The organism is Pseudomonas sp. p99-361 (assembly GCF_003935475.1).
GTDB classification, from domain to species: Bacteria; Pseudomonadota; Gammaproteobacteria; order Pseudomonadales; family Pseudomonadaceae; genus Aquipseudomonas; species Aquipseudomonas juntendi.
Genome location: NZ_RHQO01000004.1, coordinates 1 through 56,163, shown reverse-complemented (window position 1 = coordinate 56,163; position 56,163 = coordinate 1). Strand labels below are relative to the sequence as shown.

At 64.1% G+C, this 56,163-nt stretch carries 48 protein-coding genes and 2 pseudogenes (1 of these 50 only partly in view); 16 read left to right on the top strand and 34 right to left on the bottom strand.

Annotated features, from left to right (window positions below):
* The 7 genes from EGJ22_RS03220 to EGJ22_RS03190 form a co-directional block, all read right to left on the bottom strand.
* Positions 1-309, bottom strand: partial view of a C13 family peptidase gene (locus tag EGJ22_RS03220; RefSeq protein ID WP_029886943.1) — the beginning only. 1,425 nt of this gene lie to the left of the window's left edge; 309 of the gene's 1,734 nt are visible here — the first part of the coding sequence; its start codon is at positions 307-309; the stop codon falls past the left edge of the window.
* A 269-nt stretch (positions 310-578) separates the two neighbouring features.
* Positions 579-845 (bottom strand): hypothetical protein, encoded by a 267-nt coding sequence (locus EGJ22_RS03215; protein ID WP_029886942.1) that lies wholly within the window; start codon positions 843-845, stop codon positions 579-581.
* Positions 846-1,289: 444 nt separating this feature from the next.
* The gene (locus EGJ22_RS03210) at positions 1,290-2,354 is read right to left on the bottom strand and encodes a 2,3-butanediol dehydrogenase (protein WP_223809663.1); all 1,065 of its coding nucleotides are present in this window, start codon (positions 2,352-2,354) and stop codon (positions 1,290-1,292) included.
* Positions 2,355-2,406: 52 nt separating this feature from the next.
* Positions 2,407-3,513 carry an acetoin dehydrogenase dihydrolipoyllysine-residue acetyltransferase subunit gene (locus tag EGJ22_RS03205; RefSeq protein WP_029886940.1) on the bottom strand — a complete coding sequence of 369 codons (1,107 nt, stop codon included), beginning with the start codon at positions 3,511-3,513 and terminating at the stop codon, positions 2,407-2,409.
* Positions 3,510-4,532, bottom strand: coding sequence for an alpha-ketoacid dehydrogenase subunit beta (locus EGJ22_RS03200; RefSeq protein ID WP_029886939.1), 1,023 nt, complete (start codon positions 4,530-4,532; stop codon positions 3,510-3,512). The genes EGJ22_RS03205 and EGJ22_RS03200 overlap by 4 nt, the downstream gene beginning before the upstream one ends.
* Positions 4,533-4,565: 33 nt before the next feature.
* A complete protein-coding gene (locus EGJ22_RS03195; protein WP_029886938.1) occupies positions 4,566-5,543 on the bottom strand; it encodes a thiamine pyrophosphate-dependent dehydrogenase E1 component subunit alpha in 978 nt (325 codons plus the stop codon).
* Between the two features lie 22 nt (positions 5,544-5,565).
* Positions 5,566-6,621 carry an ATP-NAD kinase family protein gene (locus tag EGJ22_RS03190; RefSeq protein WP_029886937.1) on the bottom strand — a complete coding sequence of 352 codons (1,056 nt, stop codon included), beginning with the start codon at positions 6,619-6,621 and terminating at the stop codon, positions 5,566-5,568.
* 283 nt (positions 6,622-6,904) lie between these two features.
* Between EGJ22_RS03190 and EGJ22_RS03185 the strand changes: the two are divergent.
* A pseudogene (locus EGJ22_RS03185) lies at positions 6,905-8,757 on the top strand (sigma-54-dependent Fis family transcriptional regulator).
* Positions 8,758-8,959: 202 nt separating this feature from the next.
* Here EGJ22_RS03185 and accC read toward each other — a convergent pair.
* The 6 genes from accC to EGJ22_RS03155 all read right to left on the bottom strand — a co-directional run bounded on the left by accC (position 8,960) and on the right by EGJ22_RS03155 (position 16,879).
* Complete coding sequence (gene accC, locus EGJ22_RS03180) at positions 8,960-10,315, bottom strand: acetyl-CoA carboxylase biotin carboxylase subunit (RefSeq protein ID WP_009685761.1); 1,356 nt, start codon at positions 10,313-10,315, stop codon at positions 8,960-8,962.
* Positions 10,316-10,332: 17 nt separating this feature from the next.
* The gene (gene accB / locus EGJ22_RS03175; protein WP_029886935.1) at positions 10,333-10,797 is read right to left on the bottom strand and encodes an acetyl-CoA carboxylase biotin carboxyl carrier protein; all 465 of its coding nucleotides are present in this window, start codon (positions 10,795-10,797) and stop codon (positions 10,333-10,335) included.
* 98 nt (positions 10,798-10,895) lie between these two features.
* Positions 10,896-11,351: a type II 3-dehydroquinate dehydratase gene (gene aroQ, locus EGJ22_RS03170; protein WP_003255330.1), complete on the bottom strand. Its 456-nt coding sequence runs from the start codon at positions 11,349-11,351 to the stop codon at positions 10,896-10,898.
* A gap of 179 nt (positions 11,352-11,530) precedes the next feature.
* Positions 11,531-13,303, bottom strand: a complete 1,773-nt coding sequence (locus tag EGJ22_RS03165; RefSeq protein WP_029886934.1) for a protein-disulfide reductase DsbD — start codon at positions 13,301-13,303, stop codon at positions 11,531-11,533.
* Between the two features lie 103 nt (positions 13,304-13,406).
* Positions 13,407-14,186 (bottom strand): methyl-accepting chemotaxis protein, encoded by a 780-nt coding sequence (locus EGJ22_RS26855; RefSeq protein WP_371105751.1) that lies wholly within the window; start codon positions 14,184-14,186, stop codon positions 13,407-13,409.
* 1,337 nt (positions 14,187-15,523) lie between these two features.
* Positions 15,524-16,879: a diguanylate cyclase gene (locus EGJ22_RS03155; RefSeq protein WP_029885911.1), complete on the bottom strand. Its 1,356-nt coding sequence runs from the start codon at positions 16,877-16,879 to the stop codon at positions 15,524-15,526.
* Positions 16,880-17,127: 248 nt separating this feature from the next.
* Here EGJ22_RS03155 and EGJ22_RS03150 point away from each other — a divergent pair, with 248 nt between their 5' ends.
* From EGJ22_RS03150 to EGJ22_RS03130, 5 genes are all read left to right on the top strand, one after another.
* Complete coding sequence (locus EGJ22_RS03150; protein ID WP_009685766.1) at positions 17,128-18,195, top strand: DUF2333 family protein; 1,068 nt, start codon at positions 17,128-17,130, stop codon at positions 18,193-18,195.
* A 2-nt stretch (positions 18,196-18,197) separates the two neighbouring features.
* Positions 18,198-18,734 carry an NUDIX hydrolase gene (locus EGJ22_RS03145; protein ID WP_009685767.1) on the top strand — a complete coding sequence of 179 codons (537 nt, stop codon included), beginning with the start codon at positions 18,198-18,200 and terminating at the stop codon, positions 18,732-18,734.
* A 316-nt stretch (positions 18,735-19,050) separates the two neighbouring features.
* Positions 19,051-19,422 (top strand): translation initiation factor Sui1, encoded by a 372-nt coding sequence (locus tag EGJ22_RS03140; protein ID WP_029885909.1) that lies wholly within the window; start codon positions 19,051-19,053, stop codon positions 19,420-19,422.
* Between the two features lie 149 nt (positions 19,423-19,571).
* The gene (speA, locus tag EGJ22_RS03135; protein WP_029885908.1) at positions 19,572-21,485 is read left to right on the top strand and encodes an arginine decarboxylase; all 1,914 of its coding nucleotides are present in this window, start codon (positions 19,572-19,574) and stop codon (positions 21,483-21,485) included.
* 171 nt (positions 21,486-21,656) lie between these two features.
* A complete protein-coding gene (locus EGJ22_RS03130; protein ID WP_029885907.1) occupies positions 21,657-22,112 on the top strand; it encodes a transposase in 456 nt (151 codons plus the stop codon).
* Between the two features lie 85 nt (positions 22,113-22,197).
* On the opposite strand, the gene EGJ22_RS03125 is transcribed toward EGJ22_RS03130, so the two are convergent.
* Entirely contained in the window at positions 22,198-23,535 is a 1,338-nt protein-coding gene (locus EGJ22_RS03125) for an MATE family efflux transporter (RefSeq protein WP_029885906.1), read from the bottom strand.
* Between the two features lie 201 nt (positions 23,536-23,736).
* Here EGJ22_RS03125 and EGJ22_RS03120 point away from each other — a divergent pair, with 201 nt between their 5' ends.
* Positions 23,737-28,638 (top strand): alpha-2-macroglobulin, encoded by a 4,902-nt coding sequence (locus tag EGJ22_RS03120; protein ID WP_125920118.1) that lies wholly within the window; start codon positions 23,737-23,739, stop codon positions 28,636-28,638.
* A gap of 137 nt (positions 28,639-28,775) precedes the next feature.
* Here the strand turns inward: EGJ22_RS03120 and EGJ22_RS03115 are convergent, their stop codons facing one another.
* On the bottom strand, positions 28,776-29,069 hold the full coding sequence (locus tag EGJ22_RS03115; protein WP_009685776.1) for a hypothetical protein: 294 nt from the start codon (positions 29,067-29,069) through the stop codon (positions 28,776-28,778).
* Between the two features lie 77 nt (positions 29,070-29,146).
* On the opposite strand from EGJ22_RS03115, the gene pbpC reads away from it, so the two are divergent.
* Positions 29,147-31,501: a peptidoglycan glycosyltransferase PbpC gene (gene pbpC / locus EGJ22_RS03110; protein WP_029885904.1), complete on the top strand. Its 2,355-nt coding sequence runs from the start codon at positions 29,147-29,149 to the stop codon at positions 31,499-31,501.
* A 54-nt stretch (positions 31,502-31,555) separates the two neighbouring features.
* Here pbpC and EGJ22_RS03105 read toward each other — a convergent pair whose 3' ends face one another.
* The 8 genes from EGJ22_RS03105 to EGJ22_RS03070 all read right to left on the bottom strand — a co-directional run bounded on the left by EGJ22_RS03105 (position 31,556) and on the right by EGJ22_RS03070 (position 37,684).
* Positions 31,556-32,332 carry a response regulator transcription factor gene (locus EGJ22_RS03105; protein WP_029885903.1) on the bottom strand — a complete coding sequence of 259 codons (777 nt, stop codon included), beginning with the start codon at positions 32,330-32,332 and terminating at the stop codon, positions 31,556-31,558.
* 120 nt (positions 32,333-32,452) lie between these two features.
* Positions 32,453-32,923, bottom strand: a complete 471-nt coding sequence (locus EGJ22_RS03100) for a prepilin peptidase (RefSeq protein WP_009685779.1) — start codon at positions 32,921-32,923, stop codon at positions 32,453-32,455.
* A gap of 180 nt (positions 32,924-33,103) precedes the next feature.
* The gene (locus EGJ22_RS03095) at positions 33,104-33,673 is read right to left on the bottom strand and encodes a DUF4136 domain-containing protein (protein ID WP_029885902.1); all 570 of its coding nucleotides are present in this window, start codon (positions 33,671-33,673) and stop codon (positions 33,104-33,106) included.
* Between the two features lie 19 nt (positions 33,674-33,692).
* The gene (locus EGJ22_RS03090; RefSeq protein ID WP_125920117.1) at positions 33,693-34,316 is read right to left on the bottom strand and encodes a DUF4136 domain-containing protein; all 624 of its coding nucleotides are present in this window, start codon (positions 34,314-34,316) and stop codon (positions 33,693-33,695) included.
* Between the two features lie 21 nt (positions 34,317-34,337).
* On the bottom strand, positions 34,338-35,087 hold the full coding sequence (locus EGJ22_RS03085; RefSeq protein WP_009685783.1) for a methyltransferase domain-containing protein: 750 nt from the start codon (positions 35,085-35,087) through the stop codon (positions 34,338-34,340).
* Positions 35,084-35,389 (bottom strand): MazG-like family protein, encoded by a 306-nt coding sequence (locus EGJ22_RS03080; protein WP_009685784.1) that lies wholly within the window; start codon positions 35,387-35,389, stop codon positions 35,084-35,086. The genes EGJ22_RS03085 and EGJ22_RS03080 overlap by 4 nt, the downstream gene beginning before the upstream one ends.
* A gap of 88 nt (positions 35,390-35,477) precedes the next feature.
* On the bottom strand, positions 35,478-36,329 hold the full coding sequence (locus tag EGJ22_RS03075) for a MaoC/PaaZ C-terminal domain-containing protein (RefSeq protein WP_029885170.1): 852 nt from the start codon (positions 36,327-36,329) through the stop codon (positions 35,478-35,480).
* 2 nt (positions 36,330-36,331) lie between these two features.
* Positions 36,332-37,684, bottom strand: coding sequence for a 3-oxoacyl-ACP reductase (locus EGJ22_RS03070; RefSeq protein ID WP_029885171.1), 1,353 nt, complete (start codon positions 37,682-37,684; stop codon positions 36,332-36,334).
* A gap of 118 nt (positions 37,685-37,802) precedes the next feature.
* Between EGJ22_RS03070 and EGJ22_RS03065 the strand changes: the two genes are divergently transcribed.
* Together EGJ22_RS03065 and EGJ22_RS03060 are read left to right on the top strand one after the other, a co-directional pair.
* On the top strand, positions 37,803-39,080 hold the full coding sequence (locus EGJ22_RS03065; protein WP_029885172.1) for an acetyl-CoA C-acetyltransferase: 1,278 nt from the start codon (positions 37,803-37,805) through the stop codon (positions 39,078-39,080).
* Positions 39,081-39,188: 108 nt separating this feature from the next.
* On the top strand, positions 39,189-39,968 hold the full coding sequence (locus EGJ22_RS03060) for a helix-turn-helix transcriptional regulator (protein WP_009685789.1): 780 nt from the start codon (positions 39,189-39,191) through the stop codon (positions 39,966-39,968).
* Positions 39,969-40,041: 73 nt separating this feature from the next.
* Here the strand turns inward: EGJ22_RS03060 and EGJ22_RS26850 are convergent, their stop codons facing one another.
* The 5 genes and pseudogenes from EGJ22_RS26850 to EGJ22_RS03040 all read right to left on the bottom strand — a co-directional run bounded on the left by EGJ22_RS26850 (position 40,042) and on the right by EGJ22_RS03040 (position 45,387).
* A complete protein-coding gene (locus EGJ22_RS26850; protein WP_370738651.1) occupies positions 40,042-40,770 on the bottom strand; it encodes a methyl-accepting chemotaxis protein in 729 nt (242 codons plus the stop codon).
* A 129-nt stretch (positions 40,771-40,899) separates the two neighbouring features.
* A pseudogene (locus EGJ22_RS26845) lies at positions 40,900-41,829 on the bottom strand (cache domain-containing protein); the annotation flags it as partial.
* 312 nt (positions 41,830-42,141) lie between these two features.
* Positions 42,142-42,552: a Cu(I)-responsive transcriptional regulator gene (gene cueR, locus EGJ22_RS03050; RefSeq protein ID WP_009685791.1), complete on the bottom strand. Its 411-nt coding sequence runs from the start codon at positions 42,550-42,552 to the stop codon at positions 42,142-42,144.
* On the bottom strand, positions 42,549-44,948 hold the full coding sequence (locus tag EGJ22_RS03045; RefSeq protein WP_029885174.1) for a heavy metal translocating P-type ATPase: 2,400 nt from the start codon (positions 44,946-44,948) through the stop codon (positions 42,549-42,551). The genes cueR and EGJ22_RS03045 overlap by 4 nt, the downstream gene beginning before the upstream one ends.
* Positions 44,949-45,000: 52 nt before the next feature.
* Positions 45,001-45,387 (bottom strand): hypothetical protein, encoded by a 387-nt coding sequence (locus tag EGJ22_RS03040; RefSeq protein WP_029885175.1) that lies wholly within the window; start codon positions 45,385-45,387, stop codon positions 45,001-45,003.
* 144 nt (positions 45,388-45,531) lie between these two features.
* On the opposite strand from EGJ22_RS03040, the gene EGJ22_RS03035 reads away from it, so the two are divergent.
* A complete protein-coding gene (locus EGJ22_RS03035) occupies positions 45,532-45,729 on the top strand; it encodes a heavy-metal-associated domain-containing protein (protein ID WP_009685795.1) in 198 nt (65 codons plus the stop codon).
* A gap of 154 nt (positions 45,730-45,883) precedes the next feature.
* The gene (locus EGJ22_RS03030) at positions 45,884-47,065 is read left to right on the top strand and encodes a multidrug effflux MFS transporter (RefSeq protein WP_029885176.1); all 1,182 of its coding nucleotides are present in this window, start codon (positions 45,884-45,886) and stop codon (positions 47,063-47,065) included.
* Here the strand turns inward: EGJ22_RS03030 and EGJ22_RS26375 are convergent.
* On the bottom strand, positions 47,016-47,213 hold the full coding sequence (locus EGJ22_RS26375; RefSeq protein ID WP_080709162.1) for a hypothetical protein: 198 nt from the start codon (positions 47,211-47,213) through the stop codon (positions 47,016-47,018). The two genes, EGJ22_RS03030 and EGJ22_RS26375, sit on opposite strands and share 50 nt — an antisense overlap.
* Positions 47,214-47,686: 473 nt before the next feature.
* On the opposite strand from EGJ22_RS26375, the gene EGJ22_RS03020 reads away from it, so the two are divergent.
* The gene (locus EGJ22_RS03020) at positions 47,687-48,400 is read left to right on the top strand and encodes a helix-turn-helix transcriptional regulator (RefSeq protein WP_009685798.1); all 714 of its coding nucleotides are present in this window, start codon (positions 47,687-47,689) and stop codon (positions 48,398-48,400) included.
* Positions 48,401-48,408: 8 nt separating this feature from the next.
* Here EGJ22_RS03020 and EGJ22_RS03015 read toward each other — a convergent pair whose 3' ends face one another.
* From EGJ22_RS03015 to EGJ22_RS02995, 5 genes are all read right to left on the bottom strand, one after another.
* Positions 48,409-49,356: an adenosine deaminase gene (locus EGJ22_RS03015; RefSeq protein WP_029885177.1), complete on the bottom strand. Its 948-nt coding sequence runs from the start codon at positions 49,354-49,356 to the stop codon at positions 48,409-48,411.
* Positions 49,357-49,442: 86 nt separating this feature from the next.
* Positions 49,443-50,129 (bottom strand): SDR family oxidoreductase, encoded by a 687-nt coding sequence (locus tag EGJ22_RS03010; RefSeq protein ID WP_009685800.1) that lies wholly within the window; start codon positions 50,127-50,129, stop codon positions 49,443-49,445.
* Positions 50,130-50,449: 320 nt separating this feature from the next.
* The gene (locus EGJ22_RS03005; RefSeq protein WP_029885178.1) at positions 50,450-51,034 is read right to left on the bottom strand and encodes a YigZ family protein; all 585 of its coding nucleotides are present in this window, start codon (positions 51,032-51,034) and stop codon (positions 50,450-50,452) included.
* 9 nt (positions 51,035-51,043) lie between these two features.
* Positions 51,044-51,706 (bottom strand): TetR/AcrR family transcriptional regulator, encoded by a 663-nt coding sequence (locus EGJ22_RS03000; RefSeq protein WP_009685802.1) that lies wholly within the window; start codon positions 51,704-51,706, stop codon positions 51,044-51,046.
* 90 nt (positions 51,707-51,796) lie between these two features.
* Entirely contained in the window at positions 51,797-52,714 is a 918-nt protein-coding gene (locus EGJ22_RS02995) for a LysR family transcriptional regulator (protein WP_009685803.1), read from the bottom strand.
* A 118-nt stretch (positions 52,715-52,832) separates the two neighbouring features.
* Here EGJ22_RS02995 and EGJ22_RS02990 point away from each other — a divergent pair, with 118 nt between their 5' ends.
* The 3 genes from EGJ22_RS02990 to EGJ22_RS26245 all read left to right on the top strand — a co-directional run.
* The gene (locus EGJ22_RS02990) at positions 52,833-54,179 is read left to right on the top strand and encodes an aspartate aminotransferase family protein (RefSeq protein WP_029885179.1); all 1,347 of its coding nucleotides are present in this window, start codon (positions 52,833-52,835) and stop codon (positions 54,177-54,179) included.
* A gap of 72 nt (positions 54,180-54,251) precedes the next feature.
* Positions 54,252-55,745 carry a CoA-acylating methylmalonate-semialdehyde dehydrogenase gene (locus tag EGJ22_RS02985; protein WP_009685805.1) on the top strand — a complete coding sequence of 498 codons (1,494 nt, stop codon included), beginning with the start codon at positions 54,252-54,254 and terminating at the stop codon, positions 55,743-55,745.
* Between the two features lie 208 nt (positions 55,746-55,953).
* Positions 55,954-56,163, top strand: a 210-nt coding sequence (locus EGJ22_RS26245; RefSeq protein ID WP_218568203.1) for a hypothetical protein, incomplete at its 3' end; no start/stop codon positions are given.

The window sequence follows — 56,163 nt, the reverse complement described above, 5'->3', positions numbered from 1 at the left end:
ATAGTGGCTGCCCGGTGTGGTCAGGTCGCCCAGCCCCTCGAACAGCCCTGCGGCGAACTGGCCGCGGTACACCTCGCCGTTCTGGCCGTGCCATTCGCCCTGGCCATGCCACTGGCCGTCCTTGAAGGTGCCGGCATACCAGCTGCCGTTGGGATAGTCGATTCGCCCCTCACCCTGCAGCAGGCCATCGACCACCTGGCCCCGGTAGCGCCCACCGTCGGGCAGGCGGGCATCCGGCGGCAGCAACGATTCGCCATCGCCACAGGCGGCGAGCAGCAGGACCAGGGTAATGGGGAGCAGTGGACGCATGGCGAGAACCGGGCAAAAGGTCTGCCGATTATGACGCAGAATGGGATCCTGAAACAGCGAGCGCATGTGCTGACGCACATCCCTGTAGGAGCGGCCTTGCGTCGCGATGGGCCGCGCAGCGGCCCCACGATTTCAGCTTCGCTGCAGATATCGCCGGGGCCGCTTCGCGCCCCATCGCGACACAAGGCCGCTCCTACAGGATTTGTGCTGGCCCTTGGTCTTGTGCAGTACCTGTGGGCTTACCGGCGATGAAGCCAGTCAGCTCAACCTCAATGCCAGGTGATATCCCCGGTCTGGCGATGTAACAGCAACTCGGCCAGTACCTTGGTCATCTGTACGTGATGTACCGCATTGACCAGCATGTTGATACCCGGCTCACCGGCATTGGCGCAGATGTACTCGTCCAGGGTGTCTTCAATGCCGGCCATCAACTGCAGGGTGTGGATTACTGCGTCGACCGAGGGCATGTCCTGGTTGATGGTGTAGAAGGGGCGGGAAGTCAGTGTTTTGGGTGGATCGGGGACAATCTTTTTCATGATCACAACTCACACGTCGGTTCAGGAAATAGTCACCACTGCATCCTTTCTCACGGGATAGGGTGGCGACCGTGCACGGGGTGAGAAACCCGAGGACGTGTGAGCTCGGCCAGACCGAAGCCTGCCCGCGCACGGCTGCCATGACAAATGCCGCAATCACACATCTTCGGGTTTCTCACGCCCGGCCACCACACATGGCGACTCTGTGACGGTATCCCTGAGGTGTTTCCCCGACAATGGAGCGACTTCCGACAAGCTCGTAGGATAATTCGCTAGATGATCCAAGCTAAAGCATTTGGTTTCAGATTCAGAAATGTCTGACATCCCTTGAGCCTTGTTCGATAACTGTGGGAGCGGGCGTGCCCGCGAACACCGGCGAAGCCGGTGCCATCTACCGAGTCGTCGGCTTCGCGGGCACGCCCGCTCCCACAGGTTGAGGTGCAATCAATGCCCGCCTGGTGACACGATGATCTTCACGTTTTCCTCCTTGTTGTTCACCAGTTCCTCAAACCCCAGCTCGACAATCTGCTCCAGCCCGATCCGCCCGGTCACCAGCGGGCGAATGTCCAGCCGCCCGTCTGCAATGAAGGCAATGACATCGGCAAATTCGCCGTTGTACGCCAATGCCCCCAGCACCTGCTTCTCGGTGGATACCAGTTCGAAGAAGTTGAATTCGCTGGGCTCTTCAAAAATGCCTACCAGCACGCACTTGCCGGCCTTACGGATGGTGTCGATGGCCAGTTTGGCCGTGTGCTTGTTGCCGATGCACTCGAAGCTCACATCCGCCCCCAGGCCGCCGGTAAGCGCGCGAATCTCTGCCAAGGCATCGCACTGGCTCGGGTCGAGCACCACGCTGGCGCCGACTTCCCTGGCCTTGGCCTTGCGCGCAGATGACATTTCCAGCGCAATTACCTGCGCCGCACCGGCTGCCTTGGCGCACATGATGGTGCACAGGCCGATGGTGCCGGCGCCCACCACCACCACGGTCTGGCCCAGCAAGCTGCCGGCCTTCTTCACCGCATGCATGCCCACCGCCAGCGGCTCGATCAGCGCGCCAGCCTCTGCCGGAAAGCCCTGCGGCAAGCGGTACAGCAGGTTCGCCGGCACATTGACCCACTCGGCGAAGGCGCCGTTGTTCATCAGGCCGGTGAAGGCCAGGCGTTCACAGATGTTGTACAGGCCATGGGTACAGTAGTAGCAGGTGCCGCAATGCTGGCAGGCGTCTGCAGCCACCGGGTCACCGACGGCAAAGCCTTCGACGCCTTCACCCAGTTTGGCGATCTGACCACAGAATTCGTGGCCGAGGATGCACTGGCCCTGGATGCCGGTCAGCGGGTGCGGCGCCTCGACCGGGATGAATACCGGCCCGGCGACGTATTCATGCAGGTCGGAGCCGCAAATGCCGCACCAGTCCACCTTGATCTGTACCCAGCCCGGCGCCGGGTCGGCTGGCAAGGGGACCTGTTCTACGCGAATGTCGTTGCGGCCATGCCATACGGCAGCGCGCATGTGGGTGTGGCTCAAGTCATTCATGATTGTTCTCCAGGCTCACGGAATAGGTTCAGTGCTTGCGCAGGAATGCGAGCAATTGCTGGTTGACCTGGTCGGCCGCCTCCATCTGCACCATATGGCCGGCCTCGGGCAGCACCAGTACTTCGGCCTCCAACCCTTCGGCATGGCTGGCCGGGATGATCGCGTCCTTGCCGCCCCACACCACCAGCGCCGGGTGCTGCCCCAGCACGCCACGCAGGTCGTGGCGTTGGCGGTCGCCTTCGGCCAGTGCCGCAGCCAATTGCTGCAGGGCCTGGTCAACGCCTTCCAGGCGCTTGAACCTGAGCATGTCTTCCAGCATCTGCCGGGTGACCAGCGCCGGGTCGGCGAACAGCTGCACCATCTGTGGCTTCAGGGCATTGCGGTTGGCTGCGCTGACGAAGCCTTGCAGGTATTGCCCGTTGATCGCTTCACCCAGGCCGGCACTGGCCACCAGGCTCAGGCTGGCCACCCGCTGCGGTGCCAGGCGCGCCAGGTTCAGGCTGACTGCACCGCCCATCGAATGCCCCCCCAGGTGCGCCTTGGCAATGCCCAGGTGGTCAAGCAGGGCCAGCACGCTCTCGCTCAGTTCATCCAGATCGCCGCGCTGCAGGGCCTTGGCCGACTCGCCATGCCCCGGCAGATCCACGGCGATCACCCGCCGCTCGGCCGCCAGCGCCGGGTGGTTGAACAGCCAGTTGTTGAGGTCGCCGCCAAAGCCGTGCACCAGCACCAACGGCGTGCCGCCTTCACCCAGCTCAAACCAGCGCAGCAGGCGGCCGCCCACTTCAGCCTTTTGCGGGGCCGGGCCCTGGGCCTGGTCGGCGCCGCCTTCGGCGACGAACTCGGCCTGGAAGCGCTGCACCACGGCATCGATCTCGGCCTCTTCGGCTTCGCCTTCCACGACCACGGCCAGCAGCGCGCCCACCGGCAGGGTTTCATCCGGCTTGGCCACCTGGCGGCGCAGCACGCCGCTGAACGGGGCCTCGACACTGCTGCTGATCTTGTCGGTCTCGACGTCCAGCACCTCATCGCCTTTGGTGATCGGGTCGCCTTCCTGCTTGAGCCAGGTGTCTACCCGGCCCTCGGTCATCGACAGCCCCCACTTGGGCATGGTCAGGGTATGGATCTGGCTCATGCGGCACTCCTTGCAGCTTCGATCACTTTGCGCACGGCGGCCTCGATCTTCGCCGCGTCAGGGATGTACAGGTCTTCCAGAGCGTCGGAGAACGGCACCGGGGTGTGCGGTGCGGTGACCATCTCGATCGGGCCCTTGAGCGCAGCGAAAGCCTTCTGCGCCACCAGGGCACTGATATCGGTGGCCATCGAGCAGCGCGGGTTGGCTTCGTCGATGACTACCAGGCGGCCGGTTTTTTCCACGCTTTCCAGAATGCTGGCTTCGTCCAGCGGGCTGGTGGTGCGCAGGTCCAGTACTTCGCAGTCGATGCCCTGGCGGGCCAGGTTGTTGGCGGCCTCCAGGGCTACATGCACCATGCGCCCGTAGGTGACCAGGGTCACGTCATCGCCATCACGCAGGAAGTTGGCTTCGCCGAAGGGGACCGTGTACACCTCTTCCGGCACCTCGCCCTGCATGCTGTAGAGCAGCTTGTGCTCGCAGAAGATCACCGGGTCGTTGTCGCGGATCGCCTGAATCAGGAGCCCCTTGGCGTCGTATGGCGAGGAGGGGCACACCACCTTCAGGCCTGGAATGTGCGTCCACAGCGAGGTGAGCATTTGCGAATGCTGGGCCGCTGCGCGCAGGCCTGCGCCGTACATGGTGCGCATCACCAGCGGGGTGACTGCCTTGCCGCCGAACATGTAGCGAAACTTGGCGGCCTGGTTGAGTATCTGGTCCAGGCAGCAGCCGGCGAAGTCCACGAACATCAGCTCGCACACCGGGCGCAGGCCCTGGGTGGCGGCACCGACCGCCGCGCCGACGTAGCCGATTTCCGACAGGGGAGCGTCCAGTACCCGGCCCGGGAACTGGTGGTACAGGCCCTTGGTCACGCCCAGCACGCCACCCCAGGCGTCTTCCTCACCGGGCGCCCCGGCACCGCCGGCAACGTCCTCGCCAATGATGAACACACTGTCGTCGCGGCGCATTTCCTGGGCCAGTGCTTCGTTGATGGCCTGCTGGTAGCTGATCTTTCTTGCCATGGTGGTTCTCCTGTTGTTCTTGTAATGCGCGGCTCAGGGGTAGGCGACGTAGACATCGCTGAGCAGGTCGGCGGGCAGTGGCTTGGGGTCGGACTTGGCGCGGCGCACAGCGTCTTCGATCAGGTCCTCGACGCGTGCGTCGATAGCGTCCAGTTGCTGGGCCGTGAGCAGGCCGGCGCGGGTGGTCTTGTTGCGGAACTGCATCAGGCAGTCGCGCGATTCGCGCAGGTTCTTGACTTCATCCGCCGCGCGGTAGGTTTGCGCGTCGCCCTCGAAATGGCCGTAGTAGCGGCTGAGCTTGACCTCGACCAGCGATGGGCCTTGCCCGGAACGGGCGCGTTCGATGGCCGCACCGGCGGCCTCGTACACGGCAAAGAAATCGAAGCCGTCGATGGTCACCCCGGGCATGCCGAAGCCGGCCGCGCGGTCGGCGATGTGGTCGCAGGCCACCGACCAGTTGGAGGCGGTGGCTTCGGCGTAGCCATTGTTCTCGGCGACAAAGATGCACGGCAGGTTCATGATCGACGCCATGTTCATGGCTTCGAATACCGCGCCTTCGTTGGAGGCCCCGTCGCCGAAGAACGCTACCGCCACGTCGTCGCGCCCCTTGAGCTTGGCCGCCAGCGCCGCGCCGGCCACCAGGGGGGCGCCGGCACCGACGATACCGTTGGCCCCGAGCATGCCTTTCTCCAGGTCGGCAATGTGCATCGAGCCGCCCTTGCCACCGCATACGCCGGTCTTCTTGCCGTAGATTTCGGCCATCATGCCGTACACATCCACGCCCTTGGCGATGCAATGGCCATGGCCGCGATGGGTCGAGGCGATGCAGTCGCTGTCGCGCAGGTGGGCCATGACCCCGGCAGCCGAGGCCTCTTCGCCGGCGTAGAGGTGCACGAAACCGGGGATTTCGCCAGTGGCGAATTCCACGTGCAGGCGTTCTTCAAACGCGCGGATGGTGCGCATCACTTCATAGGCATGCAGCAGTTGTTCGGTACTGAGTTGATTGGACATGTTGTTGTTCTCCGGGGTTGTCTCAACACGGGTTTGCAGGGTGCAGCCGATGGCCGCGAGGCACGGCCAGCAGGTGGTGACGGGCGGCATGGGCCAGCACGGCCTCGACGTCCACACTGAGCGGGCCGCGGTGGTCGAGGGTGATGGTGGGGGTGTCGTGTTCGGCGAATTCGATTTCGCGCTCGCCGTCCAGGGCCAGGGTGCCGCTGGCCAGGCTCAGGCGGTGGGCAACATCGGGCAGCAGCGTGCCGCTGGCGGTGATGCCACAGGCTTGCAGCAGGCCAGGGGCCAGCGGCGCGAGCAGTGCCTGTTCAGCGCTGGATGCGAGGCGAATCCAGGCGCCGTGCGGGGCCTGGCGCGACACCGGGCACCACAGGCCACACAGCGCCGACAGGCCGATGGCATGCGGTTCGGCGAAGCAGGCGAAAACTTCGGCAAGGTCTTCGCTGCGGCTGAGTGCGCGGGCGCCGATGAAACGCTGCGGTGACACTGCCACTTCCACCAGGGCCCATTCGGCCAGTTGCTGCTGCGGCACTGTCACCACCAGGCGCTTGTTGCGGCGCAGGCCAATGCTGGCCGGTACCCGGCCGGTGGCCAGCAGGCCACCGGCAAGGCCGGCGCTGGTGGCCTCGCGCAGTTCGGGGAAGGCATTGTTGGTGCCGGTGGATAGGGTCAGCAGTGGCACATCTTGCGCCTCGGCGGCGACGGCCTTGTGGGTGCCATCGCCCCCCAGCACGGCGATCAGCGCCACACCGCGCTCGACCATGCGTCGGGTGGCCAGGCGGGTGTCGGCTACGGTCTGCGACAACGGCAGGTCGAGTATTTCGATGGCTGGCCAGTGCTGGTCGAGCGCAGCCGGGCCGTGGCTGGCCTTGAGCACGGCGGCGGCGATGCCGGTCATGTCGCTGGGCAGCAGCACCTGGCCGATGCCGGTGGCGCCGAAGGCGGCCAGCAGGCGCTGGATTGCCGAAGCCTTGTCGGTGCTCGAATAGAGCCCGGCGCTGGCCGTCAGGCGGCGCAGGTCACGGCCGGAGGCAGGGTTGGCAATGATCCCGACAAGCGGGGCGGGTAGCGGCATGGCGCACCTCGTATTCTTGTTTGCCAAGACAGGAGCAAGCGCGGTGCCAGCTTTGCCAAAAGGCGCCGAAGGGGCCGTTGCAGAGCGCTTTGGCCTGCCTTGGTGGTGGCTGCAGGGCGGGCACGGCGAGACGCCCGGTGCCAGTGCGCAGCCGCGTTCGGCGAGAAGCTGAGACGCTGCGTCTCAAGCCAGCCGGTAACCACACAGTGCTTGTCGGGGCGGGCGCGCAAGCGCTTAATGGCCGAACAACGATAAAAACAGCAACGAGAACCGGAGGGCCCGAATGCTTGCCGCGAACTCCCGAGCCCATGTCGATTGCGTCAGCAGGGTGCTGAAGAATGCCGACCGCCTGCCACAGGCGCCGGTACCGCCGCTGATCCTCGATTCATGGCGCCGTTCCATGGAGCTGTACCGCCTGGACCCCGCCTCCCAGCAGGGCCCGCGAATCCTTTCTCAAAGCCTGCTCAATGAGTGCCGTGAACGCGCGCAGCTGTTTCTGCGCATCGCCAGCGACGCCGTGGCCCGCCTGCACGAGCGCGTGCGGGGCGCCGACTATTGCGTGCTGCTGACCGACGCCCAAGGGCGCACCATCGACTACCGGGTCGAATCAGCCATTCGCAACGACTGTCGCAAAGCCGGCCTGTACCTGGGCACTTGCTGGTCGGAGGGCGAGGAGGGTACCTGTGGCGTGGCGGCGGTGCTCACCAGCAAGGCCCCGGTCACGGTGCACAAGCGCGACCATTTCCGGGCGGCGTTCATCGGCCTGACCTGCACGGCGGCACCGGTGTTCGACCCGTTGGCGAGCTGCTGGGGGTGGTGGATGTGTCTGCCTTGCAGTCACCGGACGACCGCCGCAGCCAGCACCTGATCCGTCAGCTGGTCGAGCAAACCGCTCGCGACATCGAAAACGCCTTTTTCATGCACACTGCCCAGGGCCACTGGGTGATGCGCGCCCATGGCACGCCGGGCTATGTGGAAAGCCAGCCTGATTACCTGCTGGCCTGGGATGCCGATGGTCGCCTGCAGGCCATCAACAGCCTGGCCCGGCAGCGCCTGGTCGAACGCCTGGGCCGTTTGCCGGCGCACATTGGCGAGCTGTTCGACATGGACCAGCTACGCCGGGTCAGCGCGTCGTCGGCCCAGCGCCTGCCTGGCCTGGGTGGTTTGTACGGCCGGGTCAGCGCCCCTCGGCAACGCCAGCGGGCGCAACCGCTGCAGCAGGCCCAGGACAGCCGCATCGAACAGCACCTGCGCTTGGCTACCCGCGTCAAGGACTGCAACCTGGCCGTGCTGGTGCTGGGTGAAACTGGGGCCGGCAAGGAGGTGTTCGCCCGTCAGTTGCACCAGCAGAGCCAGCGCCGTGACGGCCCCTTCGTGACCCTGAACTGTGCAGCCATCCCCGAGAGCCTGATCGAGAGCGAGTTGTTCGGTTATGTGGCGGGGGCTTTCACCGGTGCTTCCAGCAAAGGCATGCAAGGGCTGTTGCAGCAGGCCCACGGCGGTACGTTGTTCCTCGACGAGATCGGTGATATGCCACTGAACCTGCAAACCCGGTTGCTACGGGTGCTGGCCGAGGGCGAAGTGGCGCCGCTGGGCGCGGCGCGGCGGGAGCGGGTGGATATCCAGGTGATCTGTGCCACCCACCGTGATCTGGCGGCAATGGTAGAAGACGGGCGTTTCCGCGAAGACTTGTACTTCCGCCTGGCCAATGCCCGCTTCGAGTTGCCGCCGCTGCGTGAGCGGGAGGACCGGTTGGGGCTGATTCACCAATTGCTGGCCGAAGAGGCTGCGGCCTGTGGCGTCGAAGTTGTACTGGCGGACGATGCCTTGCAGGCGCTGCTGGTTTATCGCTGGCCGGGCAATTTGCGCCAGCTGCGGCAGGTGTTGCGCTATGCCTGTGCGGTCTGCGAGGGCGGGCAGGTGCGGGTGCAGGATTTGCCGCAGGAGGTGCGGGGTGGGGCGGTAGGCTCGGTTGCAGGCGGGGTGTCGTGCCCGGCGCGGCAACTGTTGCTGGATGCGCTGATTCGCCATCGCTGGAAGCCGGCCGATGCTGCGCGGGCGTTGGGCATTTCGCGGGCTACCCTGTATCGGCGGGTGCATGAGCACCGTATCGAGATGCCGCGGATGAAGGGTTAACCTGCGGTCCCTGTAGGAGCGGCCTTGTGTCGCGATGGGGCGCGCAGCGGCCCCACGATCTCAGCTTCGCCGCAGATATTGCCGGGGCCGCTTCGCGGCCCTTTCGCGACGCAAGGCCGCTCCTACAGGGGTGTGTGAGCCTTGGGTAAGCAATAAAAAACCCCGGCACAAGTCCGGGGTTCTGGTCCATCACACTACACGATCACTCCTGGTTGGCCAGTTTGTGCTCGAGGTAGTGAATGTTGACGCCGCCTTTGCAGAAACCTTCATCACGCACCAGGTCGCGGTGCAGCGGGATGTTGGTCTTGATGCCGTCGACGACGATCTCGTCCAGGGCATTGCGCATGCGCGCCATGGCTTCATCGCGGTCTTTGCCATAGGTGATCAGCTTGCCGATCAGCGAGTCGTAGTTCGGGGGTACCGAATAACCGCTGTACAGGTGCGAATCCACGCGCACGCCGTTGCCACCTGGGGCGTGGAAGTGCTTGACCTTGCCTGGGCTCGGGATGAACTTCTTCGGGTCCTCGGCGTTGATCCGGCACTCCAGCGAGTGGCCACGGATGACAACGTCTTCCTGGCGGAACGACAGCTTGTTGCCAGCGGCGATGCTCAGCATCTCCTTGACGATGTCGATACCGGTGACCATCTCCGACACAGGGTGTTCAACCTGCACCCGGGTGTTCATCTCGATGAAGTAGAAGCGGCCGTTTTCGTACAGGAATTCGAACGTACCGGCACCGCGGTAGCCGATCTCGATGCACGCATCGACGCAGCGCTTGAACACTTCCTGGCGGGCCTTTTCATCGATACCCGGGGCTGGTGCTTCTTCCAGGACCTTCTGGTGGCGACGCTGCAGCGAGCAGTCGCGGTCACCCAGGTGAATGGCGTTGCCCTGGCCGTCGGACAGCACCTGAACTTCCACGTGGCGTGGGTTGGTCAGGAACTTTTCCAGGTAGACCATCGGGTTGCCGAAGGCAGCACCGGCTTCGGTGCGGGTGAGCTTGGCCGAGGCGATCAGGTCCTCTTCCTTGTGCACCACGCGCATACCGCGACCACCACCGCCACCGGCGGCCTTGATGATCACCGGGTAGCCGACGTCACGGGCGATTGCCAAGGCGACTTCTTCGTCTTCCGGCAGCGGGCCATCGGAGCCCGGTACGGTTGGTACGCCCGACTTGATCATCGCGTCCTTGGCCGAAACCTTGTCGCCCATCAGGCGAATGGTGTCGGCTTTCGGGCCAATGAAGGCGAAACCGGATTTTTCCACCTGCTCGGCGAAATCGGCGTTTTCCGCCAGGAAGCCGTAACCCGGGTGAATCGCGGTGGCGCCAGTCACTTCGGCGGCAGCGATGATCGCCGGGATATGCAGGTAGGAATCCTTCGACGATGCAGGGCCGATGCAGACCGACTCGTCTGCCAGGCCCAGGTGCATCAGTTCACGGTCGGCAGTGGAGTGCACGGCGACGGTCTTGATGCCCAGCTCTTTGCAGGCACGCAGGATCCGCAGGGCAATTTCCCCGCGGTTGGCGATCAGGACTTTTTCGAGCTTCCCAGACATCGTTGGCTCTCCGCGATTCAAACGATGGTGAACAGCGGCTGGTCGAACTCAACCGGCTGGCCGTCTTCTACCAGGATGGCGTCGATGACACCGCCAACATCGGCTTCGATGTGGTTCATCATCTTCATGGCTTCGACGATGCACAGGGTGTCGCCCTTCTTCACACTCTGGCCAACTTCAGCGAAGTTCGGCGAGGTCGGCGAAGGTTTGCGGTAGAAGGTACCTACCATTGGCGAACGGACCACGGTGCCTTTCAGCGCCGGGGCAGCAGCAGCGGCTTCGGCGGCTGGCGCAGCAGCGGCTACAGGGGCAGCTGCGGCCGGGGCGGCGGCCATCGGGGCCGGTGCGTAGAACTGCTGGGCAGCTGGGGTCTTGCTGTGACGGCTGATACGAACCGACTCTTCGCCTTCCTTGATCTCCAGCTCGTCGATGCCAGACTCTTCCAGCAGCTCGATCAGTTTCTTGACTTTACGGATATCCATTAATCATCAACTCCCAAAGGTTCGGTCAGGGGGCGAAATACAAAAACGTATCTAGAACGTTTCTCTGGAACCCCGGCCCATCGGGGCCGGGGTTTTCATCATTTGGGCTGTGCGTTGGCAGCCAGTTGTTCCAGTGCAGACTCCAGGGCCAGGCGATAACCGCTTGCGCCCAGGCCGCAGATCACCCCTACGGCCACATCGGAAAAGTAGGAGTGGTGACGGAACGGTTCGCGTTTGTGCACGTTGGACAGGTGCACTTCGATGAATGGGATGCTCACCGCAAGCAATGCGTCACGTAATGCGACGCTCGTGTGGGTGAAAGCAGCCGGATTGATCAGGATGAAGTCCACACCCTCGTTGCGTGCCGCGTGAATGCGGTCGATCAATTCGTATTCGGCATTGCTCTGCAGGTACTGCAGATGGTGGCCTGCGGCGCGGGCACGTTGCTCCAGGTCCTGGTTGATCTGGGCCAGGGTCACGGCGCCGTAGTGGCCAGGCTCGCGAGTACCGAGCAGGTTGAGGTTGGGGCCGTGAAGCACCAGTAGCGTTGCCATCTGTGGATTCCTTGGATTTGTAGGGCAATTCGACACAGCGCGGCGAGTGTGCCGTAAAGCGACGGCAAGTGTCCAGTTCCCGGCAATAGCCAGCACGATGTCCGAGATTCGCGCGAAGTATGTGACCAAATATTTAAATCTGGTCACCTAATCGAGGATTTTTCCCGGCCCGCGGGAAGTTATAGACCGAGTTTGCCGCGCACGCGCGTGAGAATCTGCGCGAATTCCTCGGCATTTATCTCGCCAATCACCCGATCGGCGGTAATTTCGCTGCCGTTCGCGGCAAAGAACAACAGCGCAGGCGGGCCGAACAGTTGGTACCGGTCAAGGAGCGAGCGTTGCTCGGCGTTGCTTGCGGTGATGTCGAACCGCAGCAGCTTGAACGCCGCCAGTTGCGGCTGCACCTGGGCGGCGTTGAGCACCTCGCGTTCGATGACCTTGCAACTGATGCACCAGTCGGCGTACCAGTCCAGCAACACCGGTTGGCCGGCTGCCTTGGCCTGTGCCAGCGCGGCATCCAGGGCTTGCGGGGTGGTGATGGTTTGCCAGGCCTGCGCTGTGGCCGCGGTAGTGCCAGCGCTGGCCGCCTGGCTGGGCACGGGCAGGGGCCGCAGCGGGTCGCCCTGGCCACTGAGGGCGCCATACCAGCAAGCCAGCGCGTATACCAGCAAGGCCAGGCCGAGCAGTTGCGCCAGGCGCTGGCGCGCAGTCTTGACCACGAACTCCAAGGCGCCGAGGAACAGTGCCACGCCTGCGGCAAGCAGGCCGACCAGCAACAGGGTTACCGGGCCTGGCAGCACCCGGCTGAGCAGGCCGATGGCCAGCCCCAGCAGCAGTACGCCGATGGCGTTTTTCACGGTGTTCAGCCAAGGGCCGCTTTTCGGCAGCCAGGCTGCGCCACCGGTGGCCACCAGCAACAGTGGCGCGCCCATGCCCAGGCCCAGGGCGAACAGTTTGAGCGCCCCGCCCAAGGCATCGCCGCTGGCGCTGATGTACAGCAGCGCGCCTGCCAGGGGCGCCGACACACAGGGCGAAACCAGCAGGCTGGAGAGCACGCCGAGTACTGCAGCGCCCAGTAGCGAACCGCCCTTGGTGTGGTTGGCGACGTTGTTCAGGCGGTTATTCAGGGCTTGCGGCAGCTTCAGTTCGAACAGGCCGAACATGGCCAGGGCGAACACCACGAAAAACAGCGCGAAGGGCACCAGTACCCAAGCCGATTGCAGGCGTGCCTGCAGGTTCAGGCCGGCGCCGAACAAGCCCATCAGCGCGCCGAGTGCGGCGAAGCTGGCGGCCATTGGCAGTACGTACGCCAGCGACAGCGCCAGCCCGCGTGGCCCACCGACCTGCCCGCGCAATACCACGCCGGAGAGAATCGGCAGCATCGGCAGCACACAGGGGGTGAAGGTCAGGCCGACCCCGGCGAGGAAGAACAGCAGCAGCGATTTCCAGCTCCAGGCCTGTTCGATTGCGCCAGGGGTGTTTGTGCCGGCTTCGCCATCGATGCTCAGCCGTGCGGTTTCCGGCGGGTAGCACAGGCCCTTGTCAGCACAGCCCTGATAGCCCACCAGCAGGGTAAAGGCACGCGGATCGTTGCGCGGCAGTTCGATATCGAGCACGCCGTGGTACACCTCCACGTCGCCGAAGAACTCATCGTGCTTGGCCTCGCCCTTAGGGATGTTCGGCGTGCCCAAGGCGATGTCGGCGGGTTCGGTGTGGAACTGGAAGCGGTGGCGGTAGAGGTAGTAGCCGTCGGTGGCGATGAAGCGCAGCTTGATGGTATGCGCATCGGCCTGGATCAGGTCGAGCTTGAACGCCTCGTGCACTGGCAGGAAGTCGGCGTTGTTGGCCAGCGAAGCGGCGCCGAGGGTGGCGCTGGGGCGGTTGTCGAGCAGGCCGGTGGCGAAGACAGGGCTGGCCAGCAGCAGGAACAGCAGGAAAAACAGGCGGCGCATGGCGAACTCGCGAGGTGGAACGTGCCGGGCATGATAACGGAGTTGGCGCAGGTTGAAAGGGACGGCGACACCTGGCGCCACTTGTGTATTGCCTGTGCCGGCCTCAGACCCTGAAGGCCCGCACCGCCTTGCTCAGCTCCCCGCCGAGGCTCAGTAGTTGCTCACCCTGCTCACGCCCTTCACCAATGCGCTGCAGGTTGTCTTCACCCAACGCGTGAATCCGCTCGCTGTGATCACGAATTTCGCTCACCGCGCCAGTCTGTTGCGCGGTGACGTCGGCAATGCGTACCGCCGTATCGGCGATCGTGCGGATCGCGCTGACGATCTCATCCAGCGCGCCATCGGCGGCCTGGGCCTGGTTGGCGGTGGTTTCGGCGTGTTCGAGCTGGGTGCGCATGCCGGCCACCGACTCCCGCGCCGCCTGCTGCAAGCGGTCGATCAGTGCCTGGATTTCGCCAGTAGCCCCGGTGGTGCGCTGCGCCAGCGAACGCACCTCGTCAGCCACTACGGCAAAGCCGCGGCCCATCTCGCCAGCCCGGGCCGCTTCGATGGCGGCGTTCAGCGCCAGCAGGTTGGTCTGTTCCGCAATCGAGCGTATCACCGTCAGCACCCCGCCGATGGTGGCCGACTCTTCGGCCAGTTGCTCGATCATGCGCGCATTGCCCTGTACCTCATCGACCAGTTCCCTCAAGCCCGACAGGCTCTGGCCAATCACCGCCTGGCCCTGTTCCACCGCACGCCCGGCATCGCGGCTGGCATGGGCGGCAGCGCTGGCGTCACCGGCCACTTGCTGAATGGTGGCTTCCAGCTCGCCCAAGGCGTCGCGGATCTGCCCGGTATCGCCGGCCTGGCGGTGGGCGCCATCGTGCAGCGCGGCGCTCATGCCGGCCAGGGCATGGCTGCTGCCGGCGACCTGCTCGGCATTGTGGCGAATGGTGCCCACCAGTTCGACCAGGTACTGGCGCAGGCGGTTGAGCGATGCCTGAATGTCATGCAGTTCGCGGTTGGTCTTGCCCAGGGCGATCACTTGGGCGAAGTCGCCCTCGGCCCAGCACGATAGCGCCGGGGCCAGGCCGGTCAGGGTGCGCGCCAGGCGCCGTTGCAGGGTATCGATCAACAGGGCGATGAACAGGATCAGGGCGATCATCAAACCCTGGATGATGCGCACCTCGCCGGCAATTTGGCCATGTTGGGCGCGCACTTGCGGTTCCAGCGCGGCGATGGCCTGCTGTACGGCTTCCAGGCGCTGGCCGGTGCTGGCAGCCAGGGCGGCACGGCGCTCGATCTGTTCGCGCGTGCGCTGCAATTCGGCCGGGTAGCGGCCCAGCAGGTTTTGCAGCTCACGCTTCAGGCCCACGGCGATGTCTTCCTGCCGGGCGCTGGCCTGGGTTTGCAGGCCCATCATGGCGGCGAAGTCGTCGGCACCAGAGGCTGCAGTGCGGGTGACACCGAGCAAGGGCAGGGCATCGATGGCCTGTGCCTGGCTGCGGATCAGTTGCAACTCACGCTCCACTTCGTCAGCAAGCTCCGGGCGGCCGCTGCTGACCAGCTTGTCGCGGGCCAGTGCCAGCCGGCCCAGGTGCACGCTGGCGTCGAGCAGCGGGAGCAAATAGCGGTCGGCCTCGGCAGTGCCGCTGTCGCGGGCGTAGCCGGCCAGTTGCTCGAAATTGGCCCCGAATTCCCGTTCGGCCTGCAACAGCAGCGCTTGCGGGTCGCCAGCCAGCTTGCCGGCCGCCAGCAGTTCGTTGCCCGTGAAGGCCTGCAGGCTGGCCAGGCTGGGGCGCAGGTTGGCCGCCAGTTCGGCGGGCCAGTCGGCCAGGGCGCCCTGCAGTTGCTGGATGGCCTGCGTGGCGGCGGCATGGCGCAGGGCATCCCCGCTGCCCAGGTAGGCGTGGATATTGCCCGCCACCTGCTGCTGAAACTGCTGGGACAGGCCCAGGTAGCGCTCCATCAGCTGATAGGGCCGTTCCAGCGCCCGTTGCGACCACCACAGGGTAGCGGCCAGGGTGAAACACACAGTCACCAGCAACAGCGTATTGAAATTGGTCAGCCACTTCAGGCGCATAGCCGCGAACTTCCTGCGGAGGGGAGTGGGGGGTAGGCGGCTGAAGTTATGGCGATTGTGTGACCGGATGATGACGCCGAGGGCTTGGCGTCAGAAAAAAGTGGCAGAGTGCCTCTATCTGATGGCGCTATTGATTCTTCGCGGGCAGGGCGGTTTCAGCGCTCTACCCGTAATACACAGTTACGCCCGGCATGCTTGGCGCGGTACAGGGCTTCATCCGCCGCGCTGGCCATGGTCAACGCGTCCAGCCCCTCATCCATCTGCACCACCCCGGCACTGAAGGTGCACTGCAAATCCTGCGGCTGCGCCGGGTAGATTATCTCCGCGAAGCGCCGACGAATCTCGTCGAGCACCTTGTAGGCGGCCTCCAGCGCGGTATTGGGCATGACGATGGCAAATTCCTCGCCGCCGTAACGGCCAATGAAGTCGGTCTTGCGCAGGCGCTGCTTGAGGAACAGCGCCAGGCTCTTGATTACCCGGTCCCCCATGGGGTGGCCGTGGCGGTCGTTGATCTTCTTGAAGTGGTCGATGTCGAGCATGGCGAAACTCAACGGCTGCTGCTCACGGCGGGCGCGGAAGCTGCAATCCTCAAGCAATTGCAGAATATGGGTGTGGTTGTACAGCCCGGTCAGGCTGTCACGCACCATGCGTGCCTTCAGGTGCCGCGCGCGGGCCGCACGGTTGCGCACGGTGGTGATCAGGTGGCGCGAGCGAAACGGCTTGGTCAGGAAGTCATCGCCGCCTTCGCTCATGGCGTCCAGTTGCTTGTCCAGGTCGTCTTCGGCGGACAGGTAGATGATCGGCACGCTCACATATCGGTCACTGTGACGGATCACCTTGGCCAGTTCCGGGCCGGTGCAAGCCGGCATGTACAGGTCGAGAATGATCAGGTCGGGCTGAAAGTCGGCCAGCTCGGCCATGGTGCGGATCGGGTCGGTCAGGCTGCGGGTCAGCATGCCGGCGCTGGCCAGCACCCGTTCGGTGTGCAGCGCCTGGGTGCGTGAGTCGTCGATGATCAGCACTCGCAATGGGTCGTGCGGCCCGGCGTTGGTCAGCAATTCGACCTTTTCCAGCAGGCTGGATGCCTCCAGGCTGCCGGTCAGAAAGTCCTGCCCACCGGCGCGCACGGCAGCCAGGCGCGTCGGTGTGTCAGCTTCGTGGTGGCTGAAGAACAGCAGCGGAATGTTCTGCGCCAGGCCGTGTTGTACCTGGGCGGCCAGCAGCAGGCCCTGGCCGCTGCCGGTGAAGTCGACATCCATGATGATGGCCGCAGGCGGGTATTCGCCGACCGAAGCCAGAAACGCGGCAGCGTTGGGCAGCGCCTGCACCAGCAGCCCGAAGAATTCCAGTTGCTGGGCCAGGCGCTGGGCCCGCTCGTGGTCCTGCAACAGGATGTACACCGGCTTGCGCAGGGGCACCAACACCTCGTCATGGGAGTCGTCCTTGCGCAGGCCGCTACGCGACAGTTGCGGGTCGGGGCACAGCGGGCTTGGCTCGACGGCTTGGCTCATGACCTGGCTACTTGTAGGTTGGGATATGCAGGGGCAATGATGGCTCTATGCTAGCAGCTCTTTTCCCTCGCATGAGTGCCCTGTATCAACATTGCGTTCAGAACGAATATTCAGTTACCGACTGATTGGTCGCTTATGCGTAAGGCGGTGTCTGCTTTATAGTGCTGCCACGCGGGCTTGCCGTGGCACCCTGGCGCAGGCCTGTGGTCAAAGCCCCTGAACCGTCGTGACTGATTAAGGACAAAGCCATGCTGGATTGGAAAAACCGCGAGGCCAAAGCCGAGCCCCGTGAGCGTGTCGACGGCCGCGGCGCTGCCGCCCGTAGCTACCTTGGCGGCCTTTGGAGCCGAGCCCTGGGAACCCTGATCGGGTTGTATCTGCTGGTGTGCATCGGCTTGGGCTGGTACTGGAGCCAGGAACCTGCGCTGTTCCCGGTGCAGCAGAATGCCCAGGCTGCTGCCGAGCGCAATGGCCAGCAGATGGTGATTGGCTACACCACCGTGGAAACCCTCAAGACCGTGGCCGGCACCCTGCTGAACAAGCCGGGCGGTTACATTTCCAACGACCGCTTCCCGCCTGGGCTGTGGATGGACAACATGCCGAGCTGGGAGTACGGCGTGCTGGTGCAGGTGCGCGACCTGTCCCGCGCCTTGCGCAAGGACTTCGCCCGTTCGCAGTCGCAATCTACCGAAGACGCCGACCTGGCCAAGGCCGAGCCGCGCTTCAACTTCGACAACAAGAGCTGGATCCTGCCCTCGAGCGAATCGGAGTTCGAAGAGGGCATCAAGTCGCTGTCGCGCTACCAGACCCGTCTGGCTGCTGGCGACAAGGGCGCGATCTTCTATACCCGTGCCGACAACCTGAACAACTGGCTGGGTGACGTCGCCACCCGCCTGGGTTCGCTGTCGCAACGCCTGTCGGCCAGCGTTGGCCGGGTCAAGCTCAACACCACGCTGAAGACCGAGTCGGTGGTTGCCGGCCAGGCGCCGCAAGTGGACGAAGAGCTGGTGGAAACCCCATGGCTGCAGATCGACAACGTGTTCTACGAGGCCCGTGGCCAGGCCTGGGCGCTGTCGCACTTGCTGCGTGCCATCGAGGTCGACTTTGCCGATGTACTGGCGAAAAAGAATGCCACGGTCAGCGTGCGGCAGATCATTCGTGAGCTGGAAGCCTCGCAAGAGCCGCTGTGGAGCCCGATGGTGCTCAACGGCAGCGGTTTCGGCATGTGGGCCAACCACTCGCTGGTCATGGCCAACTACATTTCCCGGGCCAACGCTGCGGTCATCGACCTGCGCCAGTTGCTGTCGCAGGGTTGAGCATGGCCATCAGCGCCAACGAGGCCGCCCACCGGGCGGCTTCCGACCGTGAGCTGGTCACCTGGGTCGACGAAGCCGACCAGGTACTTGGCGCCTTGCCCCGCGCCGAGCTGCGTGAGCGCGGCCTGATCGGCCGCTGCACGTTCATTCTGCTGTTCAACAGTGCTGGTGAGTTATGTGTGCACCGGCGTACCTTGAGCAAGGCGCTGTACCCAGGGTACTGGGATGTGGCGGCGGGTGGCATGGTCACGGCCGGCGAAGGGTATGCCGAGTCGGCGGCGCGTGAACTGGCCGAGGAGCTGGGCATTGAAGGCGCGGCGCTGCGGTTTCATGAGCGGTTCTACTTTGACCAGCCCGATAACCGTTTGTGGTGTGCGGTGTATTCGGCGGTGTCGGATGCGCCGCTGCGGTTGCAGCCGGAAGAGGTGATCGAGGCGCGGTTCATTGGCCTGGCGCAGGCCGAGGAAGAAAGCCTGATGAAGCCGTATTGCCCGGATTCGCTGGCGGCGTTGCAGCGCTATAAAGCCAGCCTGGGATGACGTGGGGACCGCTTTGCGGTCCTTTCGCGACGCAAGGCCGCTCCCACATCGATCGGCGTATGCAGGACCTTGTGGGAACGGCCTTGCGTCGCGACAGGGCTGCAAAGCAGCCCCAGTTCCCGGGTAGTCGCAAAACATTCGCAAAATGCCGCAATCCTGTACTTAGCAATCGCCGCATTTATCGTTACACTGCGCGCCCTTTTCGGGCTGCCGCATGTCTTGCAGCAGTAGCGCCGCCCCTGCCAGAGTGGGGCTTCGCGGTCGGCCTCATCCCCAAGGTACGACCAGTTTTTGTCCTCTGCACCGAGGAACAAAAGTGGCCAAGAAAGCTTCTTCCTTCGCCGCCCTTGGCGGTCTCGTTTACTCCACCGACGCCGGTCGGCATTGCCCCGACTGTGGCCAGCCGGTGGATGCCTGTACCTGCAAGCAGCAGGTCATCCCCGAAGGCGATGGCATTGCCCGTGTGCGCCGTGAAAGCAAAGGCCGCGGCGGCAAGACCGTGACCACCGTCACCGGTGTGCCGTTGCCGCCCGATCAGCTCAAGGAGCTGGCCACCACCCTGAAGCGCCGTTGCGGTACCGGTGGCGCGTTGAAGGATGGGGTCATCGAAATCCAGGGCGAGCATGTCGAGCTGCTGATCGCCGAGCTGATCAAGCAGGGCTTCAAGGCGAAAAAGTCCGGCGGCTGAGCCGGCGCGCATTTTTGCCCAGTGCTTTCTAAACTCGTTGCCGTGGCCAGGGTCTACCCTGGGGCACGGACGAATCGTCATTTTCGGCTTTTACACTGCGCCCGCCAGCATGCAGGGCAGTGTCTTCGACTTATCTATAGGGGACTTGAATGTCCGTACGACGCACACGCAAAGACGATGGTAGCCAATGGACCGTGGCCGATAGCCGCAGTGTTTATGGCATCCGCCATTGGGGCGCTGGTTATTTCGCCATCAATGAGGCCGGGCGCGTCGAAGTGCGCCCCAACGGCCCGAACAGCGCGCCGATCGACCTGTTCGAACAGGTCGACGAACTGCGCCAGAGCGGCTTGTCGTTGCCCTTGCTGGTGCGCTTCCCCGACATTCTGCAGGACCGCGTTCGCCAGCTGACCGGCGCTTTCGACGCCAATATCGCGCGCCTGGAGTACCAGAGCCAGTACACCGCGCTGTACCCGATCAAGGTCAACCAGCAGGAAGCGGTGGTGGAGAACATCATCGCCACGCAGAACGTGTCGATCGGCCTGGAGGCCGGCTCCAAGCCCGAACTGCTGGCGGTGCTGGCGCTGGCGCCGAAAGGCGGCACCATTGTCTGCAACGGCTACAAGGACCGTGAATTCATCCGCCTGGCGCTGATGGGCCAGAAGCTCGGCCACAATGTGTTCATCGTCATCGAGAAAGAGTCGGAAGTGGCCCTGGTGATCGAAGAGGCCGCCGAGCTCAAGGTCAAACCCCAGGTTGGCCTGCGCGTACGCCTGTCTTCGCTGGCTTCGAGCAAGTGGGCCGACACCGGGGGGGAAAAGTCCAAGTTCGGGTTGTCGGCCGCGCAGTTGCTGTCTGTTGTCCAGCGTTTCCGCGATGCCGGGTTGGACCAGGGTATCCGCCTGCTGCACTTCCACATGGGGTCGCAGATCGCCAACCTGGCCGACTACCAGCACGGCTTCAAGGAAGCCATCCGTTACTACGGTGAGTTGCGTGCGCTGGGCCTGCCGGTGGACCACATCGATGTGGGTGGCGGCCTGGGTGTGGATTACGACGGTACCCACTCGCGCAATGCCAGTTCGATCAACTACGACATGGACGACTACGCCGGCGTGGTGGTGGGCATGCTCAAGGAGTTCTGCGATGCGCAGGGCCTGCCGCACCCGCACATCTTCTCCGAGAGCGGCCGTTCGCTGACCGCGCACCACGCCATGCTGGTGATCCAGGTGACCGACGTCGAGAAGCACAACGACCAGGTTCCGACCATCGAGAACAAGGAAGCCTTGCCCGAGACCGTGCAGTGGCTGGTCGACCTGCTTGGCCCGACCGACATCGAGATGGTGACCGAAACCTACTGGCGTGCCACCCACTACATGGGTGACGTGGCTGCGCAGTATGCCGATGGCAAGCTCACCCTGAGCGAGAAGGCCCTGGCCGAGCAGTGCTACTTTGCGGTCTGCCGCCGCCTGCACAACTCGTTGAAGGCGCGCCAGCGCTCGCACCGTCAGGTACTGGACGAACTGAACGACAAGCTGGCCGACAAGTACATCTGCAACTTCTCGGTGTTCCAGAGCCTGCCCGACACCTGGGCCATTGGCCAGGTACTGCCGATCATCCCGCTGCACCGCCTGGACGAAGAGCCCCTGCGGCGTGCGGTATTGCAGGACCTGACCTGCGACTCCGACGGCAAGATCAACCAGTACGTCGACGAGCAGAGCATCGAGACCAGCATGCCGGTGCATGCGGTGCAGGAGGGCGAGGATTACCTGTTGGGCGTGTTCCTGGTCGGTGCGTACCAGGAAATTCTGGGTGACATGCACAACCTGTTTGGTGACACCGACTCGGTGAACATCTACCAGAACGCCGATGGCAGCGTGTACCACGCCGGCATCGAAACCCACGACACCATCGAGGACATGCTGCGCTACGTGCACCTGTCGCCCGAAGAGTTGATGACCCACTACCGCGACAAGGTTGCCAGCGCCAAGATCACGGCCCGTGAGCGCACGCAGTATCTGGATGCCTTGCGGCTTGGTTTGACCCGGTCGTCGTACCTGTCGTCGTGAATGCCGGGGCCGCCCCGCAAAAACGGCATGGATTGCGTGTTTTTGTGGGAGCGGCCTTGCGTCGCGATTTGAGGGCGCAGCCCTCACCGGCGTCATACCTGGTAAAAATCCTGTCCTCGCCCGCCGCACCAGCGCCGCTACCTTTGATAGCAATGTTCAAAGGAGGACGACATGGAAGGTCCAAGCTCCCATCGTTTACGCAGTGGCCGAGTGTCCGAGCCCGGGCGCCTCTATCTGCTCACTACCACTACTCTAAATCGAACGCCATTGTTCAAAGACTTCCGATACGCCAGAACGGTTATCCAGCACCTGCGGCTCAGCGAAGAGAGCAGGGTGTGTCGGTCGCTGGCTTGGGTGTTGATGCCGGACCATCTTCACTGGCTTATCGAGTTGGGACCGTCGAGCCTGGGTAGGCTGATGTGCGAGTTCAAGTCCAGAAGCAGCTGTGCCCTGTTCAAGGTCGGTGCTCAAAGACGGCATATCTGGCAAACCGGCTTTCATGATCGGGCGCTACGACGCGAGGAGGATGTGCGAGCGGTTGCCCGCTATATCATCGCCAACCCCATTCGGGCTGGCCTGGTGCGGCGCGCTGGTGAGTACCCCCATTGGGATTGTGTTTGGCTGTGAGGTCGCAGGTGAGGGCTTTGCCCTCATTTCGCGACGCAAGGCCGCTCCCACAGGGAACCGGGAAACCAGGCCGCGATCGCCGGCATTATCGAATCCACTCATCTCTGTGCTGCAACCGCCACCCCACCCACCCCAACGTCACCGCCCGCAACCCCATGAACCCGAGAAACGCCAACCACAAGCCATGGTTGCCAAACCCGCTCATGGCCACCGCCACCGGCAGCGCAATCAGCACCGAAACCAGCATCGCATTGCGCATCTCCCGCGCGCGGGTGGCGCCGATGAACAAACCGTCCAGCAAGTAGCTCCACACCGCAATCAATGGCAGCAACGCCAGGTAAGGCAAGTACGGGTAAGCCGCTGCGCGGACGCTGTCGATGTCGGTCTGCAGATCGATGAACAGGTGCCCACCCAGCAGGAACATCCCGGCAAACCCGAGACTGGTGATCAGTGACCAACCGCAGGCCACCACCAGCGAGCGGCGCAAGGTGAGGCGATCACCGGCACCGATGGCGTGGCCGCACAGTGCCTCCACCGCATGCGCCAGCCCATCCAGCGCATAGGCGGTCAGCAGCAGGCCATTGAGCAGCAATGCATTGGCCGCTACGGTCGCCTCGCCCAGGCGTGCGCCTTGCAGGGTGATCAGCAGGAACACCAACTGCAGCGCCAGGCTGCGCAGGAAAATGTCGCGGTTCACGGCCAGCAGCGGTCGCCAGGCCTGCCAGTGCTTCAGTGCTGCCCATGCGACCTGCCCTGGGTAGGCGCGCAGCGCCGGGCGGGTCAGGGCCAGGCCGAGCAGGGCGGCACTCCACTCGGCAATCACCGAGGCCCGCGCTGAACCCAGCACACCCCAGTCCAGGCCCAGTACGAACCACAGGTTCAGCGCGATGTTCAGCAGGTTGGTCGTCAGCAGGATCGCCAGCGGCGCGCGGGCGTTCTGCGTGCCAAGGAACCAGCCGACCAAGGCATAGCTGGCCAGCGCTGCAGGCAGCCCGAGCAGGCGGGTGTGGAAGAAGTCTTCGGTGGCTTGCTGCAACGCGTCGCTGGGTTGCATCGCATGCAGTGCCAACTGGCTGAAGGGAATGGCCAGCAGGCCAATCAACAGGGCAAAGCCGACCGCCAGCAGCAGCCCTTGGACCAGCACCTGGCGCAACGCCGCGCCGTCGCGCCGCCCGGCGGCCTGGGCGGCGAAACCAGTGGACCCCATGCGCAGGAAGCCCATGAGGCCGACCATGAACGTGAACAACGTGGCGCCCACGGCCACTGCGCCCAACTGGTGGGCGTGGGGCAGGTGGCCGATGACGGTGCTGTCGACCAGGGCTACCAAGGGCACGGAGATGTTGGACAGGATCATCGGCGCGGCCAGCGCCCAGACCTTGTGGTGGGTGGGGCGGTGGCGCCAGTCGGCGGTCAGTGCAGTCATTGCGGTCCTTGGGAATCTGGGGCTGCTGCGCAGCCCAATCGCGACACAAGGCCGCTCCCACATCGATCGGCGTACGCAGGCCTTTGTGGGCTATTCTGAATGGGCACAGTGTAACGGCCAGGCAAGCAAACCGCGCGAACATGATTCCGGCCAGCTATAATTGCGGCCCTCAAGTACCCGCTGCCAAAGAGTTCCTACTCCATGTTCAACAAAGGATTGTTGCTGGCCTGCGCGCTGGCCTTGCTCAGTGCCTGTGACTCTTCCACGCCGGACAAGCCGGCGCCGGCCGAGAAGCCGGCAGCCACCGCGGCCGCCGAGGCCCCCGCTGCCAAACGCGAAGACCCTGCTGTGCTCGCCAAGCGCTATGCAGGCCGCGAGCTGACTGTGCTCGACGTTTCCGAAGTGCAGCTCGACGGCGCCGCGACGCTGTCGATCAGCTTCTCTGCCCCGCTGGATGCCAAGCAGGACTTCGCCACCAAAGTGCACCTGGTCGATACCGTCAAAGGCAAGCTCGATGGCGCCTGGGAGCTCTCCGACAACCAGATGGAGCTGCGCCTGCGCCACCTCGAACCCCAGCGCAAGCTGGTGCTGACCGTGGACAAAGGCCTGCTGGCGGTGAACGGCGAGCAACTGGCCAGTGAGTCGGTGACCCGCCTGGAAACCCGCGACATGCAGCCGACCATCGGCTTCGCCAGCCGCGGTTCGCTGCTGCCCACACGCCTGGCAGAGGGCCTGCCGGTGATCGCCCTGAACGTCGACAAGGTCGATGTCGAATTCTTCCGGGTCAAGCCGGAGATGCTCTCGAACTTCCTGGCCAGCTGGGGGCGCAACAGCAGCCTGTACTACTACCAGTCCAAGGAAACCCTGGACATGGCCGAACTGGTCTACAGTGGCCGCTTCGACCTGAACCCGGCACGCAACACGCGCGAGACCGTGCTGCTGCCCATCGCTGGCATCAAGCCGCTGCAGGCGCCTGGCGTGTACCTGGCGGTGATGCGTGCCTCCGGCACTTACGATTACTCACAGCCGGCCACCCTGTTCACCCTCAGCGACATTGGTGTTTCCGCGCACCGCTACCGTGACCGCCTGGACGTATTCGCCCAGGCGTTGGAAGGCGGCAAGGCCATGAGCGGCGTCAACCTCGAAATCCATGACGACAAGGGCAAGCTGCTGGCCCAGGCCGCCACCGATGGCAAGGGCCACGCCCAGTTGCCGATCACGCCCAAGGCCGACACCCTGATCGCCACCCAGGGTGTGCACACAACGCTGCTGCGCTTGAACACGGCCGCGCTGGACCTCGCCGAGTTCGACATCACCGGGCCCCAGGCCAACCCCTTGCAGTTGTTCATCTTCGGCCCGCGCGACCTGTATCGCCCAGGCGAAACGGTGCTGCTCAACGGCCTGCTGCGTGACCAGGACGGCAAGCCCGTCAAGGCCCAACCGGTGAACGTTGAAGTGCGCCGCCCGGATGAACAGGTCAGCCGCAAGTTCGTCTGGGAGGCCGATGCCAATGGCCTGTTCCAGTACCAGTTGCAGCTGGCCAGCGAGGCCCCCACCGGTCGCTGGCAGCTGTTGCTCGACCTCGGCGGTGGGCGCCAGCAGGTCTATGAATTCCTGGTTGAAGACTTCCTGCCCGAGCGCCTTGCGCTGGAGCTCAAAGGCAGCAGCCAGCCACTGTCACCGGATGAAAACGCGCGCATCCAGGTCACTGGCCGTTACCTGTACGGCGCTCCGGCGGCCGGCAACCGCCTGAGTGGCCAAGCCTACGTGCGCCCCTTGCGCGAGGCGGTGCCGGCGTTGCCGGGTTACCAGTTCGGCTCGGTCACCGAAACCGAACTGAACCAGGACCTGGAGCTGGATGAAGTCACCCTCGACCAGGCGGGCAAGGCCGTGGTCGATATCGAAAGCCGCTGGGCCGAAGCCCGCTCGCCGTTGCAGCTGACCGTGCAGGCCAGCTTGCAGGAGTCCGGCGGCCGGCCGATCACCCGGCGCCTGGAACAGCCGATCTGGCCGGGCGAGCGCCTGCCAGGCTTGCGCGGCCTGTTTGACGGTGAGGAAACCGATAGCGACGGGCCAGTGGAGTTCGAGGTACTGGTGGCCGACCACGACGGCAACAAGCTGGCGGCCAACGACCTCAAGGTGCGCCTGGTGCGTGAGCGCCGTGATTACTACTGGAACTACTCGCAAAGCGATGGCTGGAGCTATGCCTACAACGAGAAGTTCCTGACCCAGAGCGAAGAGACGGTCAGCGTCAAGGCCGGCTCCACGGCCAAGCTGAGCTTCCAGGTGGAATGGGGCCCTTACCGGGTCGAGGTGGAAGACCCGCAGACCGGCCTGGTTTCCAGCGAGCGCTTCTGGGCCGGTTACCGTGCCCAGGACAACGCCGAAGGCGGTGTCGTACGCCCCGACCAGGTCAAACTGGCGCTGGACAAGCCGGCCTATGCTGATGGCGCTTTGGCCAAAGTCACCGTGACCCCGCCGGCTGCGGGCAGCGGTTATCTGATGATCGAGTCCAGTGACGGCCCGCTGTGGTGGCAGGAAATCGACGTGCCCGCCGAGGGCAAGACGTTCGACGTGCAACTGGACAAGGCCTGGGCCCGCCACGACCTGTACATCAGTGCGCTGGTAATCCGCCCTGGTGAGCGCAAGGCCAATGCCACGCCCAAGCGTTCGGTCGGTGTGCTGCACCTGCCGCTGGACCGCGCCGGCCGCAAGCTGGCGGTGAGCCTGCAAGCCCCTGAGAAAATGCGCCCCAAACAGCCGCTGACGGTGAACGTCAAGGCCGCCAACGCCGACGGTAGTGTGCCGCGGCAAGTGCATGTGCTGGTGTCGGCAGTGGACGTAGGTATTCTCAATATCACCGACTTCAAGACCCCTGACCCGTTCGCCAGCCTGTTCGGGCGCAAGGCCTACGGTGCCGACCAGCTGGACATCTACGGCCAGTTGATCGAGGCCGGGCAAGGCCGCCTGGCCAGCCTGGCATTCGGCGGTGACGCGGCCATGGCCAAGGGGGGCAAGCGCCCCAACACCACGGTGACCATCGTCGCCCAGCAAAGCGTGCCGGTTACCCTGGATGACAACGGCCAGGGCCAGGTAACGGTCGATATCCCCGACTTCAATGGTGAACTGCGTCTGATGGCCCAAGCCTGGACCGACGACCACTTCGGCATGGCCGAAGGCAAGACGGTAGTCGCTGCGCCGCTGATCGCCGAGCTGTCGGCACCGCGTTTCCTCGCTGGCGGCGACCGCACCAACCTGGCCCTGGATTTGGCCAACTTGTCGGGCCGGGCCCAGCAGTTGCAGGTTGAAGTCAGCAGCGAAGGGCAACTGAGCCTGGCCGCCAATGCCTTGCATACCGTGGCCCTGGCCGAAGGCCAGCGCTCGACGCTGCTGATTCCAGTGCAGGCCCAGGGCGGCCTGGGGCAGGGCAAGGTCCGGGTGCGTGTCACCGGGTTGCAACTGCCCAACGAGCCAAGCACCGCCTTCGAGCGCGAGTGGGCGCTGGGCGTGCGCCCTGCCTACCCGGCGATGCTCAAGCACTACCGCGTGGCCTTGAAGGACCAACCATGGACGCTGCCCGAAGCGGACCTGGCGGCCTTCGAACCGGCGGGCCTGGAAGCCAGCCTGGCCTTGTCGAGCCGGCCACCGCTCAACCTGGCCGAGCAGATCCGCGCGCTGGAGGCGTACCCGTACGGTTGCCTGGAGCAGACCACCAGCGGCCTTTACCCGTCGCTGTATGCCGATGCCCAAAGCCTCAAACGCCTGGGCATCAAGGGTGAGCCGGCAGATGTGCGCAAGCGCAAGATCGAGATGGGCATCGAGCACCTGCTGGGCATGCAGCGCTACAACGGCAGCTTTGGCTTGTGGAGTTCGGACAGCGAGGAGGAATACTGGCTGACCGCCTATGTCACCGACTTCCTCCTGCGGGCCCGCGACCAAGGTTATGGGGTACCGGCCGAAGCGCTGAAGAAGGCCAGCGAGCGCCTGCTGCGCTACCTGCAGGAGCGCAACCTAATCGAGGTCGACTACAGCGAAAACGCCGAACATACCCGCTTCGCCGTGCAGGCCTATGCCGCACTGGTGCTCGCGCGCAGCCAGCAAGCGCCGCTGGGCGCGTTGCGTGGTTTGTTCGAGCGCCGGGCCGATGCCCGCTCTGGGCTGCCGCTGGTGCAACTGGCGGTGGCACTGGACAAGATGGGCGACAAACCGCGTGCCCAGCAAGCCCTGCAAGCCGGGCTTGGCATCAGCCGCAGCAAGGGGTGGATGGCTGACTATGGCAGCCCGCTGCGTGATCAGGCGCTGATCCTGGCGCTGCTGCAGGAAAGCAACCTGGCCACCAACCAGGTCGACCAGCGTCTGTTTGCCCTGTCGGATGAACTGGCGGCCAACCGCTGGCTGTCGACCCAGGAGCGTAATGCCTTGTTCCTCGCCGGCCGTGGCCTGCTGGGCAAGCCCGAGGGCCAGTGGCAGGCGCGCCTGGACAGTGCCGGCGAAGTGCGTGAATTGAACAACGCCGAGTCTGGCATGAAGCTGGAGGGCCCGCTGCTGGCCTCGCCGCTGAGCGTGCAGAATGAAGGCAGCGCGACGCTGTACCAGCAACTGACATTGTCTGGCTACCCGCGCCAGGCGCCTGCCGCCGGCGGTAACGGCATGCAGATCCGCCGCGAATACCTGGGCATGAATGGCCAGCCACTGGACCTGCACAACCTGCGCAGTGGCGATCTGGTCCTGGTGCACCTGGCGCTCAAGGCCCAGGACCGCGTGCCCGATGCGCTGGTAGTGGACCTGCTGCCGGCTGGCCTGGAGCTGGAGAACCAGAACCTGGCGCAAAGTGCCGCCAGCCTGGACAACGCCAGCAGTGCGGTGAAGGAATGGCGCGAATCGATGCTGAACGCCAGCGTGGTGCATCAAGAGTACCGTGACGACCGCTACGTGGCGGCGCTCAAGCTCGACGGTTATGGCACCACGCACCTGTTGTACCTGGCGCGGGCGGTGACCCCGGGCACCTACCGCGTACCGCCGCCGCAGGTTGAGTCGATGTATCGGCCGAACCTGCAGGCGGTGGGTGATGGGCAAGGCGAGATGACGGTAAAAGCCCGCTAGGCTTGTGCTGCTGTTACCGGCCTCATGCTGGCAAGCCAGGTGCTGCACCTGGCTTCGATGCCGCTGCGGTCACCGTGGCAGCCGGCTTGCTGGCGATCGGGCCGCCGTGCGGCTTCCCGGGCGGCCCCCGGGATGGCTCAGTGGATCACCCAGCTCATTACCCACAACCCTAGCACCAGCCAGATGATCCCAAGGATGATCGACGCACGCATGAATGCGCGGATGGCCGAGTACAGCAGCATCAGGCCGATGATCAGGGCCAGGATGCTGACCAGCGAGGTGTCCATGCCCAAGGTGCGCGCCAGGCCGTCGATGAAATTGCCACCGGCATTGGCCAGCAGGTTGAACAGCCCGCTCAATGCGTCGACGATGAAGCGAATCAACGATCCCAGTGCCTGGCCCAGCCACTCGAAAAAACCTTCTACATGCATAGTTGCTTCCTGATAAACGAGTCGGCGAGTTTGCCGTCCCCAAGCCTTTGGCCATCACCTGGCCAGGTCGGTTCCCGATGCCAAGCTTAGCGCGGCCACGCAGCCGTGCGGGCAGGTTGTTGCGCGCCGTGCTGCTCGGCCTGCTGTTGCTGGCTGGCCTGTTGTGGCTGGCAGACCGCATCTGGCCGCTGCCCATGCCGGGTGACGACCTGGCGCGGGTAGTGCTGGCCGAAGATGGCACACCGTTATGGCGGTTTGCCGATACTGATGGCGTATGGCGTTACCCGGTCAGCCCTGATGAGGTTTCACCGCTGTATCTGCAGGCGTTGTTGACCTACGAAGACCGCTGGTTCTATCACCACCCCGGGGTCAACCCGCTGGCGCTGGCCCGTGCTGCCTGGCTGAACCTGCGCGGTGGGCGAGTGGTGTCGGGCGGCAGCACGCTGTCGATGCAGGTGGCCCGCCTGCTCGACCCGCACGACCGCACCCTGGCTGGCAAACTGCGCCAGCTGTGGCGCACGTTGCAACTGGAATGGCACCTGTCCAAGCGCGAGATCCTGCAAATCTACCTGAACCGCGCGCCGTTCGGCGGTACCTTGCAGGGGGTGGCCGCAGCCAGTTGGGCCTACCTGGGCAAGTCGCCGCGGCACCTGACCCCGGCCGAAGCCGCGTTGCTGGCGGTGTTGCCGCAGGCACCCAGCCGCCTGCGCCCCGACCGCCACCCCGAGCGGGCACAGCGCGCACGCGACAAGGTACTGCAACGCCTGGCGGAGTATCAGGTGTGGCCGGCACGGCAAATTCGTGAAGCTGCCGAAGAACCGCTGGTGCTGGCCCCACGGCAAGAGCCAGCGCTGGCGCCATTGCTGGCGCGGCGCTTGAACAGCGCCAACAGCCCACCGCTGATCCGCACCACACTCGATGCGGCCTTGCAACGGCGCCTCGAAGACTTGCTGCTGGGCTGGCGCGCACGGCTGCCAGAGCGCACCTCTGCCGCCATTCTGGTGGTCGAAGCACAGACCATGGCCGTGCGTGCCTACCTGGGGTCGATCGACCTGACCGACGAGCGCCGCTTTGGCCATGTCGACATGGTGCGTTCGCTGCGCTCGCCCGGCTCTACGCTCAAGCCTTTCCTGTACGGCATGGCATTGGACGACGGCCTCATCCATTCCGAATCGCTGCTGCAAGATGTACCGCGCCGCTACGGCGACTACCGGCCGGGCAATTTCTCTATGGGTTTCAGCGGCCCGGTGTCGGCCAGCTCGGCGTTGGCGCTGTCGCTGAACCTGCCGGCAGTGCAACTGCTGGAAGCCTACGGCCCCAAGCGCTTTGCCGCGCAACTGCGGATGGCGGGTATGCCACTGGCACTGCCGCCTTTGGCAGAGCCCAACCTGTCGCTGATCCTGGGCGGCGCCGGCAGCCGCCTGGAAGACCTGGTTGGCGGCTACGCGGCGTTTGCCCGGGGCGGCAACAGCGCGCAGGTACGCCTGCAACCGCAGGACCCGCTGGTCGAGCGGCGGCTGTTGTCGCCGGGTGCAGCGTGGATCGTGCGGCGTATTCTCAGCGGCCAGGCACGCCCCGACCGCGACCCGCATGCCGAACTGGTGCAGCGCCCGCAACTGGCCTGGAAGACCGGCACCAGCTATGGCTTTCGCGATGCCTGGTCGATTGGCGTGGGCCCGCGCTACCTGATTGGTGTGTGGATCGGTCGCCCAGACGGTACGCCGGTCGCCGGGCAGTTTGGCCTGGCATCGGCCGCCCCCCTGATGTTGCAGGTGCACGACCTGTTGAGCAATCGCGACAGCCAGCGGGGTATCAGCGTGCCAGTTTTGCCGGTGCCCGCCAGTGTCGGCGTGGCCGCGATCTGTTGGCCGCTTGGCCAGCCCATGGCCAGGCAGGACAGTAACTGCCGGCGCCAACGGTTTGCCTGGACCTTGGACGGCACCACACCGCCAACCTTGCAGGCCGCCGACCAGCCGCTGGGCCTGGGCTTGCGCGAGACGGTGTGGGTCAACCCGCATGGCTTGCGTGTGGATGGGAGTTGCCCAGGCGCCACGGCCCGCGATATTGCCCTGTGGCCGGCACCGCTGGAGCCTTGGCTACCGCGGATGGAGCGGCGTGCCGCACGGTTGCCGGCCATCGACCCAAACTGCCCGCCACAGGTACCGGCCAGCGCACCACCGCTGTCGATCGTGGGGGTGCGCCCGGGCGACAATCTGCGCCGGCCGGCCACCAGCAGCGAGCCTTTGCAGTTGCATGTTTCGGCCCTGGGTGGCGGCGGCCGGCGTTGGTGGTTCCTCAATGGCCAGCCGCTGGGGGAGACCCAGGGGCAGGACAGCCTGCTGCTGCGTTTGCCCCAGGTTGGCCAGGCCGAACTCAGCGCCCTGGATGAAAGCGGTGAGACTGCCCGGGTGGCGTTTCAGGTCAGTGAGTAGGTGCCCGACGGCAATGTGGGGCGGTAATACGCCCCGGGTACAGCAGGCCGCCGGTCAGTGGGTAGTGAAGCGTTGATGCACTGGCGATGAGCTGGGCGTCAGCGCCAGCGCCAATTGGGTACGGTTATGCATATGTGTCAACCGCAGCACCTGCGACACGTACAGTTTGACGGTGTTCTCGGTGATCCCCAGTTCACAGGCAATCTGGTAATTGGTCTTGCCCTTGCTCACCAGCCGCGCGACCTCCAACTGGCGGGGCGACAGTTTCTCGAACGCTGCGGGTAGCTCGCTCTCGCTTTCTTCAGCATCCGTGGCACGCCGATGGGCGCCTTGGCCGCGGGCTTTCTCCAGCTCCTGATACAGCTCGTCCACAGACTCGGCCAACTCTTGCAAACGCTGGTTCAAGCCGCCCAGGTTGCGGAGGTTGCGCTGGCGCTCGAGCAAGGCCTGCTCCTGCTGGCGCACACCTTCGAGCAGTTCCTCAAGGTCCATGGGTTTCTGGTAATAGTCGGCAAAACCTGCGCGCAGGGCGCGGATCACGTCCTGTTTTTCCCCCCGGCCGGTCAGCATGATCGCCTCGAACATGCGTTGGCTGCCGTCGATCTCCTTCAAAGCGCGCACCAGCTCGATGCCGTCCCGTTCGGGCATTTCGAGGTCGCAGATGATGAGGCCGACTGCAGGGTCCGACGTATACCGCTCTATGGCTTCGTCGGTGGAATAGGCGGGTACGCAGGTGTAACCCGCGGTTTCAAGGTATTCACATAGCTGCTCGACAATGACCGGTTGGTCGTCGACCACCAATACCTTCACTTCACTCACTGGTCTGGACACGATCAACTCCCTGTTCGTATACGGCCCTGCTCCCGGGCCAGACGCTCTGGCAATGTAAAAAGTAGTCGCACACGGCGATTCTGTACAAACCCTGTACACATTGTCCGACCACAGGCATCGCTATTGGATCCATACGGCTGTCAGCAGAAAGCCGGTGAGCACATAGGGGACGAACGCCTGCTTGTCGCCCATTTCCTCGGTCAGGGCTTGCAGGCGCTTCTTGATCTTGGGGTTGAGCAGCAGCCATAGACGCCGACGGGCCAGCAGCCAGACCAGCACGCTGACCCCAGCGCCAATGAACGTGCCAAGCACGTATTGCGTGCCGCTGGCCAAGGCCAGGGCGCCCATCAGCTTGACATCATCGGCGCCGAAGTGGCCGTACATATAGCCGGGCAGGGTCAACAGCATGACGATGGCCAGCGCCCATCCGGCATCGCTGGCATCGGCCCCCATCCAGCTATGGCCAGTGGCGAACAGCCAGAGCAGGGCACAGCTGGCCACACCCAGGGTGAGCAGGTTGGAGATCTGGCGTTGACGCACATCCTGTTCGGAGCACAAGGCAAGCCACAGCAGCAGAACAATGCTTTGCATTGGCAGGTCGCCCTTCCTAAAAGTTGAACACTTCTACCCGGTCAGTCAGGTTTCCTTGACTGAAGATAGACCGGAACGTGCGCACGAGTAGGCCTTGCAACCGAAAAAGGCGTGGTCGGAACGGATTTTGTCGTAGCTGTCACCGGGGGCTGCGCTTGAGCCCCTGGCTGCTTTTGAAGGTTATTTCCGGCTACCCGGCGGGTAATTGCCCAGCACCTTGGCCACGGTGTTTTGAATGGCGCTGTTACGCTCTTCAGGGCCCGGTGGGTAGTTGTTCATGATCTGCTCGGCACTGCCGCGCCAGACCAGCTTGCCGTCACGGCCATCGAAAAGGTCGACCTGAATGGTGGCCACCTTGTAATCGACGCTGCGGGTTTCGTTATACATGGGGCCACCCCAGTACCCGCCCCAATAACCACCCCAGCCCCCGCCGTAATTGGTGGTGATCTGTTGCTGGCGCTGCTCGACGATCAGGTAGGTGCGTACGGTCAGGTCTGGCCGCGCGCCGCCCTGCACCGGGCGCAGGCCGCGCTGGTCGAGCTGCTCGGCCACTGCCGTACGGATGCGCTGCTCGGTCAGGTCGCTCTTGATGCGAGGGTCATCCGGGCGGTACTGCAAACCTGGCTCCTGCCATGCCCAGCTGCGGTAGGCGGCAAAGTCGCGGCTGGCATCGAAATCCTGCTGAACGTTAGTGCTCGAGCAGGCTGACAATACCAGCGCGAATGACAGTAGAACGAGACGGCGCAACATGGTGGTTCTCCGTTGGCTATTAACTGGGAGGATAGCCGCTGAGCGCCTTGTGCACAGCATCGCGCACGGCGTTTTCGCGTTCGCGTGGCGAGTCCTTGTCGCTGCCGCTTTCGGCGCTGGCGCTCCATACCGGTTGGCCGGTACGGGCGTCGTAGAGGTCGATGCGCACCACCATCACCTGCACCTCGTAGGTCCGCACCACTGGCACGCTGGCATAGCCCCCGTAGCCATGGCGGTAACCGCCATAGCCCACGCTGCCGTAGGGGTAAGGGTCATAGGTGTCGTAATCGCGCACTTGCCGCAAGCGCCTCTCCAGGCGCATGTCGGCGCTTACCAGCAAGTCGCCGGGGCCGCCCCGCGCCGGGCGCAGGCCATGCTGGTCGAGGGCACCACCAACGGCATCGGCCAGGGGCGCCGGGTCGGCCCCCGCCGAGCCACTGGGCAACCGGCCGTTACGCCAGCTCCAGCTGCGGTAGCGCCCGTAGTCCCGTGCCGGTGCCGGGTAGGCGCTGGCATCGAAGGTAGCGGCCGCCTGGGCCGGCGCCGGGGGCAACGGCCGGCTGGTGGCAACATACGGATTGGGGCTCTGGCAGCCAGCCAGGGCCAGCGGCAGCAGGGCCAGGTACAACAGACGGTATGGCATGTATTCCTCCCGGCAGGCCGCTCAGCGAGGGCGGCAAACCCAGTGCAGGTAGCGCCCGAGCCCGGCGAACCCAGGGTGGCGGCGGTACGCCAGCTCCATCTCCAGCAGGTCGAGCAGTTCGGCCTTGGCCTGGAACTCCTTGGGCATGTAGTCGTGGAACACCCGCACACCGCTTTCACTTTGCACCTGCCACAAGGGTTCAAGGTGCGCCTTGAGCTCGCGTGGATCAAGCGGTTTCTGTGGCGTCAGGCTCTGCTTTTCACCTTCCAGGCGGTTGCTGCGCAGCTTGCGGAAATGGCCTTTGAGCAAGTTGCGGTAGACCAGGGCGTCGCGGTTGTAGAACGCCAGCGACAACCAGCCACCCGTGGCGGTGAGCTGGTGCAGCACGGGCAGGATGCTCTCGGGTTCGGCCAGCCATTCCAGCACAGCGTGGCACAGCACCAGGTCGTAGGGCTCGTTCAATTGGCCGAGCAGGTCTTGCCAGGGGGCCTGGACGAAGGTGGCCGTCTGGCCGGCTTCGGCAAAACGGGCCCGGGCGCCGTCGAGCATGGGTGCAGCCGGTTCTGCCAGGGTCACCTGGTGGCCACGTTCGGCCAGCCACAAGGCCATGTGACCCAGGCCGGCGCCGATATCCAGAACACGCAACGGGCGATCAGGCAGCGCCTCGGCCAGGTCGGCCTGCAAGACGGCCAGGCGGATCGCGCCCTTGGCGCCGCCGTAGATCTTTTCCGCGAAGCGGGTGGCCAGTTCATCGAAATGACGGTCGTTCATCGAGCGAAACGCCTCTCGCTGTCGGCCAGCTTGGCCCGCACCACCTGGTCCATGTCCAGGCCCAGCTCACTGCACAACAGCAGCAGGTAGAGCACCACGTCACCGACTTCCTGCCCGGCGTGGGCCAATTTGTCGGCAGGCAGCTGGCGCGATTCGTCTTCGCTCAGCCACTGGAAAATCTCGACCAGCTCGGCCATTTCGACGCTGGCGGCCATGGCCAGGTTCTTCGGGCTGTGAAAGCCACGCCAGTCGTTGTTGTCACGGATCTGGTGCAGGCGTTGGGTAAGCTCTTGCAGGTTCATCGGGGGTCTCCAAATGCTGCATAGCTTCTGCCCTGGCCTGATGCAAAGCAAGGGGGGCGCGTTGCGGCCCAAGCCCCGGCAATGAGCCCTATAGCTGATCCCAGCGGCCGAGCATATGCAGCATGCCCCCATGCCCATCCAGCCGCAGCATCCCCGCAGGCCCCGCTTCGCTGGCACTGAGCACCACTTCGGAGGGCAACCTGACCGGCTTGCGGAAAGCCACCTCAAAGGCATAGCCGCTGTGCGGCAGGTGCCCGCGCAATGCGGCCAGTGCCATGGCCTTTGTCCACATGCCATGGGCAATAGCCGTGGGAAAGCCGAACAACCGTGCACTCACCGCACTCAGGTGGATAGGGTTGTAGTCCCCGCACACCTTGGCATAACACCGGCCGATGTCACTGTCGGCATACCAGCGGGTGGCCTCGGGCAAGCAAGGCGGTTCGTCGTCGGCACGCCCGCCGGCCTGGCCATCCAGCTTCAGCCCACGTACCAGCATGCGGCTGGTTTCACGCCAGAGCACGCCGATGCCATCTTCGGCTTCGGTCACCAGGTCGAAGGTGCCACCTTTGTCATGCGCCTGCAGGTTGTGCGCATACACCGCAAAGCGCAGCCCTTCGATAGCGCCCAGTGGCCGCAGCACTTCGATGCGATTTTGCAGGTGCACCAGCCCCAGCAGCGGGAAGGGAAAGTCACGGGCGGTCATCAGCTGCAATTGCAGCGCAAAAGCCATGACGTGTGGATAAGTAGCCGGCAGGCGGCCATCGTCGGGGAAGTGGCAAAGCCGCCGATAGGCGTCCAGGTTGGCCGGCTCAACCTGGATGAAGCAGCGCAGGCCATCGTCGGGCAGGTGCTCACCGCTGATCGTGCGCTTGCTGGCGGCACGCAGGTACAGGCTGGGGCGGGCAGCCGGGCTATGCAGGTCGTGCCATTGTCGGCTCATGGTCAGGCCCCCATCAGTGCCTGGCCGCAAACACGCAGCACCTGGCCGTTGACCGCCCCCGAGCCCGGCTGGCTTAGCCAGGCAATGGCCTCGGCCACGTCCTGCGGGCGACCGCCCTGGCCCAGCGAACTCAAGCGTCGCCCGGCTTCGCGCAGGCCCATGGGCATGGTTGCGGTCATGTGGGTTTCGATGAAGCCGGGGGCTACGGCGTTGATGCTCGCGCCCCGCTCGGCGAGCCTCGGCGCCCAGGCCTGGGCCAGGCCGATCAGCCCGGCCTTGCTGGCGGCATAGTTGGCCTGGCCGCGGTTGCCGGCAATGCCGCTGACCGAGGCTAACAAGGTTATGCGCGCATGTTCACCCAACGCGCCACCGTCAAACAGCGCCTGGGTCAGCACCTGTGGTGCCTTCAGGTTGACCGCGAGCACGGCGTCCCAATAGTCCGGGGTCATGTTGGCCAGGGTCTTGTCGCGCGTGATGCCAGCATTGTGCACAACGATGTCTATGGCGTCGGGCAGGGCAGCCAGCAGTTGTGAGGCGGCATCGCTGGCGCAGATGTCCAGCGCCAGGGCCTTGCCGCCAAGCCGGGCAGCGAGTGCATCGAGTTCGCGGCTGGCCTGTGGCACATCCAGCAGCAGAACGTCGGCACCGTCACGTGCCAAGGTTTGCGCAATGGCCGCACCGATACCGCGCGCGGCGCCGGTAACCAGTGCACGGCGGCCAGCCAACGGGCGGGTCCAGTCCTCGACCTGGCTGGCGCAGGCTCCAAGGCGCAGCACCTGGCCGGAGATGAACGCGCTCTTGGGCGAGAGGAAGAAGCGCAAGGCACCTTCCAGTTGGTCTTCAGCGCCGGGGCCGACGTACAGCAACTGAGCGGTTGCGCCATTGCGCAGTTCCTTGGCCAGCGAGCGGCTGAAGCCCTCCAGGGCGCGCTGGGCGATACTGGCCTGCGGGTTGTCGAGGCTTTCCGGTGGCCGGCCCAGCAGCGCGACGTGGGCGCACGGGCCCAGGCTGCGCAGCAGCGGCTGGAAAAATTCGCGCAACTGCTTCAGCTCATCGCTGTCGGACAAGTCACTGGCGTCGAACACCACGGCTTTGATTTTTGGCCCCAGGCCAGCGACCCAAGGCTCGCCCTGCAGGTGGTCGGCATTGAAACGGTATATGTTATCGGTAAGGCGCGCGGCGAATGCTTCGACCTGGCCTGCCAGGGGGCCGCCGCCCAGCACCAGCGCCCCCTCCACCGGGCGCAGGCGGCCAGCCTGCCAGCGCTCCAGAGGCGCAGGGCGTGGTAGGCCCAGGGCATCCACCAGGCGGCGGCCAAGGTTGGAGTTGGCAAAACCGAGGTAGCGATCGCTCATGAGTAGGTCTCCGCAAAGGCAAGCTTGAAAGTGTGGACCAAGTTTGTGGCATGGTCGTTCGACCAGGGTAAGAACACCCAGGCAGTACGGTTCAATTTGTTTCAGGAGGAACAGGCATATGCGTTCACTTCGCCGGGTCGCGATCTTGGGCGGCAACCGAATTCCCTTTGCCCGCTCCAATGGGGCCTACGCCACCGCCAGCAATCAGGCGATGCTGACCGCGGCCCTCGAAGGGCTGATCGAGCGCTATCGCCTGCATGGGCTGCGCTTGGGTGAGGTGGTCGCTGGCGCGGTGCTCAAGCAGTCCCGCGACATGAACCTGACCCGCGAATGTGTGCTGGGTTCGCGGCTTTCGCCGCAAACCCCTGCCTACGACCTGCAGCAAGCTTGCGGCACCGGCCTGGAGGCGGCGCTGCTGGTGGCCAACAAGATTGCGCTGGGGCAGATCGACAGCGGCATTGCCGGTGGCGTGGACACCACGTCGGATGCGCCGGTTGCGGTCAACGAAGGCCTGCGTCATATCCTGCTGCAGGCCAACCGTGGCAAAAACCTGGGCGAACGGCTCAAGCCTTTTCTGCAGTTGCGCCCGCACCATCTGCGCCCTGAGTTGCCACGCAACGGCGAGCCGCGCACCGGGTTGTCGATGGGCGAGCATTGCGAACGCATGGCCCAGGCCTGGAAGATTGACCGTGCCGCCCAGGACGAGTTGGCGTTGCTCAGCCACCAGCGGCTGGCGGCTGCCTATGCCGAAGGTTGGCACGATGACCTGCTGACACCATTTCTGTCGCTGATGCGCGACAACAACCTGCGCGCGGACCTGACACTGGAGCAGTTGGCCAAGCTCAAGCCGGCCTTCGACCGCAGTGGCCAGGGTACGTTGACGGCAGGCAATTCCACGCCCTTGACCGATGGTGCGTCGCTGGTGCTGCTGGCCAGTGAAGAGTGGGCCGCGCAACAGGGGTTACCGGTGCTGGCCTACCTGGTCGATGGTGAAACCGCAGCAGTGGACTTCGTCACTGGCCGCGAGGGGCTGCTGATGGCACCGGCGTATGCAGTGCCACGCTTGCTGGCCCGCAACGGCCTGACCTTGCAGGACTTTGACTACTACGAAATCCACGAAGCCTTTGCGGCCCAGGTGTTGTGTACGCTCAAGGCCTGGGAAGACGCTGGGTACTGCCGTGAGCGGCTGGGGCTGGATGCGCCGTTGGGGGCCATCGACCGCAGCAAGCTCAACGTCAAGGGCAGTTCGCTGGCTGCGGGGCACCCGTTTGCTGCGACCGGCGGGCGAATACTGGCCAACCTGGCGAAATTGCTGGCAACGGCAGGGAAGGGGCGCGGCTTGATCTCCATTTGTGCGGCGGGCGGGCAAGGGGTCACGGTCATCGTCGAGCGGTGAAGAACCGCCGTCTGTTTGGCAGGCATGCCCGCGAAGCGGGCGGCAGATATCCCGCAGGCGCCGACCGTAACTGTTAGGCTTGTCTGGTCAGCACTAACAGAAGCCGCCATGCCGATCATCGGACAGCCCCGTCCCATTCCTGAACTCAAGCAGTTGCCCAGGCCACTGTACGCACGTGCCGAAAGCCTGGGCGCCGGTTCCTGGACCACACGCCACCAGCACGACTGGGTACAGTTTTCCTACGCTATCAGCGGCGTGCTCGGTGTTTATACCGACGCAGGCAGCTACTTTGCGCCACCGCAGTGGGGGGTGTGGATCCCGGCTGACGCCGAGCATGCGGTGGTGACCTCGATGCAGGCCGAAATGCGCAGCCTGTATGTACGCCGGGACGCCTGCCCCTGGGCTGCCCCGCAGTGTCGGGTATTGGAGGTGACGCCGCTGGCGCGTGAGTTGATCAAGCAGTTCTGCCTGTACCCAGCCGATTACCCTGAGGGCGATAGTGCGCAGGCGCGGCTGGTGGCGGTGCTGCTCGACCAGTTACGAACCCTGCCGGAAGTCGGCTTTTCCTTGCCGTTGCCGCGCCACCCAGGTTTGCTGGCGCTGTGCAATGGCTTGATCGCAGCGCCGGACCAGGCGCAGACCTTGCAGCAATGGGCGCGGCAACTGGGGTGTTCCGAAAAAACGCTGATGCGCCTGTTCCAGCGTGAAACCGGCTTGAGCTTTCGCAACTGGCGCCAGCGCATGCGCTTGCTGTCGTCGCTGGCCTTGCTGGAGGCGGGGGAGAGCGTGACCGAGGCGGCGCTGGGTTGTGGGTATGATTCCACTTCCGCGTACATTGCGGCGTTCAAGCAGCTGTTTGGGGCAACGCCGGGGGAGTTGAGGCTCTGACCAGGGGTTGCCGGTGCTGGCCTATGTGTAGCTGAAGCCGCCCCGGTACGGGGCGGCCTGCACCGGCGCCTTGTCAGGTGCGGAACCTGCGCACCAGTACGTCCAGTTCATTGGACAACCCGGCCAGGCTTTCCGAATCCTGGCGTGCTGCCTGGGCCAACTCGGCCACCAACTGCGCATCCCCATGAATCTGGCTGATGTGGCGGTTGATATCTTCGGCTACCTGGTGCTGTTCCTCGGCTGCGGTTGCAATCTGCGTGTTCATGTCACGGATCACGTCCACCGACTCGCGGATCTGCCCGAAACTGTCGCGGGCCAGGCCGATACGGCTGACCGACTGCTGCGAAACTTCCAGGCTGGCGTGCATCTGTGCAGCCACCTCGGAGGTGCGGTTGGCCAGGTTGCCCAGCAAACCGTCGATTTCTGCGGTGGAGTCGGCCGTGCGCTTGGCCAGCGCCCGCACTTCATCGGCTACCACGGCAAAGCCACGGCCTTGCTCGCCGGCCCGCGCGGCCTCGATGGCGGCGTTCAGGGCCAGGAGGTTGGTCTGCTCGGCAATCGAGCGAATGGTGCCGAGGATCGACTGGATGGCATTGCTGTCACGCTCCAGTTGCTGGATCGACTGCGCCGACTGCTCGATTTCCTGGCTCAGGCGGTCAACGCTGTGGACCGCCGCATCGATCTGCTGCTGACCTTCACGGGCCTGTTGCTGGCCGCTGTCCGCAGACTGGGCCGCCTGGCTGCACGAGCGCGCCACTTCGTTGGCGGTGGCAACCATCTCGTGGAAGGCGGTGGACACCATGTCCACGGCCTCGCGCTGGCGGCCGGCCGCTTCGGCCATGTTGCTGGACACCTGGGTCGAGCTGTGCGAGGTGCTGAGGATCTTGCTGGCCGCCGCACCGATATGCTGGATCAGGCTGCGAATGGCACTGAGGAACTGGTTGAACCAGTTGGCCAGCTGGGCGGTTTCGTCGCGGCCGCGAATTTCCAGGCTGCGGGTCAGGTCGCCCTCACCCTGGGCAATGTCTTCCAGCCCGTTGGTGACGCTGTTGATCGGGCGCACGATCAGTTTGGCGAAGGCGGCGCCGACCACGGCGAACAGGGCGGCCAGGACCAAGGCGACCACGCCGATCAGCCAGGTCAGGCGGGTAGTGGTCTGCATCACTTCGCCTTGCTCGATCAGGCCGATGAAGGTCCAGCCCAGGCGCTCGTCGGGGTAGACGTTGGCCATGTAGCGCACACCATTGAGCTCGACTTCGACCAGGCCCTTGCCGGCCTTGGCCAACTCGGCATAGCCGTCGCCAAAACTGGCCAGTTGCTTGAAGTTGTGGCTGGCGTCGCGTGGGTCGACCATCACGTTGCCGTTGCTTTCCACCAGCATCAGGAAGCCGCTCTCGCCCAGCTTGATCTGCTTGACGATCTCGGTCAGGCCTTTGAGCGAAACGTCGATGTTGACCACACCGCCGGGGTTGCCCAACTGGTTGGCTACCGCCCGCACGGTGCTGATGAGCACCGCGTCATCGGCAGCCCAGTAATAGGCGCCGGTGCGCACGGTCTTGCCCGGGTTGGCCATGGCCAGTTGGTACCACGGCCGTGGGCGTGGGTCGTAGTTGACGAACTTCTGCCCGGCTGGCCAGCCGACGTAACCGCCGTCGTTGACGCCGTAGGACACGTAGGCATAGTTGGGGTGCGAATCTGCCAGGCGGGTGAAGAAGTCCAGCAGTTGCTTGTCCTGATCGCCCAGCTCGTAGGACGGGTTGGCACTCAGGAACTTGTTCAGGTTGCTGCCTGTGGCGGCCACCATCGGTTGCGCGGCCAGGTACTCGACGTTCTGGTTGATGCCCTGGAAGAAGATGTTCATCGCGTTGCTGACCTGGCGGATTTCCCGGCTGCTGCCGTCAAGGAATCCATCGCGGGCTTCGCCACGCAGGTTAAGGACCACCAGGGTGGCCACCAGCACGATGGGCAAACCGGCGATGACCGCGAATGCCCAGGTCAGTTTCTGTTTGATGCTCATCGACGCTCCCGGAATTGTTGTAGTCGACACACGAGGCAGGTAACCAGTGCATCGGCAGCAGCCGGGTTTTATGTAGCCGAAGCGCCCGTATTTATTGGATAAAGTCGTGATTGGTGACTATTCGGTCGTGTATGGACGCTTTTGGCATACCAAACGCTAGTGGCAGCAGTTGCCAGCGGTGCCATTGGCCAGGTCGCTGAGGATCGGGCAGTCCGGGCGGTCGTCCCCCTGGCAGTGGGATACCAGCTCGCCAAGGGTGTTGCGCAGGCTGACCAGTTCCTCGATGCGCCGGTTCAGTTCATCGATATGCTGCATCGCCAAAGCCTTCACATCGGCGCTGGCCCGCTGGCGGTCTTGCCACAGCGTCAGCAGCTTGCCCACTTCTTCCAGGGAAAACCCCAGGTCGCGGGAGCGCTTGATGAACGCCAGGCTGTGCAAGTCCTCGTCCCGGTACAGGCGGTAGCCATTGTCGCTGCGCGTGGCCGGCTTGAGCAGGCCGATGGATTCGTAGTAACGGATCATCTTGGTGCTGAGCCCGCTGCGGCGGGCGGCCTGGCCAATGTTCATTTTGCCTCCTGGGGGGCGCGGGCGGGTTTCCAGGCCTTTAGCCACAGCGCGTTGCTGACCACGCTGACGCTGGACAAGGCCATGGCGGCGCCCGCCAGTACCGGGTTGAGGTAGCCCAGTGCAGCCAGCGGGATACCGATCAGGTTGTAGATGAATGCCCAGAATAGGTTCTGGCGGATCTTGGCGTAGGTCTTGCGGCTGATTTCCAGGGCAGCGGGCACCAGCCGCGGGTCGCCGCGCATCAAGGTGATGCCGGCTGCCTGCATCGCCACGTCGGTGCCACCCCCCATGGCGATGCCGATGTCGGCGGCGGCCAACGCCGGCGCGTCGTTTATGCCGTCGCCGACCATGGCGACCACGCCAGCCTGCTTGAGGGCCGCCACAGTTGCGGCCTTGTCGGCCGGCAGCACTTCGGCGTGCACATCGTCGATGCCCAAGGCTTCGGCGACCACCTTGGCGCTACCCCGGTTATCGCCAGTCAGCAGATGGCTGCTGATGTGCTGCGCATGCAGGGTGTCGATGGCCTCGGCGGCCCCGGGCTTGAGGCTGTCACCAAAGGCGAACAGGCCCAGTACCTGAGTTTGCTGACCGCGTTCGATCAGCCACGACAGGGTACGCCCCTCGGCTTCCCAGGCGTGTGCCTTGTCGGCCAGGCCGCCGGGCTGCAGCCCGCTTTCATCGAGCAGGCGGCGGTTGCCCAGTGCCAGCTCACGGCCTTCGACACGCCCGGCAATGCCGCGCCCGGTGAGCGACTGGCTGTCGCTGACGCTGGGTACCTGCAGGCCTTGCTCGGTGCAGGCCTGCAGCACCGCCTTGGCCAACGGGTGTTCACTGCCCCGTTGCAGGGCGCCGGCCAGGCGATGCAGGCTGGCGCTGTCGCCGACCAGGGCCTTGCTGTGGACTACCCGCGGGCTGCCCGAGGTCAGGGTACCGGTCTTGTCGAACACCACACGGTTCACCGCATGCGCGCGCTCCAGCGCCTCGGCATCCTTGATGAGGATGCCGTGGCGGGCGGCGACGCCGGTACCGGCCATGATCGCTGCCGGTGTGGCCAGGCCAAGGGCGCAAGGGCAGGCGATGACCAGCACGGCCACGGCGTTGATCAGGGCGGTTTCCAGCGCCGCGCCAGCCAGCCACCAGCCGAGCAGGGTCAGCAGCGCCAGTACCAGCACGGCGGGGACGAATACCTGGCTGACCCGGTCGACCAGCTTCTGGATCGGCGCCTTGGCGGCCTGCGCATCTTCCACCAGGCGGATGATGCGCGCCAGCACGGTCTCGGTGCCCAGGGCTTCGGTACGTACCAGCAACCGGCCTTCGCCATTGATGGCGCCACCGGTGACGCTGTCGCCGGGTTGTTTGGGCACTGGCAGGCTCTCGCCGCTGATCAGGGCTTCATCGGCATGGCTGCTGCCATCCTCGACCACGCCATCGACCGGAAAGCGCTCGCCGGGCTTGACCAGCACCAGGTCGCCCAGGCGCAGCTGGGCGATCGCCACATCTTCTTCCCGGTCGCCAACCACGCGCACTGCGCGCTCCGGGCGCAGTGCCTCGAGCGCGCGAATGGCGCTGGCGGTCTGGCGTTTGGCACGGCTTTCCAGGTACTTGCCCAGCAGCACCAGGGCGATTACCACCGCCGAGGCCTCGAAGTACAGGTGCGGGGCCATGCCGGCGGGGGCCTGGGCCCATTCGTAGAGGCTCAGGCCGTAACCGGCGCTGGTCCCCAGGGCAACCAGCAGGTCCATGTTGCCGGCGCCGGCACGCACGGCTTTCCAGGCGGCGATATAAAAGCGGGCGCCGAGAATGAACTGCACAGGGGTGGCCAGCAGGAATTGCGCCCAGGCGGGCAGCATCCAGTGCAGGCCGAATGGCTGCACCAGCATGGGCAGCACCAAAGGCAGCGCCAGCAGCAATGCTGCAGCCACTGCCAGGCGTTCGTTACGCAGGCGGCGCTGGGCGGTGGCCTGCTCGTCTATGGCGGCTTGCGGCACGCTGGCGCTGTAGCCGGCCTTGTGTACCGTTTCGATCAGCAGGTTGTTATCGAGGGCGGCCAGCACTTCAAGGTGGGCACGTTCACTGGCCAGGTTGACACTCACCTGCTCCACCCCGGGCACTTTGCCAAGGGCCCGCTCCACGCGGCCCACGCAACTGGCGCAGGTCATGCCGCCGATCTGCAGTTCCAGCGTGCGCGTGGGCACGCCGTAGCCGGCTTCGCGTACCGCATCGACCAAGGCTGGCAGGCGGTCGGCCGGGGCCTGGACACGGGCTTTTTCAGTGGTGAGGTTGACGCTGACGTGTTCAGCGCCGCTGACCTTGCGCAATGCGCGCTCGACCCGGCCAGCACAGCTGGCGCAGGTCATGCCGGAGATCGGCAGGTCATAGGTGGTGGATGCGGGCATGGCTCTCCTCCTTGGACAGGGCTCCAGCATCAACCTTGCCATGCAGGGAAGGTCAATAGCCTAGATCGGCGCGCTTCAATTCCAGCCCATATTGACCCATGGTGATGCGATATTTGTTGATCTGGCCCGCCTGCAGGTTCAAACGTGTGCTGCGTTGGTCCTCGATGCCTGGCGCGCAACCCGGGGTTTGCCCAGGCAACCGGCGCAGGCGCACATCGACCGGGCCAGGCGGCAGGTTGAACGAGGTGGACTGCTCCTGAAACACCCGCCCGGAAAGCTGATCATTGAGGTACACCCCGATTTCACAGCTGGTAGCCACTTCCAGGCGCTCCCGGGAAATGATCAGTACGCTGTAGGCCGAGTTGTCCTCTGCGCTGGCCGGTGGCACCACAGCCAGTGCGCTGACCAACCCGACGACGCCCAATGCTGCCCTGAACATGAAAAATCTCCTGCTTGGCTGATCGTCAAAGGCGCAGCTTGGCCGACGCGCGTGCGGATTTCCACCCCAGCTGTTCCACACGGCACTTGACCTTGCCCTGATGGCAAGCTTGAAACTCGTGGAAAACCTGAAGGAGGCAACCCTATGCAAGTGTTCAATGTACAAGGCATGACCTGTGGCCACTGTGTAAAGGCCGTGACGCGGGCAGTGCAGCAGCTGGATGCGTCCGCCAAGGTAGAAGTCGACCTGGCGGCCAAGCAGGTGCGGGTGCAGAGTGAGTTGGTGCAGGAGCAGGTTCTGGCGGCCATCCGCGAGGAAGGGTATCAGGCTGAGGTGGGGTAACAGGTGTCGACCCGGGTTTTGGGTTGAGGCCTTGACGGTGGTGCCGCTGTGCGGCCCATCGCGACAGGGCCTAGGTTTGTTGCAAATGTTTTCACATTCCTAGGGGCGACAGCAGGTAGAATCATCTACTTGCTTAGCCTGCTATGGATTCCTGATGAACCTGCGAATGGTGCTCATCCTGGGCGCACTGAGTGCGTTCGGGCCCTTGGCGATCGACTTCTACCTGCCGGCCTTCCCGGCCATGGCGCAGGCGTTCGCCACCGACGAAAAACACGTCCAGGCCACATTGGCCGCCTATTTCCTTGGCTTGTCCATCGGCCAGTTGGCTTACGGCCCAGTCGCTGACCGTTTTGGCCGGCGCAAACCGCTGATGTTTGGCGTGACCGTGTTCACCCTGGCGTCACTGGCCTGTGCCTATGCCCCCAACCTCGACACCCTGGTGCTGGCACGCTTCGTCCAGGCCCTTGGCGGTTGTGCGGGCATGGTGCTGTCGCGGGCTATCGTCAGCGACAAGTGCGACCCGGTCGCCTCGGCCAAGGTGTTCTCGCAGTTGATGCTGGTCATGGGCCTGGCCCCGATCCTGGCGCCGATGCTGGGTGGGGTGCTGGTGAATGTGGCCGGCTGGCAATCGATTTTCCTTACCCTGGGCCTGTTCAGTGCCGCTTGCCTGTTGGCGGTAAGCCTGGGGTTGCCGGAGAGCATGCCTGAGGACATGCCGCGCCAGCCCTTGTCCGGGGCTTTGCGCCAGTACCTGCGCCTGCTGGCAGACCGGGTGTTCCTCGGCCATGCGGTGACGGGCGGTATCGCCATTGCCGGCATGTTCGCCTACATCGCCGGTTCACCTTTCGTGTTCATCAAGCTGTACGGCGTGCCAGCCGAGCACTATGGCTGGCTGTTTGGTGCCAACGCAGCGGGCTTTATCCTGGTGGCGCAGGTGAACGCCCGTTTGCTGGCCAAGCGTGGGCCGGCCTTCCTGCTGGCCCGTGCCGTGTGGTTGTACCTGGGGGCCGGGCTGGCGCTGCTCGCGGTGGCGGCGTGGCGGCCGACCGCGTTGTGGCCGCTGCTGGTGCCGTTGTTCATCTGCATTGCCAGCCTCGGTTGCATCATCCCCAATGCCTCGGCTTGCGCCATGAGCGGCCAGGGCGCGCGTGCCGGCAGTGCCTCGGCGCTGATGGGTTGTGTCCAGTTCAGCGTGGCGGCGGGCGCAGCGGCGCTGGTGGGGCTGCTGCACGATGGCAGTGCCGTGCCGATGGCCCTGGTGATCTGCCTTTGCGGTGTATTGGCAGTCAGTGCCGCGGTACTGACCCGCCGTTTGCAGGCCAGGGTTCGCGCTTGAGCGGGTGCGGAGCGCGCAGGCGGGTTTCCAGCGTGGCGACAAAGGCCCGTGCCTCGGCCTCGCTGCGGAACCCGACCACATGCTGATCGAGCTGGACCTGCCAAGGGCAGGCGGGGTTTCGGCGCGAAGCGCTGACGACAATTTTCATCGCGGCTTACCTCCAGAAGGGAGCGGCATCAGTTTAGCGCTACTGCTCACGTCTGCCATGCGCTGGCCCGTTGGCCTGACTGGCGGTGCCTGATTGGGTGTTTGCCGGTTGCGCCGCAATGCCTGCAAGTCCGGGGGAACGTTCGCTTTAGTTTGCGCTACTTGTAGTACCTGGCTGTCGGCTACGTCCGAACGTGCCGAAGGTTTTTTTCCTGCTGAGTTTACGAGCGCCTGCCGCAACCGGCCGAAATGCCTAGGCGCAGGGTTTTCGCCGGTCGCATCGGTCCTGTTCCCGACTTGCAATGGGTAGGTATACCCACTGGCTTTTCGACGAGGACTGGGCGTTGTGGGGCTGCCAGATTGAGCATTTCTGCGGCTTATACTGGCGATCCAGGCCAGTGCCAGCGAGAGGTGCTTCCCTGCCAGGGTTGGCCATCGCATCCACACAGTGAACTTGCAGGGAGTTACAGGGACATGAACGCAGTCAGCAGTATCAGCCAGATCGCCAGCCTGATGGCCGACCCCAAGCGCAGTGCCATGTTGTGGGCATTGATCGACGGCACGCCGCGCCTGGCCAACGAGCTTGCGATGATGACCGGCCTGACCTCGTCGTCGGCTTGCGCGCACTTGTCGTTGCTGTCATCGGCTGGGCTGCTGAGGCATGAAGCCCGTGGCCGCAAACGCTATTTTCGCCTGGCTACCCCGCAGGTCGGGGCGGCGGTAGAGGCGCTGGCCAGCGTGCAACTGGAAAGCGCCAGGGGGGAGCGGGCCAAGGCGCCGGTGTCACCGCTGCCCATGTCGCTGCGCCGGGCGCGTCGCTGTGGGGATCACCTGGGGGGCGAGCTGGCCAGTGAGCTATACCACCGCATGGTGGTCGCGGGCTGGCTGGAAGGCAGTGGCCGCCTGTTGATGGTCAGCGATGAAGGGCGGGCGCAGCTGGCCCTGGTAGGGGTGTACATCGATGCCTTGGCGCCGCACCAACAGCGCGGCTGCGTGATCTGCCGCTGCACCGAGTGGAACGACCAGGCGCCGCACCTGGGGGGCGTGTTGGGCCAGGCCTTGTTCAGGCTGTTCCTGCAATCTGGCTGGATGCGCGAGGCCGAGGACACGCGGGCATTGCATATCTCGGCGCTGGGCATCCAGCAGATCAACCGCATAGCCCGCGTAGCCACCTTGCAGGTGGGTTGAGCCGCGCGTCAGGCCAGCCTGGCGTCCAGGCTGTTCTGGGCCAGGCGGCGGGCCTGATCTTCGGTCATGCCCAGGTGAGTGTGCAGGGCGTGGAAGTTTTCCGTGACGTAGCCGCCGAAGTACGCCGGGTCGTCCGAGTTCACCGTAACCTTCACTCCACGCTCGAGCATGTCGAGAATGTTGTGCTGGCTCATGTGGTCGAACACGCAGAGCTTGGTGTTGGACAGCGGGCACACGGTCAACGGGATCTGTTCGTCGATGATGCGCTGCATCAGCCGCTCGTCTTCGATGGCGCGTACGCCGTGGTCGATTCGCTTGATCTGCAGCAGGTCCAGCGCTTCCCAGATGTACTCGGGCGGGCCTTCTTCGCCAGCGTGGGCGACGGCAACCAGGCCTTCGCTCCGCGCGCGGTCGAATACACGCTGGAACTTGCTGGGTGGGTGGCCCATTTCCGAGCTGTCCAGGCCAACGGCAATGAACGCATCGCGGAAGGGCAGCGCCTGGTCGAGGGTTTTTTGTGCCTCCTCTTCACTCAGGTGGCGCAGGAAGCTCAGGATAAGGCCACTGCTGATGCCCAACTGCTCGCGGCCATCCTTGAGCGCTTGGTTGATACCGTTGAGCACCACTTCAAAGGGGATACCCCGGTCGGTGTGGGTTTGCGGGTCGTAGAACGGCTCGGTATGGATCACGTTCTGCGCCTTGCAGCGCTGCAGGTAGGCCCAGGTCAGGTCATAGAAATCCTGCTCGGTGCGCAATACATCGGCGCCCTGGTAATACAGGTCCAGGAACTCCTGAAGGTTGTTGAAGGCATAGGCCCCGCGCAGGGTTTCCACATCGGCCCATGGCAGGGCGATCTTGTTGCGCTCGGCCAGGGCGAACAGCAGCTCAGGCTCCAGCGAGCCTTCGAGGTGCAGGTGCAGCTCCGCCTTGGGCAGGGCGTTCAACCAGTCATACATAAGGGCATATCTCGATCAGGTACGGTTGCCGGCATTCTACAGGGGCTGGCCGGGTATTGCGCCCGGCCGGGCTGCGACCTGATGAATCACCAGGTCAGGGTTTCGCCTTTGTAATTGATGAAGCGCAGGCCGCCTGTACCGCTTTGCGCCTTGATTTGTTCAAGCATGCCGCGGGTGCTGGTGAGCACGTCGATCTCTGCGTGCTCGCCACCCATGTCGGTCTTCACCCAGCCAGGGTGCATGGCCAGAACGCACAGGTCGGGGCGTTGTTGTTCGACGACGAAGCTGTTGATCATCGAGTTCAACGCCGCCTTGCTGGCTTTGTACAAGCAGAGTTCGCCGCCGTCGGGGACAGTGACGCTGCCCAGGACCGAACTCATGAAGGCCAGCACGCCACTGCCGTTGCGAACTTGGCCGACCAGGCGGCGGGCGACGCGAATCGGGGCCACGGCATTGGTCATGAACAGGTCGCCGATGGCGTCTTTGTGCACGCTTTCAAGGTCTTGCGGCAGTGGGCCCATGACCCCGGCGTTGACGAATACCAGGTCGAATACCTGGCCTTGCAGGCGTTGCTTCAGGCCATCGAGCTGGGCGGTGTCGTTCATTTCCAGTTGCTCGATGTGCACACCAGGCACAGCTGCCAGGGCTCCGGGCTGCTGAGGGTTGCGGACGGTGGCGGTAATGCTCCAGCCGTCTTCCTGCAGGCGTTGCACCAGGCCCAGGCCGAGCCCGCGCGAGGCGCCGATGATAAGTGCGTGCTTTGCGTCAGCCATGGGGCGCTCCTTGTTGGTTTTTCGGATGGAGGTGGTTAAAAAATGTGCAGCAGCGGTAAACCCCGTGCCGCTGGGGGCTTTGCACGGTGGCGCACGGGTTATCCACAGGCTGCTCCACAGTTAATGTGTGAAACATGGGCTGACCCTGCCGGTTGTGGCGGGTGTGAGGCTGGGGATAACCTGAATTCATTCAATGCCTTGAGCCTGCCGGTAGTGCCGATCAAATAATGATCAAAGCGCTACAGGCCATGCCTGCTCTGGCTTGCAGCATGATGCCCCAAGCTTATCCACAGGCAGGCCCACAGCAGTTGTGGGCAGATTCAGCGCGCTTGCAGCAGTATACGCCCGCGGCTAAGGTCGGCCAGTTGCTGCTGCAACGCTGCTAGGTGGGCTTCACCCAGAGCGATCAACAGGTCCACGCCATTGGCTGTGAACTGCTCGTCGAGCACCAGCCCATCGACCTCGGCCAGGCGCAGTTTTACCAGTGCCAGTTCGCTGAAGCTGCAACTGCAGGCGAACTCGCTGCGCTGCACCAGCAGCCGCTTGGGGGCCTGTTGCAGGCACTTGTTGGCGCCCCCACCGTAGGCCCTGGCCAGGCCGCCCGTACCCAGCTGGATACCACCGTACCAGCGAATCACCAGCACCACGACCTGATCGCAGTCCTGCGCCTCGATCGCGGCCAGGATGGGCCGCCCGGCAGTGCCACCGGGTTCGCCGTCGTCGCTGCTGCGGTACTGCGCGCCGAGCTTCCAGGCCCAGCAGTTATGGGTAGCGGCCAGGTCGCTGTGGCGTTCGATGAAGCTCATCGCTTCGGCGGCACTGGTGATCGGCCCGGCCAGGGTGATGAAGCGGCTTTTACGGATTTCCTCGCGGTATTCGCAGAGGTCGAGAAGGGTAGAGGGCATAAATGTGGGTCAGGCAGCCGGCTTGATGCCGCAGCCCTTGAGAATGATGTGGATAAGGTTGTTGCTCGCTTCTTCCATGTCTTGCTTGGTCAGGCGGCTACGGCCGGTAACCTGGCAGATCTGGGTGGCGAAATCGGCATAGTGCTGGGTGCTGCCCCATAGCAGGAATATCAGATGCACGGGGTCTACCCGGTCCATCTTGCCGGCATCCATCCACGCCTCGAATACGGCGGCGCGGCCACGGAACCATTCGCGGTAGTCGGCACTGAAGTACTCGGTCAGGCAGGTGCCGCCGCTGATCACTTCCATGGCGAAAATACGCGATGCCTGGGGGTTGCGCCGCGAGAACTCCATCTTGGTGCGAATGTACTGGCTCAGTGCTGCACCGGGGTCGTCCTCGACGCTCAGGGCGTTGAAGGTGCTGTCCCACAGCTCGATGATGTTGCTGAGCACGGCAATGTAGAGGCCCAGCTTGTTGGTGAAGTAATAATGCAGGTTGGCCTTGGGCAACCCTGCCTTCAGCGCAATGGTGTTCATGCTGGTGCCCTTGAAGCCATGGCGGGCAAACTCGTCTTCGGCGGCCTGGATAATGGCCTGTTCGTTCTTCTGGCGGATGCGGCCCGCGGGCTTGCCCGAGGCGGATAGGCGATGCGCAGGGACTTCTAGGGTCATGGACGATTCCGTACGGGTCAGTGGCTGCGGCTGTCGGACAAGATTACCTGCCTGTGCCAAGGTGACAAGCGTTTGCGGCAGAGACAGGCATCAGCGTGTCGCAGCCAGGCTGTCGAGAAAGCTTTCCAGAACCAGGTTGGGTCGCCTGCCTTTGCGTGTCACCCAGCTCAGGCTCAGGTCGTAGAAGCGCTCGCGCGGTTTGAGTGCCCGCAAGCGGCCCTGCTGGACCCAGAACGTGGCGTAGTGGTCGGGCAGGTAACCGATGTAGCGCCCGGTAAGGATGAGAAACGCCATGCCCTCACGGTCCGAAGCACTGGCCGTGCAGTGCAGCGCCTGGTAATGCGCCTGGATTTCGGCCGGCAGGCGGAATGTGGGGGTGATGGCTTCCTGGCTGTTGAGTCGCTCGTCGTCGATCTGCTGGTCGTCTGCATAGAACAGTGGGTGACCGACCGCGCAGTACAGCAAGGAACGCTCGCTGTACAACGGTTGATATTCCAGGCCCGAAAGCGGGCTGGTCTGTGGCACCACGCCTACATGCAGGCTGCCGTCGAGCACGCCGTGTTCGACCTGGCTGGGCGCGATCATGCGGATCTGGATGCGCACATCGGGGCCACGGTCCTTGAGTTCGGCCAGGGCATGGGTGATGCGCATGTGCGGCAGGGTGACCAGGTTATCGGTCAGGCCGATGTTCAGCTCGCCGCGCAGATGCTGGTGCAGGCCATTGACCTCGGTACGGAAGCTTTCCAGTGCGCTGAGCAGTTGCAGGGCCGAATGATAGACCTCCCGGCCTTCCTCGGTCAGCGAGAAACCGGCGCGGCCGCGCTGGCACAGGCGCAGCCCCAGGCGTTGCTCGAGGTCGTTCATTTGCTGGCTGATGGCCGAGCGGCCGATGCCCAGCACGTTCTCGGCGGCCGAAAAACCACCGCATTCGACTACGCTGCGGTAGATCTTCAGCAGGCGGATGTCGAAGTCGCTGACCTGCGCAAGTGGATCGGGGCGTCGGCTCATTAGTTTAGTAGCGGCCTGTGTGAAGATTAGAAATGTAGGCTTTTTCAGACTCTATCCGCGTGCCAACTTAGCTGCAACCACATCCATCGTTGCCTGATCGTCTTTCGAGGAACCGCCGATGAACATGCCTGAAACCGCCCCCGTGGGTATCGCCAGCCAGCTCAAGCTTGACGCCCACTGGATGCCGTACACGGCCAACCGCAACTTCCAGCGCGACCCGCGCCTGATCGTGGCGGCCGATGGCAACCACCTGGTCGATGACCAGGGGCGCAGGATCTTTGACGCGCTTTCCGGCCTGTGGACCTGCGGCGCCGGGCACACCCGCAAGGAAATCACCGACGCGGTGACCCGCCAGTTGGGCACGCTCGATTACTCCCCGGCGTTCCAGTTCGGCCACCCATTGTCGTTCCAGCTGGCGGAAAAGATCGCCGACCTGGTGCCAGGTAACCTGAACCACGTCTTCTATACCAACTCGGGCTCCGAGTGCGCCGACACGGCGCTGAAGATGGTGCGGGCTTACTGGCGCCTGAAAGGCCAGGCGACCAAGACCAAGATCATCGGCCGTGCCCGTGGCTACCACGGCGTGAACATCGCCGGCACCAGCCTGGGTGGGGTCAATGGCAACCGCAAGATGTTCGGCCAACTGCTGGATGTCGATCACCTGCCTCATACCGTATTGCCGGTGAACGCGTTCTCCAAAGGCATGCCCGAAGAGGGTGGCATCGCCCTTGCCGAAGAAATGCTCAAACTGATCGAGCTGCACGACGCGTCCAATATCGCCGCGGTGATCGTCGAGCCCATGGCCGGTTCCGCCGGTGTGCTGCCGCCGCCTAAGGGTTACCTCAAGCGCCTGCGTGAAATCTGCACCCAGTACAACATTCTGCTGATCTTCGACGAGGTGATTACCGGCTTCGGCCGCATGGGCGCCATGACCGGCTCGCAGGCCTTCGGCGTAACCCCGGACCTGATGTGCATCGCCAAGCAGGTGACCAACGGCGCCATTCCGATGGGCGCGGTGATTGCCAGCAGCGAGATCTACCAGACCTTCATGGACCAGCCAACGCCAGAGTACGCCGTGGAGTTCCCGCACGGTTATACCTACTCGGCCCACCCGGTGGCCTGTGCCGCGGGTATCGCTGCCTTGGACCTGCTGCAGAAGGAAAACCTGGTGCAGGCCTCCGCCGAGCTGGCACCGCACTTCGAAAAGCTGCTGCACGGCGTGAAGGGCACCAAGAACGTCGTCGATATCCGTAACTATGGCCTGGCTGGCGCGATCCAGATCGCCGCCCGTGACGGTGATGCCATTGTTCGCCCTTACGAAGCGGCGATGAAACTGTGGCGCGCGGGCTTCTATGTACGCTTTGGTGGCGACACCTTGCAGTTCGGCCCAACCTTCAACACACAGCCGCATGAACTGGACCGCCTGTTCGACGCTGTCGGCGAAACCCTGAACCTGATCGACTGATCTTTCTGATTTTGCTGCGCGGCGCGTGCGCAGACGCGCGCCGGCCTCTACCTTCTTCATCTGGAGTTTTGCATGAGCATTGTTCAGCACCTGATTCACGGCGAGCTGGTTACCAAGGGTGAGCGCACCGCCGATGTCTTCAACCCATCCACCGGCCAGGCCGTGCGCAAAGTCGAGCTGGCCAGCCGCGCGACCGTGCAGGAAGCGATTGATTCGGCCAAGGCGGCGTTCCCAGCTTGGCGCAATACGCCACCGGCCAAGCGGGCTCAGGTGATGTTCCGCTTCAAGCAACTGCTGGAGCAGAATGAAGCGCGCATTTCGCAAATGATCAGCGAAGAGCATGGCAAGACGCTGGAAGACGCCGCTGGCGAACTGAAGCGTGGTATCGAGAACGTCGAGTTTGCCTGCGCCGCGCCTGAAGTGCTCAAAGGCGAGTACAGCCGCAACGTGGGCCCGAACATCGATGCCTGGTCTGATTTCCAGCCGTTGGGTGTGGTTGCCGGTATTACGCCGTTCAACTTCCCGGCCATGGTGCCGCTGTGGATGTACCCGCTGGCGATTGCCTGTGGTAACGCCTTCATTCTCAAGCCGTCCGAACGTGACCCTAGCTCCACCCTGTTCATCGCCCAGTTGCTGCTGGAGGCCGGTCTGCCGAAGGGCATCCTCAACGTGGTGCACGGTGACAAGGAAGCGGTGGATGCGTTGATCGAAGCGCCGGAAGTGAAAGCGCTCAGTTTTGTGGGTTCTACGCCGATTGCCGAGTACATCTATGCCGAGGGCACCAAGCGCGGCAAGCGCGTGCAAGCCCTGGGTGGTGCCAAGAACCATGCGGTACTGATGCCGGACGCCGACCTGGATAACGCGGTCAGCGCACTGATGGGGGCGGCCTACGGTTCGTGTGGCGAGCGCTGCATGGCCATTTCGGTGGCGGTGTGCGTGGGTGACCAGGTGGCTGATGCGCTGATCGCCAAGCTGCAACCGCAGATCAAAGCCTTGAAGATTGGTGCAGGCACTTCGTGCGGTCTGGACATGGGGCCACTGGTCACTGCCGCTGCGCGTGACAAGGTGGTGGGCTACATCGATGAGGGCGTTGCAGCGGGGGCCGAGCTGGTGGTGGATGGCCGTGGCTTCCGAGTGGCCGGGAATGAAGATGGCTACTTCGTGGGCGGTACCTTGTTCGACAAGGTCACGCCAGAGATGCGTATCTATAAAGAAGAGATTTTCGGCCCGGTACTGTGCGTGGTGCGGGTCAACAGCCTGGAACAGGCCATGCAACTGATCAACGATCATGAATATGGCAACGGCACGTGCATCTTCACCCGTGACGGTGAGGCCGCGCGTTTGTTCTGCGACGAAATCGAAGTGGGCATGGTGGGAGTCAACGTTCCGCTGCCGGTGCCGGTGGCGTATCACAGCTTTGGTGGTTGGAAACGTTCGTTGTTCGGTGACCTGCATGCGTACGGGCCGGACGGGGTGCGCTTCTATACCCGTCGCAAGGCAATTACCCAGCGTTGGCCGCAGCGGGCCAGCCATGAAGCATCGCAGTTTGCGTTCCCAAGCTTGTAAGGGGTGAGGGGGAGCGGGGAGGCCGGTAGGCCTCCCCGTTTTGCTTTTTAGGGTTTTCTTGAAATTAAAGGTTGACGCCCTCTCGAATCCCCTTATAATGCGCCCCACTTCCAGCGACAATGGAACGACAAACTCCTTGAAATTCAATGAGTTAATCGATTCGGAGGGCGCTGTAAGGGCTACGATCGAATGATCGAATGCGGTCGAGATGATGGTTGACAGCGCTTCTAAACGCTGTATGATTCGCCTCCCGCTACGAGAGATCGCAGCGAGTCAAGTGTTTGAAGCTAAACGAGTTTCTCGCAAAAAACTTCAAAATAAACGCTTGACAGCAAGTGAGGAAAGCGTAGAATGCGCGCCTCGGTTGAGACGAAACGCTCTTAACCAACCGCTCTTTAACAAATCGAATCAAGCAATT

What these genes read in the sequence shown, in the direction of transcription:
- EGJ22_RS03215 (WP_029886942.1), bottom strand. Translation starts at nt 845, where the DNA reads ATGAAAAAGATTGTCCCCGATCCACCCAAAACACTGACTTCCCGCCCC.
- EGJ22_RS03210 (WP_223809663.1), bottom strand. Translation starts at nt 2,354, where the DNA reads ATGCGCGCTGCCGTATGGCATGGCCGCAACGACATTCGCGTAGAACAG.
- EGJ22_RS03205 (WP_029886940.1), bottom strand. Translation starts at nt 3,513, where the DNA reads ATGAGCCAGATCCATACCCTGACCATGCCCAAGTGGGGGCTGTCGATG.
- EGJ22_RS03200 (WP_029886939.1), bottom strand. Translation starts at nt 4,532, where the DNA reads ATGGCAAGAAAGATCAGCTACCAGCAGGCCATCAACGAAGCACTGGCC.
- EGJ22_RS03195 (WP_029886938.1), bottom strand. Translation starts at nt 5,543, where the DNA reads ATGTCCAATCAACTCAGTACCGAACAACTGCTGCATGCCTATGAAGTG.
- EGJ22_RS03190 (WP_029886937.1), bottom strand. Translation starts at nt 6,621, where the DNA reads ATGCCGCTACCCGCCCCGCTTGTCGGGATCATTGCCAACCCTGCCTCC.
- accC (WP_009685761.1), bottom strand. Translation starts at nt 10,315, where the DNA reads ATGTCTGGGAAGCTCGAAAAAGTCCTGATCGCCAACCGCGGGGAAATT.
- accB (WP_029886935.1), bottom strand. Translation starts at nt 10,797, where the DNA reads ATGGATATCCGTAAAGTCAAGAAACTGATCGAGCTGCTGGAAGAGTCT.
- aroQ (WP_003255330.1), bottom strand. Translation starts at nt 11,351, where the DNA reads ATGGCAACGCTACTGGTGCTTCACGGCCCCAACCTCAACCTGCTCGGT.
- EGJ22_RS03165 (WP_029886934.1), bottom strand. Translation starts at nt 13,303, where the DNA reads ATGCGCCGCCTGTTTTTCCTGCTGTTCCTGCTGCTGGCCAGCCCTGTC.
- EGJ22_RS26855 (WP_371105751.1), bottom strand. Translation starts at nt 14,186, where the DNA reads ATGAGCGCCGCGCTGCACGATGGCGCCCACCGCCAGGCCGGCGATACC.
- EGJ22_RS03155 (WP_029885911.1), bottom strand. Translation starts at nt 16,879, where the DNA reads ATGAGCCAAGCCGTCGAGCCAAGCCCGCTGTGCCCCGACCCGCAACTG.
- EGJ22_RS03150 (WP_009685766.1), top strand. Translation starts at nt 17,128, where the DNA reads ATGCTGGATTGGAAAAACCGCGAGGCCAAAGCCGAGCCCCGTGAGCGT.
- EGJ22_RS03145 (WP_009685767.1), top strand. Translation starts at nt 18,198, where the DNA reads ATGGCCATCAGCGCCAACGAGGCCGCCCACCGGGCGGCTTCCGACCGT.
- speA (WP_029885908.1), top strand. Translation starts at nt 19,572, where the DNA reads ATGTCCGTACGACGCACACGCAAAGACGATGGTAGCCAATGGACCGTG.
- EGJ22_RS03130 (WP_029885907.1), top strand. Translation starts at nt 21,657, where the DNA reads ATGGAAGGTCCAAGCTCCCATCGTTTACGCAGTGGCCGAGTGTCCGAG.
- EGJ22_RS03125 (WP_029885906.1), bottom strand. Translation starts at nt 23,535, where the DNA reads ATGACTGCACTGACCGCCGACTGGCGCCACCGCCCCACCCACCACAAG.
- EGJ22_RS03120 (WP_125920118.1), top strand. Translation starts at nt 23,737, where the DNA reads ATGTTCAACAAAGGATTGTTGCTGGCCTGCGCGCTGGCCTTGCTCAGT.
- EGJ22_RS03115 (WP_009685776.1), bottom strand. Translation starts at nt 29,069, where the DNA reads ATGCATGTAGAAGGTTTTTTCGAGTGGCTGGGCCAGGCACTGGGATCG.
- pbpC (WP_029885904.1), top strand. Translation starts at nt 29,147, where the DNA reads ATGCCAAGCTTAGCGCGGCCACGCAGCCGTGCGGGCAGGTTGTTGCGC.
- EGJ22_RS03100 (WP_009685779.1), bottom strand. Translation starts at nt 32,923, where the DNA reads ATGCAAAGCATTGTTCTGCTGCTGTGGCTTGCCTTGTGCTCCGAACAG.
- EGJ22_RS03095 (WP_029885902.1), bottom strand. Translation starts at nt 33,673, where the DNA reads ATGTTGCGCCGTCTCGTTCTACTGTCATTCGCGCTGGTATTGTCAGCC.
- EGJ22_RS03090 (WP_125920117.1), bottom strand. Translation starts at nt 34,316, where the DNA reads ATGCCATACCGTCTGTTGTACCTGGCCCTGCTGCCGCTGGCCCTGGCT.
- EGJ22_RS03085 (WP_009685783.1), bottom strand. Translation starts at nt 35,087, where the DNA reads ATGAACGACCGTCATTTCGATGAACTGGCCACCCGCTTCGCGGAAAAG.
- EGJ22_RS03080 (WP_009685784.1), bottom strand. Translation starts at nt 35,389, where the DNA reads ATGAACCTGCAAGAGCTTACCCAACGCCTGCACCAGATCCGTGACAAC.
- EGJ22_RS03075 (WP_029885170.1), bottom strand. Translation starts at nt 36,329, where the DNA reads ATGAGCCGACAATGGCACGACCTGCATAGCCCGGCTGCCCGCCCCAGC.
- EGJ22_RS03070 (WP_029885171.1), bottom strand. Translation starts at nt 37,684, where the DNA reads ATGAGCGATCGCTACCTCGGTTTTGCCAACTCCAACCTTGGCCGCCGC.
- EGJ22_RS03065 (WP_029885172.1), top strand. Translation starts at nt 37,803, where the DNA reads ATGCGTTCACTTCGCCGGGTCGCGATCTTGGGCGGCAACCGAATTCCC.
- EGJ22_RS03060 (WP_009685789.1), top strand. Translation starts at nt 39,189, where the DNA reads ATGCCGATCATCGGACAGCCCCGTCCCATTCCTGAACTCAAGCAGTTG.
- EGJ22_RS26850 (WP_370738651.1), bottom strand. Translation starts at nt 40,770, where the DNA reads ATGGTGTCCACCGCCTTCCACGAGATGGTTGCCACCGCCAACGAAGTG.
- cueR (WP_009685791.1), bottom strand. Translation starts at nt 42,552, where the DNA reads ATGAACATTGGCCAGGCCGCCCGCCGCAGCGGGCTCAGCACCAAGATG.
- EGJ22_RS03045 (WP_029885174.1), bottom strand. Translation starts at nt 44,948, where the DNA reads ATGCCCGCATCCACCACCTATGACCTGCCGATCTCCGGCATGACCTGC.
- EGJ22_RS03040 (WP_029885175.1), bottom strand. Translation starts at nt 45,387, where the DNA reads ATGTTCAGGGCAGCATTGGGCGTCGTCGGGTTGGTCAGCGCACTGGCT.
- EGJ22_RS03035 (WP_009685795.1), top strand. Translation starts at nt 45,532, where the DNA reads ATGCAAGTGTTCAATGTACAAGGCATGACCTGTGGCCACTGTGTAAAG.
- EGJ22_RS03030 (WP_029885176.1), top strand. Translation starts at nt 45,884, where the DNA reads ATGAACCTGCGAATGGTGCTCATCCTGGGCGCACTGAGTGCGTTCGGG.
- EGJ22_RS26375 (WP_080709162.1), bottom strand. Translation starts at nt 47,213, where the DNA reads ATGAAAATTGTCGTCAGCGCTTCGCGCCGAAACCCCGCCTGCCCTTGG.
- EGJ22_RS03020 (WP_009685798.1), top strand. Translation starts at nt 47,687, where the DNA reads ATGAACGCAGTCAGCAGTATCAGCCAGATCGCCAGCCTGATGGCCGAC.
- EGJ22_RS03015 (WP_029885177.1), bottom strand. Translation starts at nt 49,356, where the DNA reads ATGTATGACTGGTTGAACGCCCTGCCCAAGGCGGAGCTGCACCTGCAC.
- EGJ22_RS03010 (WP_009685800.1), bottom strand. Translation starts at nt 50,129, where the DNA reads ATGGCTGACGCAAAGCACGCACTTATCATCGGCGCCTCGCGCGGGCTC.
- EGJ22_RS03005 (WP_029885178.1), bottom strand. Translation starts at nt 51,034, where the DNA reads ATGCCCTCTACCCTTCTCGACCTCTGCGAATACCGCGAGGAAATCCGT.
- EGJ22_RS03000 (WP_009685802.1), bottom strand. Translation starts at nt 51,706, where the DNA reads ATGACCCTAGAAGTCCCTGCGCATCGCCTATCCGCCTCGGGCAAGCCC.
- EGJ22_RS02995 (WP_009685803.1), bottom strand. Translation starts at nt 52,714, where the DNA reads ATGAGCCGACGCCCCGATCCACTTGCGCAGGTCAGCGACTTCGACATC.
- EGJ22_RS02990 (WP_029885179.1), top strand. Translation starts at nt 52,833, where the DNA reads ATGAACATGCCTGAAACCGCCCCCGTGGGTATCGCCAGCCAGCTCAAG.
- EGJ22_RS02985 (WP_009685805.1), top strand. Translation starts at nt 54,252, where the DNA reads ATGAGCATTGTTCAGCACCTGATTCACGGCGAGCTGGTTACCAAGGGT.